The organism is Marinobacter sp. ST-43 (genome assembly GCF_030541085.1).
GTDB classification, from domain to species: Bacteria; Pseudomonadota; Gammaproteobacteria; order Pseudomonadales; family Oleiphilaceae; genus Marinobacter; species Marinobacter nauticus.
The window spans coordinates 459,421-517,091 of record NZ_JASSVO010000001.1 but is presented as its reverse complement, the minus strand read 5'-3'; the positions used below and the strand labels follow the sequence as shown (position 1 = coordinate 517,091).

At 57.7% G+C, this 57,671-nt stretch carries 52 protein-coding genes and 1 other RNA gene (2 of these 53 only partly in view); 10 read left to right on the top strand and 43 right to left on the bottom strand.

What is annotated here, in order from left to right:
- From QPL98_RS02420 to QPL98_RS02375, 10 genes are all read right to left on the bottom strand, one after another.
- Positions 1-5, bottom strand: the start of a protein-coding gene (locus QPL98_RS02420; RefSeq protein ID WP_273030051.1) for an MFS transporter. It extends 1,150 nt beyond the left edge of the window; the window shows 5 of its 1,155 coding nt (coding positions 1-5); its start codon is at positions 3-5; its stop codon lies beyond the left edge, outside the window.
- A gap of 18 nt (positions 6-23) precedes the next feature.
- Positions 24-1,118 (bottom strand): chorismate synthase, encoded by a 1,095-nt coding sequence (aroC, locus tag QPL98_RS02415; RefSeq protein ID WP_303292583.1) that lies wholly within the window; start codon positions 1,116-1,118, stop codon positions 24-26.
- 37 nt (positions 1,119-1,155) lie between these two features.
- Complete coding sequence (gene prmB / locus QPL98_RS02410) at positions 1,156-2,061, bottom strand: 50S ribosomal protein L3 N(5)-glutamine methyltransferase (protein WP_023010098.1); 906 nt, start codon at positions 2,059-2,061, stop codon at positions 1,156-1,158.
- A gap of 75 nt (positions 2,062-2,136) precedes the next feature.
- A complete protein-coding gene (locus QPL98_RS02405) occupies positions 2,137-3,345 on the bottom strand; it encodes a patatin-like phospholipase family protein (protein WP_114434037.1) in 1,209 nt (402 codons plus the stop codon).
- A gap of 4 nt (positions 3,346-3,349) precedes the next feature.
- Positions 3,350-4,258 carry a DUF4892 domain-containing protein gene (locus QPL98_RS02400; protein WP_114434036.1) on the bottom strand — a complete coding sequence of 303 codons (909 nt, stop codon included), beginning with the start codon at positions 4,256-4,258 and terminating at the stop codon, positions 3,350-3,352.
- Positions 4,251-5,171: an alpha/beta fold hydrolase gene (locus QPL98_RS02395; protein WP_114434035.1), complete on the bottom strand. Its 921-nt coding sequence runs from the start codon at positions 5,169-5,171 to the stop codon at positions 4,251-4,253. Before QPL98_RS02395 ends, QPL98_RS02400 begins: the two co-directional genes overlap by 8 nt.
- A 12-nt stretch (positions 5,172-5,183) precedes the next feature.
- Positions 5,184-5,534, bottom strand: a complete 351-nt coding sequence (locus tag QPL98_RS02390; protein ID WP_008171779.1) for a PilZ domain-containing protein — start codon at positions 5,532-5,534, stop codon at positions 5,184-5,186.
- A gap of 65 nt (positions 5,535-5,599) precedes the next feature.
- Complete coding sequence (holB, locus tag QPL98_RS02385) at positions 5,600-6,631, bottom strand: DNA polymerase III subunit delta' (protein WP_303292582.1); 1,032 nt, start codon at positions 6,629-6,631, stop codon at positions 5,600-5,602.
- Complete coding sequence (locus QPL98_RS02380) at positions 6,624-8,714, bottom strand: DUF3488 and DUF4129 domain-containing transglutaminase family protein (protein WP_303292580.1); 2,091 nt, start codon at positions 8,712-8,714, stop codon at positions 6,624-6,626. The genes holB and QPL98_RS02380 overlap by 8 nt, the downstream gene beginning before the upstream one ends.
- Positions 8,711-9,733: a DUF58 domain-containing protein gene (locus QPL98_RS02375; RefSeq protein ID WP_303292578.1), complete on the bottom strand. Its 1,023-nt coding sequence runs from the start codon at positions 9,731-9,733 to the stop codon at positions 8,711-8,713. Before QPL98_RS02375 ends, QPL98_RS02380 begins: the two co-directional genes overlap by 4 nt.
- Before the next feature lie 254 nt (positions 9,734-9,987).
- Here QPL98_RS02375 and QPL98_RS02370 point away from each other — a divergent pair, with 254 nt between their 5' ends.
- Positions 9,988-10,599, top strand: a complete 612-nt coding sequence (locus QPL98_RS02370; protein ID WP_303292577.1) for a hypothetical protein — start codon at positions 9,988-9,990, stop codon at positions 10,597-10,599.
- 147 nt (positions 10,600-10,746) lie between these two features.
- On the opposite strand, the gene QPL98_RS02365 is transcribed toward QPL98_RS02370, so the two are convergent.
- Together QPL98_RS02365 and QPL98_RS02360 are read right to left on the bottom strand one after the other, a co-directional pair.
- Complete coding sequence (locus QPL98_RS02365) at positions 10,747-11,565, bottom strand: DUF6160 family protein (protein ID WP_303292576.1); 819 nt, start codon at positions 11,563-11,565, stop codon at positions 10,747-10,749.
- A 158-nt stretch (positions 11,566-11,723) separates the two neighbouring features.
- Positions 11,724-12,272: a hypothetical protein gene (locus tag QPL98_RS02360; protein ID WP_303292575.1), complete on the bottom strand. Its 549-nt coding sequence runs from the start codon at positions 12,270-12,272 to the stop codon at positions 11,724-11,726.
- A gap of 216 nt (positions 12,273-12,488) precedes the next feature.
- On the opposite strand from QPL98_RS02360, the gene pabB reads away from it, so the two are divergent.
- Positions 12,489-13,838: an aminodeoxychorismate synthase component I gene (pabB, locus tag QPL98_RS02355; RefSeq protein WP_303292573.1), complete on the top strand. Its 1,350-nt coding sequence runs from the start codon at positions 12,489-12,491 to the stop codon at positions 13,836-13,838.
- A gap of 48 nt (positions 13,839-13,886) precedes the next feature.
- Here the strand turns inward: pabB and thrH are convergent, their stop codons facing one another.
- Positions 13,887-14,501, bottom strand: a complete 615-nt coding sequence (gene thrH / locus QPL98_RS02350; RefSeq protein WP_011785066.1) for a bifunctional phosphoserine phosphatase/homoserine phosphotransferase ThrH — start codon at positions 14,499-14,501, stop codon at positions 13,887-13,889.
- Between the two features lie 206 nt (positions 14,502-14,707).
- On the opposite strand from thrH, the gene QPL98_RS02345 reads away from it, so the two are divergent.
- Positions 14,708-15,433: a phosphoadenylyl-sulfate reductase gene (locus tag QPL98_RS02345; protein ID WP_303292570.1), complete on the top strand. Its 726-nt coding sequence runs from the start codon at positions 14,708-14,710 to the stop codon at positions 15,431-15,433.
- A 79-nt stretch (positions 15,434-15,512) separates the two neighbouring features.
- On the opposite strand, the gene cysB is transcribed toward QPL98_RS02345, so the two are convergent.
- A complete protein-coding gene (gene cysB, locus QPL98_RS02340) occupies positions 15,513-16,490 on the bottom strand; it encodes an HTH-type transcriptional regulator CysB (RefSeq protein ID WP_014421354.1) in 978 nt (325 codons plus the stop codon).
- Positions 16,491-16,750: 260 nt separating this feature from the next.
- Here cysB and QPL98_RS02335 point away from each other — a divergent pair, with 260 nt between their 5' ends.
- Entirely contained in the window at positions 16,751-19,501 is a 2,751-nt protein-coding gene (locus tag QPL98_RS02335) for a LuxR C-terminal-related transcriptional regulator (RefSeq protein WP_303292742.1), read from the top strand.
- 250 nt (positions 19,502-19,751) lie between these two features.
- Here the strand turns inward: QPL98_RS02335 and dinG are convergent, their stop codons facing one another.
- Genes dinG through QPL98_RS02310 form a run of 5 tightly spaced genes read right to left on the bottom strand, consistent with a single transcriptional unit; the run spans position 19,752 to position 26,673 of the window.
- On the bottom strand, positions 19,752-21,929 hold the full coding sequence (gene dinG / locus QPL98_RS02330) for an ATP-dependent DNA helicase DinG (RefSeq protein ID WP_199451638.1): 2,178 nt from the start codon (positions 21,927-21,929) through the stop codon (positions 19,752-19,754).
- Positions 21,929-22,681, bottom strand: coding sequence for a general secretion pathway protein GspB (locus tag QPL98_RS02325; RefSeq protein WP_303292568.1), 753 nt, complete (start codon positions 22,679-22,681; stop codon positions 21,929-21,931). The genes dinG and QPL98_RS02325 overlap by 1 nt, the downstream gene beginning before the upstream one ends.
- A gap of 3 nt (positions 22,682-22,684) precedes the next feature.
- The gene (locus tag QPL98_RS02320; protein ID WP_303292567.1) at positions 22,685-24,373 is read right to left on the bottom strand and encodes an ExeA family protein; all 1,689 of its coding nucleotides are present in this window, start codon (positions 24,371-24,373) and stop codon (positions 22,685-22,687) included.
- A gap of 6 nt (positions 24,374-24,379) precedes the next feature.
- Positions 24,380-25,867 (bottom strand): DUF3336 domain-containing protein, encoded by a 1,488-nt coding sequence (locus tag QPL98_RS02315; protein ID WP_303292565.1) that lies wholly within the window; start codon positions 25,865-25,867, stop codon positions 24,380-24,382.
- Between the two features lie 23 nt (positions 25,868-25,890).
- Positions 25,891-26,673, bottom strand: a complete 783-nt coding sequence (locus tag QPL98_RS02310) for a VacJ family lipoprotein (protein WP_303292562.1) — start codon at positions 26,671-26,673, stop codon at positions 25,891-25,893.
- 88 nt (positions 26,674-26,761) lie between these two features.
- Here QPL98_RS02310 and QPL98_RS02305 point away from each other — a divergent pair, with 88 nt between their 5' ends.
- The gene (locus QPL98_RS02305; RefSeq protein WP_303292560.1) at positions 26,762-27,169 is read left to right on the top strand and encodes a thioesterase family protein; all 408 of its coding nucleotides are present in this window, start codon (positions 26,762-26,764) and stop codon (positions 27,167-27,169) included.
- Between the two features lie 6 nt (positions 27,170-27,175).
- Here the strand turns inward: QPL98_RS02305 and QPL98_RS02300 are convergent, their stop codons facing one another.
- From QPL98_RS02300 to QPL98_RS02290, 3 genes are all read right to left on the bottom strand, one after another.
- A complete protein-coding gene (locus QPL98_RS02300) occupies positions 27,176-28,297 on the bottom strand; it encodes a beta-ketoacyl-ACP synthase III (RefSeq protein ID WP_014421346.1) in 1,122 nt (373 codons plus the stop codon).
- Positions 28,298-28,423: 126 nt separating this feature from the next.
- Complete coding sequence (hrpA, locus tag QPL98_RS02295; protein WP_303292557.1) at positions 28,424-32,344, bottom strand: ATP-dependent RNA helicase HrpA; 3,921 nt, start codon at positions 32,342-32,344, stop codon at positions 28,424-28,426.
- Between the two features lie 127 nt (positions 32,345-32,471).
- Positions 32,472-34,148 carry a long-chain fatty acid--CoA ligase gene (locus tag QPL98_RS02290; protein WP_303292555.1) on the bottom strand — a complete coding sequence of 559 codons (1,677 nt, stop codon included), beginning with the start codon at positions 34,146-34,148 and terminating at the stop codon, positions 32,472-32,474.
- 223 nt (positions 34,149-34,371) lie between these two features.
- On the opposite strand from QPL98_RS02290, the gene QPL98_RS02285 reads away from it, so the two are divergent.
- Positions 34,372-34,857: a MaoC/PaaZ C-terminal domain-containing protein gene (locus tag QPL98_RS02285; protein WP_113880150.1), complete on the top strand. Its 486-nt coding sequence runs from the start codon at positions 34,372-34,374 to the stop codon at positions 34,855-34,857.
- A gap of 13 nt (positions 34,858-34,870) precedes the next feature.
- On the opposite strand, the gene QPL98_RS02280 is transcribed toward QPL98_RS02285, so the two are convergent.
- The 21 genes from QPL98_RS02280 to QPL98_RS02180 form a co-directional block, all read right to left on the bottom strand.
- Positions 34,871-35,830, bottom strand: coding sequence for an AgmX/PglI C-terminal domain-containing protein (locus QPL98_RS02280; RefSeq protein ID WP_113880151.1), 960 nt, complete (start codon positions 35,828-35,830; stop codon positions 34,871-34,873).
- Entirely contained in the window at positions 35,823-36,311 is a 489-nt protein-coding gene (locus QPL98_RS02275; RefSeq protein WP_303292554.1) for a biopolymer transporter ExbD, read from the bottom strand. The genes QPL98_RS02280 and QPL98_RS02275 overlap by 8 nt, the downstream gene beginning before the upstream one ends.
- Positions 36,308-36,838 carry a biopolymer transporter ExbD gene (locus QPL98_RS02270; RefSeq protein ID WP_278350656.1) on the bottom strand — a complete coding sequence of 177 codons (531 nt, stop codon included), beginning with the start codon at positions 36,836-36,838 and terminating at the stop codon, positions 36,308-36,310. The genes QPL98_RS02275 and QPL98_RS02270 overlap by 4 nt, the downstream gene beginning before the upstream one ends.
- Before the next feature lie 40 nt (positions 36,839-36,878).
- The gene (locus QPL98_RS02265; protein ID WP_014421339.1) at positions 36,879-37,529 is read right to left on the bottom strand and encodes a MotA/TolQ/ExbB proton channel family protein; all 651 of its coding nucleotides are present in this window, start codon (positions 37,527-37,529) and stop codon (positions 36,879-36,881) included.
- 26 nt (positions 37,530-37,555) lie between these two features.
- Complete coding sequence (locus tag QPL98_RS02260; RefSeq protein WP_235853344.1) at positions 37,556-37,927, bottom strand: hypothetical protein; 372 nt, start codon at positions 37,925-37,927, stop codon at positions 37,556-37,558.
- Positions 37,924-38,412 (bottom strand): tetratricopeptide repeat protein, encoded by a 489-nt coding sequence (locus QPL98_RS02255; protein WP_114434023.1) that lies wholly within the window; start codon positions 38,410-38,412, stop codon positions 37,924-37,926. Before QPL98_RS02255 ends, QPL98_RS02260 begins: the two co-directional genes overlap by 4 nt.
- Positions 38,409-41,228, bottom strand: a complete 2,820-nt coding sequence (gene bamD, locus QPL98_RS02250; protein ID WP_303292549.1) for an outer membrane protein assembly factor BamD — start codon at positions 41,226-41,228, stop codon at positions 38,409-38,411. Before bamD ends, QPL98_RS02255 begins: the two co-directional genes overlap by 4 nt.
- Positions 41,225-42,865 (bottom strand): lipopolysaccharide assembly protein LapB, encoded by a 1,641-nt coding sequence (locus QPL98_RS02245; protein WP_303292548.1) that lies wholly within the window; start codon positions 42,863-42,865, stop codon positions 41,225-41,227. The genes bamD and QPL98_RS02245 overlap by 4 nt, the downstream gene beginning before the upstream one ends.
- A gap of 18 nt (positions 42,866-42,883) precedes the next feature.
- Positions 42,884-43,348 carry an AraC family transcriptional regulator gene (locus tag QPL98_RS02240; protein ID WP_226538101.1) on the bottom strand — a complete coding sequence of 155 codons (465 nt, stop codon included), beginning with the start codon at positions 43,346-43,348 and terminating at the stop codon, positions 42,884-42,886.
- Positions 43,349-43,777: 429 nt separating this feature from the next.
- Positions 43,778-44,956 carry a VWA domain-containing protein gene (locus QPL98_RS02235; RefSeq protein ID WP_199451624.1) on the bottom strand — a complete coding sequence of 393 codons (1,179 nt, stop codon included), beginning with the start codon at positions 44,954-44,956 and terminating at the stop codon, positions 43,778-43,780.
- A 22-nt stretch (positions 44,957-44,978) separates the two neighbouring features.
- Positions 44,979-45,821: a MoxR family ATPase gene (locus QPL98_RS02230; RefSeq protein ID WP_011785090.1), complete on the bottom strand. Its 843-nt coding sequence runs from the start codon at positions 45,819-45,821 to the stop codon at positions 44,979-44,981.
- An 18-nt stretch (positions 45,822-45,839) separates the two neighbouring features.
- On the bottom strand, positions 45,840-47,939 hold the full coding sequence (locus QPL98_RS02225) for a VWA domain-containing protein (protein WP_303292547.1): 2,100 nt from the start codon (positions 47,937-47,939) through the stop codon (positions 45,840-45,842).
- Positions 47,940-48,014: 75 nt separating this feature from the next.
- Entirely contained in the window at positions 48,015-48,359 is a 345-nt protein-coding gene (locus tag QPL98_RS02220; protein ID WP_011785092.1) for a hypothetical protein, read from the bottom strand.
- A complete protein-coding gene (locus tag QPL98_RS02215) occupies positions 48,359-48,805 on the bottom strand; it encodes a YcgN family cysteine cluster protein (protein ID WP_153739944.1) in 447 nt (148 codons plus the stop codon). The genes QPL98_RS02220 and QPL98_RS02215 overlap by 1 nt, the downstream gene beginning before the upstream one ends.
- Complete coding sequence (locus QPL98_RS02210) at positions 48,802-49,095, bottom strand: YcgL domain-containing protein (RefSeq protein WP_303292546.1); 294 nt, start codon at positions 49,093-49,095, stop codon at positions 48,802-48,804. The genes QPL98_RS02215 and QPL98_RS02210 overlap by 4 nt, the downstream gene beginning before the upstream one ends.
- Positions 49,092-50,243 (bottom strand): HRDC domain-containing protein, encoded by a 1,152-nt coding sequence (locus QPL98_RS02205; RefSeq protein ID WP_303292545.1) that lies wholly within the window; start codon positions 50,241-50,243, stop codon positions 49,092-49,094. Before QPL98_RS02205 ends, QPL98_RS02210 begins: the two co-directional genes overlap by 4 nt.
- Positions 50,244-50,260: 17 nt before the next feature.
- Positions 50,261-50,863 (bottom strand): recombination mediator RecR, encoded by a 603-nt coding sequence (gene recR, locus QPL98_RS02200; protein WP_011785096.1) that lies wholly within the window; start codon positions 50,861-50,863, stop codon positions 50,261-50,263.
- Between the two features lie 33 nt (positions 50,864-50,896).
- Complete coding sequence (locus tag QPL98_RS02195) at positions 50,897-51,220, bottom strand: YbaB/EbfC family nucleoid-associated protein (RefSeq protein WP_061331094.1); 324 nt, start codon at positions 51,218-51,220, stop codon at positions 50,897-50,899.
- Between the two features lie 4 nt (positions 51,221-51,224).
- Positions 51,225-53,138: a DNA polymerase III subunit gamma/tau gene (gene dnaX, locus QPL98_RS02190; protein WP_303292544.1), complete on the bottom strand. Its 1,914-nt coding sequence runs from the start codon at positions 53,136-53,138 to the stop codon at positions 51,225-51,227.
- A 124-nt stretch (positions 53,139-53,262) separates the two neighbouring features.
- Positions 53,263-53,359, bottom strand: an RNA gene (gene ffs, locus QPL98_RS02185) — signal recognition particle sRNA small type.
- A 71-nt stretch (positions 53,360-53,430) separates the two neighbouring features.
- Complete coding sequence (locus tag QPL98_RS02180) at positions 53,431-54,111, bottom strand: 2OG-Fe(II) oxygenase (RefSeq protein ID WP_303292741.1); 681 nt, start codon at positions 54,109-54,111, stop codon at positions 53,431-53,433.
- A gap of 190 nt (positions 54,112-54,301) precedes the next feature.
- Here QPL98_RS02180 and QPL98_RS02175 point away from each other — a divergent pair, with 190 nt between their 5' ends.
- The 4 genes from QPL98_RS02175 to prsK all read left to right on the top strand — a co-directional run.
- Complete coding sequence (locus tag QPL98_RS02175; protein WP_303292543.1) at positions 54,302-55,222, top strand: D-hexose-6-phosphate mutarotase; 921 nt, start codon at positions 54,302-54,304, stop codon at positions 55,220-55,222.
- Between the two features lie 30 nt (positions 55,223-55,252).
- Positions 55,253-56,068: a lysophospholipid acyltransferase family protein gene (locus tag QPL98_RS02170; protein WP_022991126.1), complete on the top strand. Its 816-nt coding sequence runs from the start codon at positions 55,253-55,255 to the stop codon at positions 56,066-56,068.
- Entirely contained in the window at positions 56,068-57,015 is a 948-nt protein-coding gene (locus tag QPL98_RS02165; RefSeq protein WP_303292542.1) for an SDR family oxidoreductase, read from the top strand. The genes QPL98_RS02170 and QPL98_RS02165 overlap by 1 nt, the downstream gene beginning before the upstream one ends.
- 124 nt (positions 57,016-57,139) lie before the next feature.
- Positions 57,140-57,671: the start of an XrtA/PEP-CTERM system histidine kinase PrsK gene (prsK, locus tag QPL98_RS02160; protein ID WP_303292541.1), read on the top strand. The gene runs 1,607 nt beyond the window's last position; only the first 532 of its 2,139 coding nucleotides appear in the window; it begins with the start codon at positions 57,140-57,142; the stop codon falls past the right edge of the window.

Below are 57,671 nucleotides of genomic sequence, written 5' to 3'. Positions count from 1 at the left end.
TAGATGGTAGCGCCTCCCCTGAATCAGAGCTGGCCGAGGACCGGCGTGGTGACTTCTACATCGCCGTTCTGACCGCGATGACGCAGGTAATGGTCCATCAGGACGATCGCCATCATGGCCTCGGCGATGGGCGTCGCGCGGATACCTACACAGGGGTCGTGCCGACCAGTGGTGATCACCTCCACCGGGTTGCCGTCTACATCAATACCCTTGCCGGGCAACCGCAAGCTTGATGTTGGCTTAAGGGCGATACTGGCAACAATCGGCTGACCGGAGGAAATGCCGCCCAGTACACCACCGGCATTGTTGGAAAGGAAGCCTTCTGGCGTCATCTCATCCCGGTGTTCTGTTCCTTTCTGCTCGATGCAATCAAAACCGGCACCGATCTCCACACCCTTGACCGCGTTGATGCTCATCAGAGCGTGGGCAAGATCGGCATCCAGACGATCGAAAATGGGCTCGCCGAGGCCTGGAGGAACCCCCTCCGCAACGACGTTGATACGGGCGCCAATGGAATCCCCTTCTTTACGCAGGGCGTCCATGTAGGCTTCCATTTCCGCAACCTTGTCTGCATCCGGACAAAAGAACGGATTCTGGTGAACCTGCTCCCAATCCAGCTTGTCTGTCTTGATTGGCCCTAACTGGGAAAGATAACCCCGCACCCGGATCCCCAGACGGTGCTCAAGAAACTTCCGTGCGACCGCACCGGCAGCAACCCGCATGGCGGTTTCCCGCGCGGATGAGCGGCCACCGCCCCGGTAATCCCGGACACCATACTTGTGGTGGTAAGTGTAGTCAGCGTGGGCCGGACGGAACTGGGCAGCAATCTTGGAATAGTCCTTGGAACGCTGGTCGGTGTTTTCGATAATCAGACCAATCGGTGTGCCGGTGGTTTTGCCCTCAAACACACCAGACAGAATCCGAACCTCGTCCGCCTCACGACGCTGGGTCGTATGCCGGGAAGTACCGGGTTTGCGGCGATCCAGGTCCCGCTGCATATCTTCTTCTGACAGCTCCAGGCCCGGAGGGCAACCGTCGATAATGCAGCCCAGGGCCGCGCCGTGACTCTCACCAAAGGTGGTGACGGTGAACAGCTTTCCGAATGTATTTCCCGACATAATTCAGCACTTTATACAGGTTTTGTAATTTACGATCTTAGCTTTTTCGGGCCTGCCATTCACGCAGATCCCGGGCAGTGACCAGGAATACGCCATTGCCGCCGTTCTCGAATTCCAGCCAGGTTAACGGCAAATCCGGGTAGGCATCATCCATGGCACCCCAGGAGTTGCCAACCTCCACAATCAGGAGTCCGTCGTCGGTGAGGTAATCGGCAGCCTGGGCAACTATGCGGTGGGCAATGTCCAGCCCATCGTCTCCGGCGGCCAGGCCCAGTTCGGGCTCATGGTGATACTCGGCCGGCATGTCTGCAAGGTCTTCCGCATCCACATAAGGCGGATTACTGACGATCACGTCGTAGCGACCTTCAATGTTGTCGAAAACATCCGACTGAATCGCGCGTACGCGCCCCTCCAGCCCATGAAGTTCAATATTGGACTCAGCTACGGCGAGGGCATCCGCCGAAATATCAGACAGATCCACTTCCGCCTCGTCAAAAACCGTCGCCGCGCCAATACCGATACAGCCGCTGCCAGTACACAAATCCAGAATTCGTTGAACCTGCGTCGCGCCTAACCAGGGCTGAAGACCGTTCTCCAGCAGTTCGCCAATCGGCGAACGGGGAACCAGAACGCGCTCATCAACGTTGAACGGCATCCCCATAAACCAGGCTTCGCCAAGCAGGTAAGCAATCGGAATACGCTCGTTGACCCGACGCTCTACGCGCTCGAGAATCAGTTCCCGCTCTGAACGGGTCAGTCGCGCATCCAGAAACAGATTGTTGTTTTCCAGCGGCAGATGCAGGCTGCGCAATACCAGCTGAACGGCCTCATCCCAGACGTTATCAGTGCCATGGCCAAAGTAGATTGGCGAAGCCGCAAAACGGGAAACCGTGAACCGAAGCAGGTCACGGATGGAGTGCAGGTCGTCAACGGGACTGGTCAAAACTTAGCTTCCTGGTCTGGCTAATGGTGCGCGGCATTATACGCGCATTGCGGCGCGGGCTGCAGCTCTTGTGGCTCAGAGAGCCAGCGGGCCGGAGCTGCTGCGGCTTTGTTCAAACCGGTCCAGGGCGGCCAACATCCGCTCCCGGCCCAGTTGTATCAGCTCCGGGGCCTTGTGATAGTCGTAGCTTCTGCAGGCATTCTTGGGAATGTTAACCAACAGATCCGGTGGGTAGCCGGCAATCTTGTACTGCACTAACGCGCTTTGCATGGTCTCGATGGTCAGGTTCATTACATCGAATTTGCCAATGCCCAGCTTGTCCCAGTCGATGGTCTCGTGCTCGTCACGATGCCTGGACCGCCCCGATTCGTCTTCACGCTTTTTCTCGGGTGCTGTTTTCTTTGCCATTTCCCGGCTTATTTTCTGTTCCGGCGACTCGCCCCTTTCCGGTTTTCGGGAACCCAGCGTTTTCAGGGTATCCCAATCAAACCAGCGGGACGCCTTTTCGCGAATGGCATCGACCCATTCCTCCATATCGCTACTGGTTTCTTCCGGAGCAAACGCAGCGTCTGGAATGCGCCTTTGTTGATCATCCTCACCGCTCAGGTTAACGGCCATCACCAGATCTGCATGGGCTGAGATGGTGGGAATAATAGGCAATGGATTGAGCAGTGCGCCATCCACCAGTACCCGGCCGTTGAGCACCAGAGGCGTCACCACGCTGGGTATGGCAATGGAGGCGCGGATAGCCTGGTCCAGCGGGCCTTCCTGAAACCAGATTTCCTTGTGGGCCAGAAGATCTGTTGCTACGGCGGTGTAAGCAATGGGCAGATCCTCAATACGCGTATCGCCCAGAATATCCCGCACCACCGAAAAGACTTTCTCTCCACGAATAGCGCCGACGGAAGTGAAGGTCACATCCAGCAACCGCAAGACATCAAACTGGCCGAGCCCGGTCACCCAGTCCTTGTAGTCTTTCATCTTGCCGGCACCGTACATGCCACCGATCAGGGCGCCCATGGAGCAGCCGGAGATGGCAACAATCTCGTACCCCCGCTCCTGCAGGACTTCAATCGCGCCAATATGGGCGTACCCACGCGCCCCACCGCTCCCAAGGGTCAGCGCAACGGTTTTGCCCTTGCCCGGCAACGGCTCCATGCGTTCGGTGCTGGCCGGCGCTGATGCCGGAGAAATGCCAGAACTGCTCACCACCGACGTGACGCCGTCCTGTGCGGCTGCCGTGCTTCCGGAAGTTTCCTTTTCCGGGCTGTCCTTATCTGCCATTTCCCTACCTCTTGATAACCAGAACCTCAACCCGGTTACCCTGCCGGGCCGGGTCATTCATCTGGACGGCCGGCCCAACCGGAACAATGCGTATCTGACTTCCCGATATCCCCGATTTACCCAGCAGCGCGGCCAGGCTTTCCGCCGCAGCGCGAGAGCGCTCCAAAGCCGCTTCGATCGGCTCGTCCTGCTCGAGATCGGTGAACGAGGCCAGCACCACTTCCGCATCATCGCCAGCCCAGTCATTCAGGGTTCGCCGATCATCCGCTGACCACTCAAAACGAAACGTCACTCCGCCGGACCAGGGGATCACCAAAGGCCCCTGAATCGGGCCAGCTCCAATGGTATACCCGGGAATGGCCGCACCGAAACCAACATTCAGATGCTCAACCCAGACATACTCCCTCAGGTTACCTCTTGTCACAGTGTAGACAAGGGTCAGCCATTGCTGTCCGTCCTCAGCCGTTGTCGCCGCAACCAGGTAATCCTGGGTGGCGTCCCGTCCCAGCAGTCGGGATTGCTGGAAAATCTGGTTGGCCCAGACATTACTGCGGCCACAGGCGATGCCGGCACACTCAAACAGAATCTTTGCGCCACCAGCAGACAATTGCTGGAAGTAATGGGCCCTCGCAGCCTGACGTGTGGCGTCACGAGAGATTTCAAACAGCTGACCCTGACCCTGCACCGGCAAGCGAGCCATGGACTCGGAGCGGATTTCATCACGAATTTCCCGAACCGGACTAAAAAGCACCAGGTGGCCAGCAGACTGTATCTCGACCGTGGATTCAAGCGTTGATTGCGGAAAAGGGGCTGGCGCGTCTTCAGGCCACGCCGCCATTGCAGGAATGGACAAACATAACGACATAAGGCCGGCCAGCGCACCGACCATCGAGGAATTACCACGATCAATCATGTAAGAGAAACCTGTTAATCGCTTCGGCAACGGGAGTCACCTCCCCGTCAAGATGACAATGATGCCCACCGGGCACATCGACTGTTTCAAGGTTGGGGACCAGATCGGCACGACTATCGAGCCCGCCGCGGGAAACCAGCAACCCTTCTTCTGCCCTTACGAATAAAGTGGGTGTCTGGATGGCCGACAAAGACGCCCTCACCTGTTCTTCGGTCATCATCAACGGTGTCGGGTGGCGTAAACGGGCATCCGTGCGCCATATAAACCCGCCAGTTTCCGTGCGCATGTTCCTGGGCACCAGCGTTCTTGCCGCCTCGGGGCTCAGGGGGCTCAGCCCGCCCTCACGGATTCGGGCCGCGCTCTGAATATCCGGATAGACCGCCGGAGCAGCCGAACCAGCCCTGCGTTTCTGTAATGCCCGCCGCAACTGAGGGATCGTCTCACGTGCTGGCCGACTGAGCGCGCCCAAACTGTCAATCATCACCAGTCTGCGCACCCGTTCCGGGAATGCGGCGGCGTAAAGTGCGCAGACAATCCCGCCGAGAGAATGCCCCACAAGATCCAGAGGGTAACGTTCGTTTTCAGGAAAATGCCGTTCCACGAGTTCGGAAAGATCGCCGACGTAGTCCATTAGCCAATAGCTGTAACCCGGCGGCCGGTGGCCCGAGTGTCCGTGCCCTGCCATATCCACCGCATGTACCGTGGTGTTCTCGGCCAACAACGGCGCCAGTCGGGCAAAGGACATGGCGTTGTCGAGCCAGCCGTGCAGAAGGATAGCCGGTGGTCGAGAGCTTTCCTCGCTGGAGTTCGGCCAGGTCAGACCCGAAAGAGTTATGTTATCCAGGGGCCAGTGCATTTCATGGCAACCGGCCTGTGGTTCTGGAACGCTACCGGGTAACGAGGTCTCCGTCATTCGGTAGCGGCCTTACATGGTGTGGGTGGGACGATCGGAACTCAGTGAGCCAGCCAGGTAGGATTCAATCTTGGTGCGGGCAGTTTCGTCATCGCCATTGAACTGGACGCCGATGCCTGCGGCCCGGTTTCCCTGAGCGCCCTTGGGGGTAATCCAGATGACCTTGCCAGCAACTGGAATTTTCTCCGGCTCATCCATCAGGTTAAGCAGCAGAAATACCTCATCGCCCAACTGATATTGCTTCTGAGTAGGAATAAACAGGCCTCCCTGACGGATATAGGGCATGTACGCCGCATAGAGAACCGCCTTGTCCTTGATCGTCAGGGTTAGAATACCGCTGCGTGCTCCGAATCCGGGCCCCATATCAAATACCTTTTACGCAAATTTACTGATATTTCGCAATGATAGCAGTTGAACCTGAACAACGCTCACGTTGTCTGCCGCTTCCGGGGCATCAACTCCCGCCAGGCCAGTAGAAGCTGGGTGGCTTCAAGCTCCGGGCTGGCATTATATACGCCCGCGCTCCGGCTTTCCCGAACCCGGTCCAGCAACTGATGAGCGCGCCACGGCGGGTTGGACCTGGCCAGATAGCCCAACATGTCTGCCGCCTCCGGGTCCTGAACCTCGCCCCCGGCACTGCACCGAGCCAGGTCGGCAGCCCAGCTTTCAAACAACCATAATGTATCGTCCAGCCCCAGCGTTTTGAAGCGGCGGGCGGCATCCCCCACCGTCATCTGGCCTTTCATGAACTGCCGAAATGCTTCAAAAGCTTCATCCCTCTGTGGAAGAAACTCACCGGTGGCATACTCCAGCGCCAGCCTGGGGGCGTTCCCCGCCAGCATCAGGCTTTTGGCCAGGGTTTCCGGCAACGGACGGGCTGATTCCTCTAATTCTCTTACCCGGGCAGCCAGCCATCGCCCGGCATCCTCGGCATCAGGTAACGGTATGGTCAGGGCCTGGCAGCGGGATCGTATGGTGGGAAGTACCGGCCGCCCGGATTCCTGGAGCAGCAACAGGGTCACATCCGGCAAAGGCTCTTCCAGGGTTTTCAGCAATGCGTTGGCGGCGTTGATGTTGAGCTGATCCGCCCGGTCGACTATGGCCACCTTGCGGTGTGCAACCTGTGGCGAGGCCACGGCAAACGTCGAGAGCGCGCGGATCTGATCCACTTTCACCATCCGGGACTTTTCCGGTGAATACACCCGGACATCAGGATGGCTGTTCGCCGCGATCAACTGACACTGACGACACTGACCGCACGCAATCGGTGCTCCGTCGTCGAGGCCGACCTGCTGGTCGCACAACAGCAGCCCAGCGACGGCTTCTGCCCACGCCCTTTTCCCGACGCCCTGCTCACCAACGACCAGCAGCGCGTGAGGCAACCGATCCTGGGCCAGACGTTGCTGCACCGTGCTCCAGGCGCGGCCGAGCCAGGGCATGTCCTTCGCGATATCAGTCATGTCGGAACGTCCGTGAAGCGGGTTCAGGTTTACGACGGAGCTGTCGTTTCATCGTTTTCAATAGCCGGGTAAGCCTGCGCGCTTCGTGCGCGGAAGCTTCCTGTGTTGAGGCCGTATAGTAATGGCTGTTTACCGCCCGGGCAAAGAGACGGACCGAAGATTCAACCTCCGGGCGCGCATTAGCCAGGCGTTCTGCCAGCGTCGCAGGGGTTTCACCGGTACGGACCGGCACGCCAACCTGTTCGCACAGCCGATGCCAGGCCAACACCACCCGACCGAATGCATCCTTGCGGGCGCCGCGGCGAATCGAAAGAGCCGAGACAACACCTGCGATCAGCAGGGTGAAGCCAACCACTCCGGCCGTCAGGTAGCCAAGTTCCTTGAGCCCGAAATTGCCCGGCAACCGGGACATCAGATCCATCTGACTCTGCCCCTGGTAACCTACCACCCATCGCTGCCAGTGATAATTGATGCGATCGAGCTGGAGCGACGCCCATTGCAGGATCGCGACATCACCGTAGCGCTGCGGCGAGGTCAAATCATTTTCCAGGAACGAGCCCTCATCGGCCACCGCATCCCGCAATCCGGATTCAATCCTGCTTGGCGCAATGGCAGCTGTCGGGTCCACCCTCACCCAGCCCTGGCCTTCCAGCCACACCTCCACCCAGGCGTGGGCATCGTACTGACGGACAATGAGGTAATCTCCGCCCGCCCCGGCGTCGCCGCCCTGATAGCCGACCACAATTCGGGCAGGAATCCCGGCGGCCCGGAAGACAAAGGTCGCCGCACCGGCATAGTGAGCACAAAAGCCCCGTTTTTCATCAAACAACAGCGCATCAATACCGTCGTCTGGCATGGTGGGCGGGCGCAACGTATAGAAATAGGCTTGCTCCCGAAAACGCCGGAGCAACGTGTTGACGACTTCCCAATGGGACAGATCTTGAGACAGTTTTCGTGCCAGCTCCCGGGCCCGGGGGTTCCCGGATGGAGGAAGCTGGAGATAGCGCCGAGTTTCTGCCGGGGAAAGGGCTTCAGCCGGCGCTGGCACAGCGGAAACCCGGGCCAGGCGATAACGCACCGGGCTGTCGGCGGGGCGCTGAAAGCGGAACAAATCCTCCGGCGTACTTACCACGTTGCCCGAGACGGCTACCGAGTTCTCCAGAGCAAACGCCCACCGCTGGTCTGTTGGCTCCAGCAGGATATCGTATTCATTACTTCGCAACGGCCCGACACCACCGTCGTTGTCTACCCTGGCTGGCCGTCGGAAACCGTCGGGGTCGCTCTGGCGCCAGGTCTCATCATCCAGATAATCGAGAATCAGACCCCGCCAGTAACGTTCCCGATATGGTGGCGACTCGCCCCCGAAGGTTACCCGGAACGCCCTTTCACTACTCTGGGCCAGATTGGAAATATCGCCTGGTCGCATGGTATCCGAAATCCCGCTGCGGGCCTGGCCGGACACCAACGGAACATTCCAGAGTGGCGCCATACGTGGGAAAAAGACAAACAGCAGGACAACCACTGGCAGGGTTTTCAGTAGCAGCAAACCCAGGCGCTTCCAGCCAGCCCTCAGGCTGCCGGGTAGATCCGGTGCATTGAGAATCTGAAGGCCCACCATCAGGCACCCAATGGCGGCGAACGTCAGCAATGCCCAGGCAATGTCCTGTTTGAACAGGAAGTTCACGGCCGCAAGATAAACCTGAATAAAAAACAGCACATAGAAATCCCTGGCGGACCGGGTTTCGAGCCATTTCAACCCAACGGCCAATACGAAGAACGAGGCGGCGGTATCCACTGTGAAGCGGCCTTGCACGGTGGCCACATAGACGCCAATCAGAACGAGCATGATTCCGGTGCGCAGCAACCGCCCTGGCAGTTTTACCCGGCCCTTTTGCGCCAGCCAACGCCAACCCGCCAGCACGGCACAGGCTGCAATGAGCCACCAGGGCAGCCGGTCCCACTGGGGAACCAGAAGCAGCGCAAAACTGGCAATCAGCCACAACAGTGCGTTACCGGGGATGGCTTCGATCGGTGCCTGTTCTGCCGGTTTTGCGGAGAAAACTCTGGCCATGATCGTGCTCATGCAGATACTCCCGCTTTCCCATTCTCGGCCTGACGGGTACCAAAAGGCTGACCGTCAGGATCCCTCGGCGGTTGCTCGCCCCACACCGCAAGCGCGCGCAGACAACGTTCTCCATGCAGTGAACCACTGTCCGGCTCAATGGTATCGCCGGGCAAACTGAGACCAAACCTTGCGTTTTTCTGAACCCGGTCTGCCACCATCCAGGCCAGATAACTCAGCCGCAACTCGGTATCAACACCCGGAAAGGCATGAAAATCCAGCCAGTGCGGACTGCCCTGCTCACCCTGCCAGTCAGCCACAATCATCTGGCCCGTACGTGCAAAGCGTTTCCACATGACCCGCTGGCTCATATCGCCTTCACGCCAGGGACGAAGATCGGCATTGTCCTGGCCGGACACGGGCGCAGACGAAGCGGCTTCGCTTCCATCGTGAACAGTTCCGGCGGTATCCGGTACGGGTAAGGGCCTGGGAAACGCTACTCCGGAAGACGCCGGACGCAACCAGGACCAGGCCTTTAACAGCCCGAACGGAAAACGGGTTTCGATACGGATCCGGTCCGGGCGAAGATAGCCGCGATAAGCTGACGGCACCGGCAGTACCACATCCCGGGATTCACCGGGGGAAACGTGCACGCCCTCAACCGATGAATCCTCGACCGACAGGACAAGACCGAGGCCGGCATCCTTACCTGCGGTGACTCGCAGTAAAAACGGAACGTCATCGCCCGCCCGGCCCTCACCGGGCCGGACCAGGGCAACGGCAAGACCGGAAAGATTTCTGTGGGTCTGGTGCATGGCCCCCACAAACACGGCGCCGAGAAGAAACGTGAGCAGGTAGATAAGACTGTTCTGATAGTTGATCCCGGTAATCAGCATGATCAACAGCAACAAGCCATACACCACACCAGCCGCCGTAGGCAGAATAAAAATGTTCTTCTGGCTGAGAATCTGGCTGTCGGCTCTTGGAATGCGACGATTGATCCATCGTCGCCAACGGGTGTTTAAAGAGTTTCGCATCATGCTCCTGCGACTGGATTCAGGCCTATAAGTTCACGGAATGTGGCTTCAAGCAACCCGAACATAAAACCATAAAAGTCATGGTTCCTTAAATATTTACCCCTGGGCACCGGATTCTGATCACACACCAGGCACTTTACGGTTGAAAAACTGTCGGACAAACCGAATACTCAAAAGTAATAGTATGAAGCGTATTGACTGAAGCAGTACACTCAGCAGCGCCTCTTTTGAACCGATTCAGCATGAGGCAATCCCAAATGCGTCGCAAACTGCTTGCAGCCGCAATCACGGCCACCACTCTCACACCGGCCTGGGCCGGCGTGCAAACCATGACCTCCGACGAGATGGTAGAAACCTACGTGGAGGATTCCGCCGTTATTGTTGTCCCGCGTCAACAACAGAAGTCCGAGACGGATCGGGAAAAAATCATTCGTGCGCTCACTATTTCGCCAGGTGAGCCCGTTCTGAGCGAAGCGGAAGAGGAAGCGTATCGGGAAGCTCTTCAGCGCTATCTTGATGAGGGCAAGAAAGATGCCCTGTCCGATGCCGAAGAGGAGTTTCTGCGCAGAGCACTGCTGCTCCCGGTCGACGAGCTGGCCAGAGCACAGCCACCGGCGGACTTCACCCCAAGGACACTGCCCATTATCTTTGGTCAGCAACCGGAAATTCCGGATGAGCCCTTCACCCAGACTTTCCTGAACGATCAATTGGGCATTGGCTTCGATGGCCAGAATCTGAATTTCAGTATAGGTAATCCCCCGGGCATCGATCAGATCCAGATCCCCGAAGCGATCAACGAAGGCCCCATTACATTGACTCCCCGTCCGGGCGGAGGGTTTGACCTTTCTATTCAGGTGCCCGACCAATAATTACCCAACCCCTGAAACGAAAAGCGGCGACCAGAACGGTCACCGCTTTTTTTGTGCGCCCGTCAAGGCGCTACGCGCCCGTGCCGGGCGCACAAAAAACGCCCCGCAGTGCGGGGCGCTATCACCACGTTAAGGTGTCAGGTCAACTTATTGGTGACCATAAACCTTCATACTGGTGTTGGTCACAGCCAGGTTGTCTACACGGAAAGAACCGATAGACTCACCGCCGATCTCAACCGCGCCAACACCGATGTCAGCTACGAACTGAGGAATGGTGATTTCCAGAGCGTCGCCACCGGTGGCAGCAGAAGTGCCCTTGCCAACAGTGATCTGCGCCTGAGCGAACATGCTCGCTGCATCAACTGGTCCACCGCTCTCGAAGTAAGTAGCGCCGTAAACGGTGAGGTCACGTACGTTCACACCCAGGAAGTCCACGTCCATATCCATGTCAGTCACGTTGAAACCAACGTTCATGATCAGGTTGTCAGTGGCGGTATCCACACGGATGTTCAACAGGCCGAGGTTACCCTCGATACCGATGTTGCTGGCCAGCAGAGTGGAGTCACCGCTGCCGTCAGTCGCGTTCAGAGAGGCAGAACCAACAGCCATGGCGAAATCGATCGGAGCGCCAGAGATGCTGTGAACGTCGATGAACGCGTCACCGTCGGCTTCTACGTCGATGTCGATAACCAGGTCATCCAGCATGCCGGATACGCCAGTTACCGCGCCGTTGGCATCACGCTCAACGGAGCCGCCACCGATGGAGATGTCGTTAACTGCCAGGTAACCTTCGTCAGTGTAGCGGAACTCACCGATGGAAACTTCGGTTTCCAGCTCGATGGTCACACCGGCCTGACCGGTCACGTTACCCATGGTGGTGTCGTCAAGCGCTTTCAGATCAGCTTGAGCGGCAAAAGGAGCTGCAGCAACGGCCGTTGCCAGTGCGATTTTTTTCAGGCCTTTCATAACGTTCTCCTAATTGGAACAGTTTGTTGTTATTTCCATCTCATGCAGACTGTTTGGTGTACTTTTGTATCTGCACGGCTACAGAGTACTGCAGAGGTAACTGAATGTTCCGTGACCACCTTCACGTAATCGATACTTGGATTGTCGGACACAAACCACTATTCAGCCGGCTCTTCATCGACATTGATGTTGAAGATCTTGTTCTCCATCTCCACAACCACCTGCTCGCCAAAAAACGCTTTACCTTCATCAATGGTGAAAGGCACCAGTTGGGCCAGCGTTGGTCCGAAGATATGCTCCATCTCGACCACCAGTACCCGGTCCGCCTCCGACTCTTTATTGGGATTGGCGGTTGTGTAGAACACTGCCGTCGCGCCGATCTTGCCTTTCTTTACCAGTGCAACGAGCGAACGCCGGAGTACCTCAAGGGCAACATCCGCCGGCATTTCCTCAATCTGCTTGATCCGAATCGTTTTGGTCTTGTCTCCCGTGTCGGTTACCACGGCGAACGGCTTTACCCCACCCGTTACCACGATCCGGTCCTCCAGATCATCGACACCCTTCTGGTACATCCGCTCAAACTGCTCCTGAATCATCTCCTTGATTTCAGCTTCAGACGGCTGCTGGGCATTGGCGTATCCGGGTGCCATCAGCAACGGAACCAGAAACATCAGAAAGGTCATCAAACGGGATTTTAGCTGTGTCATATCTACTCCACTTTCCTCAAAAAGCTCGCGCAACAGGAGCGCGCGGTTTTTACATTGTTTTTATGCTGGGGGTGCCCTGCTATCTCGGTTAGAATAGCCACCGGCTTTTTCTCCCCGTCCGAACAGGACGCTATTTCATTAGATCAGTGCCGCCGCAAACGCTACAACGCTGTTTTTGTGGCCTGCTTATCATTTCAGCAAGATTCCGGAGGACCCTTGGGCCGGGCAACAACGCGGGAACTTACCCGGGCGACCTACCACCAGCTTCTGAAGCATGCCTGCCGGGCGTCCGATTTCGCCTTTCTGGGGAGCACAGGCGATGGCCCCGGCCGCGGCACTCTATGTGGCTTCTCGGCCATGGCCGTGCGCTCTCTGGACCTGCCTGGCGACGGTTCGGTCTCCGTTGATACCGCCAGTCTCGCCCGGGAAATGGAACAGCTTGCCGCGCCTTTCCAGGTCGAACCAGACGCAGCCCCGAGTCATCTCACTGGCGGCTGGATCGGCTATCTGGGGTACGAACTGGGCTACGCCCGCGAACGGCGGCTGGCTCAACTGCACGACGCCTCCACCGTTCCGTTACTGCAAGCCGGCCTCTATCTCTGGACCGCAAGTTTTAACCGAAATAGCGGTCGCTACTGGCTCTGGATTCACCCGGCATGCCCTGCTTCGATTCAGGATCAGATTGAACAATGGCTGTCGGCTCCGGCAAACCGCCAGATGCACTGGCACATGGAAGGCCCGTTTGCGCCGGCGCAAACGCCAGGAGAATTCAAATCGGGTGTCGAAGCCATCAAGCGCTATATAGAAGCAGGCGATTGTTATCAGGCCAACCTGTCCCAGGCATTCTCTGGCAAATTCTGCGGCCATCCATGGCTCGCCTTCGAGAAGCTCACGGAAGCCAACCCGACGCCCTACAGCGCCTTCCTGAGAGCCGGAGACGACTCGATTCTCTCCATATCGCCCGAGCGGTTTCTGAAAATAGATCAGGGTGTAGTCGAGACCAGCCCCATCAAAGGTACACGCCCCCGGGGCTCGTCGCCGGAATCCGATATCAATTTGGCGAATGAACTTCAGGCATCCGAGAAAGACCGTGCCGAGAACCTGATGATTGTGGATCTGTTGCGGAACGATCTCAGCCTCCACGCTGAGGCCGGAAGCGTGCAGGTTGAGCAGCTGTTTGCCCTAGAGTCCTACGCCAACGTCCACCACCTGGTGAGCCATATCAAGGCCAGTTTGAAACCGGGAATCAGCCCGCTTCAGGCGTTGTTTGATGCATTTCCTGGCGGCTCCATCACTGGCGCTCCGAAAATCCGGGCGATGGAAATCATTCGGGAGCTGGAGCCACACTGGCGCGGGCCCTATTGCGGGTCTGTCTTCTATTACGGGCTTGATGGTCGGCTGGACAGCAACATCGCGATACGAACCCTGCTGTGCGAGTCCAACGGTACGATTCGTTGTTGGGGGGGCGGAGGCATTGTGGCGGATTCTGACCCGGAGGCCGAGTATCAGGAGACACTCACCAAGGTCAAACCGCTGATGGATTTTCTGGAAAAGCTGAAGCTCTGATCTGCACCACAACCTCACAGCCGCGGCACAGATCAGCGTTTCGGACGATCAGGCGCTGTGAATCGCGCTCGCCTTCAGGAATTCCTGTTTCAGATCGTCAAAGTTGTGCACCGCCGGAAATTGCGGGAACTCATCGATAACGTTCTGGGGCGCGTGGAACAAAATGCCCGCCTCTGCCTGGCCCAGCATGGTGGTATCGTTGTAAGAGTCGCCAGCGGCAATCACCCGGTAGTTCAACAACTGGAATGCACGCACAGACTGGCGTTTCGGATCCCGCTGACGCAGCAGATAGTTCGTGATCTGGCCGCTCTCCGCTACCTCCAGCTTGTGACACAGCAACGCCGGATAGCCGAGTTTCTTCATCAGCGGCATGGCGAACTCGTAAAAGGTATCGGAGAGAATCACCACCTGGAAGCGCTCACGCAGCCAGTCGAGGAATTCCCGAGCGCCTGGCAGCGGGTCCAGGGTACCGATGACTTCCTGGATCTCCGGCAGGCCATAGCCGTGCTGGTCCAGAATACGCAGGCGCTGCTTCATCAAGACATCGTAGTCAGGAATATCCCGGGTGGTTGCCTTGAGTTCTTCAATGCCGGTTTTTTCTGCAAAGGCGATCCAGATTTCCGGGATGAGTACGCCCTCAAGGTCAAGACATGCGAGTTCCACAACGGTCTCCTGAACGATAAATAAAAAGGCGGGGCAGCTGCGCCCCGGTTGGTGGGCGTATGATATGAAAAAGCGCGGCCAAATGCATCGTGTATCCGGTTTTGCCTCGACCTGAAGGCATAAAGATATAGATCCTCATTCCTTCAGGGTATTAAAGGTTTGCTGCTAAGCTAGCCGCACAAGCTATTGATACAGACTGGATGATTATGACTGACATCGATTCTCTCCGGGCCGAACTGGATGGTCAAAGCCCCAGGGCGATTCTGAAAGCCGCCCTCTCCCACTATGGCAACATTGCCATTTCCTTCAGTGGCGCCGAGGATGTCGTACTGATCGAAATGGCTCACAAACTGACCGACAACCTCCGGGTGTTTACCCTGGATACCGGCCGACTGCACCCGGAAACCTACGAGTTTGTAGACCGGGTGCGCAAACACTACAGCATCGATATTGAAGTTCTGTTCCCGGATGCCAAAGAAGTGCAGGACATGGTCAATCGTAAAGGCCTGTTCAGTTTTTACGAAGATGGCCATTCTGAGTGCTGTGGTATCCGCAAGGTTAACCCGCTGCGCCGGAAGCTGGCCACTCTGGATGCCTGGGTAACAGGACAGCGTCGGGACCAGAGCCCCGGTACCCGGAATGAAGTGCCGGTGGTTCAGTTGGATACCGCCTTCTCAACTGATGCAAAGCCACTGATAAAATTTAACCCGCTGGCAAACTGGAGCTCCAAAGAAGTCTGGGATTACATCCGCATGTCTGAGGCGCCCTATAACCGGCTACACGAGCAGGGCTTTGTCAGTATTGGATGCCAGCCCTGCACCCGCCCAGTGCTCCCTGGCCAGCACGAGCGCGAAGGACGCTGGTGGTGGGAAGAAGCCACCCACAAGGAATGTGGTCTGCATGCCGGCAACCTGATCGGCAAGTCTGGCTGAACTGCCCGAAGCTGTGCCCACAAAAAAGCCCGCGTCGCCTTAACGGCCCGCGGGCTTTTCATTGGCCCAACCTCAGTGCTCAGTAGGTAGGAAGCTCGATATCCTTGAACAGTTCCTGAATCTCGGAACGACTACCCTGGTGGGCCACGGCTTCATCCACCTTCTCCTTGGTGAGATGGGGCGCAAACCGTTCCATGAAGTCGTACATATAGCCCCGCAGGAAGGTGCCTTTGCGGAAACCAATACGGGTGACCGAGGGTCTGAACAGCTTGCTGGCATCCAGCGCCACGAGATCGGTATCCACCTTGGGATCGAACGCCATACTGGCAATAATGCCGACACCCAGCCCCAACCGCACGTAAGTCTTAATGACATCGGCATCAGCTGCAGTGAACACCACTTTCGGGGTCAGTCCCCGTGACTGGAATGCCTCATCCAGCTTGGACCGCCCGGTGAACCCGAATACGTAGGTAACCAGCGAATACTCCGCCAGTTCCTCCAGTGTGAGTTCCTGGCCCTTGGCCAGAGGATGATCCTTGGGAACGATCACGCAGCGATTCCACTTATAGCAGGGCATCATGATCAGGTCGTTGAACAGGTCCATGCCTTCAGTGGCAATGGCAAAATCCACCGCACCGTTGGCGGCCATCTCTGAGATCTGCATCGGCGTGCCCTGATGCATATGCAGGGACACATCCGGGTATTCCTCGATAAAGCCCCGGATCACCGGCGGCAACGCATAACGCGCCTGAGTGTGGGTGGTCGCGATGCTCAGGTCGCCTTTACGCTGGTTACTGAACTCCTGGGCGATTTTCTTGATGCCTTCGACCCGACGCAGGATCTCCCCTGCCTCCCGGATGATGATCTCGCCGCCGGGAGTAATGCGGGTCAGGTGCTTGCCGCTTCGAGCAAACACCTCAAGCCCCAGCTCGTCTTCGAGCAAACGAATCTGTTTGGAGATGCCCGGTTGTGAAGTGAACAGGCTCTGGGCGGTGGCGGACACATTCAGGTCGTGGTGCGCAACTTCCCAGATATAACGCAGCTGTTGTAATTTCATTAATTCTGTCGCTCCCTGGATTTCCGGCCCTGAGTCAGTGCCTCAGGCTCAACTCGAGAACCCTGGTGGATTCATAACCGAATAATACGCATAAAGGATCAATTTTTCATTCTTTTTTGATATACAAGACAATCTGTATTCAGTGTAGACCAAATCTCTGGTTTCGCTGGCCCGACAATACCTTGCGTCAACACAGCCCTTGACTTGTGTGTGACAAAGCACACAATCGCTAATCAAACATGCCCAGATCCCGGGAAGCCATGCTGCTGACAACCAAATTCCTCCGGCCAACACCCGATTCCAGAGCCGTTCAACGTCAACGGCTAGATACCCTGCTGCAACCGGAATCCGGCAAACGACTGAATCTGGTTATTGCTCCGGCGGGTTATGGCAAGACCACACTGGTCAGCCAGTGGTGCGCCGGCAACAGCATGCCCACCGCCTGGCTCTCACTGGACGAGCAGGACGACAAGCCAAGGCAGTTCTGGCAGTACGTGATTGGCGCCTTCGAGCATGCCGGCCTGATCGGACTGGAGGACTGCAAGAAGCTGTTGGCCAGGCAGGACGACGACGAGCTCACACCCGCCATTACCAGCCTTTTGAATGTTCTCGCGGCAGATGGCAATGCCTGGTCGCTGGTGGTGGATGACTACCACGTTATCAGTAACGACACCCTTCATCGCCAACTCGCGTGGTTTCTGGACTATCTGCCACCCGGTATCCTGGTGACCCTGGCGTCACGAACGGAGCCACCTATGCCACTGGCCCGCTGGCGCGTCCGCCGACAGGTTCAGGACATCCACCCAGGCCTGCTGGCGTTTTCCGAAGAGGAATGTCAGGAATTCTTCCGCAGCACCATGGCCATGGAGCTGTCCGAGGACGACATTCGATCGATATGTCGTAAAACCGAAGGCTGGGTCGCCGCCATGCAACTGTCAGCACTGGCCGGCAAGAAGGAAGCCGTCGTGCCCGGCCAGGCCATGGGCTCACCGGATAGCCGACTGATTTCCGATTATGTCCTTACCGAAGTACTTGAGCAGCTTCCCGAAGATCTGACGGACTTCCTGCTGGAAACGGCTTGTTGTCCGCGCTTATGCGCCCCTTTGTGCAATTCCGTCAGGCAACGCCAGGACAGTCAGGAAAAGCTGTCCAGCCTTCTGTCCCAGAATCTCTTTCTGATCCCGCTGGACAACAGCAACGAGTGGTTCCGTTACCACGACCTGTTTCGGGAAGCCCTGTTACAGCGAATCCAGAGTGCCGACCCGTCCCGGGCCTCCGAACTTCAGTCCCGTGCCATTGACTGGCTACTGCGCCATGGCCATGTGCAGGAAGGGATTGCCCAGATAGTCCGGCGCAACGATACCGACCATCTGGCGGCGGTTCTCGCGGAACACGGCAACAATCTGATTCATGGCGGCTATCACCTTCCGGTACTGGAATGGCTGGATGCGATCCCTGCCCACAAGATTCAGGACAGCCCGCAACTGCAGATGCTCAGAATCTGGGGCCTGTTTTTCGCAAACCGGGTTGAAAGCCTGGACCCGCTTCTGCTGGAAGTTGAGGACCTGCTGGACCGCCGTGTTGCCGATTCACACCCGGACGCGGAAGGCGCCCTGGCGTTGCACAGCGAGATTTCGCTGGTGAGATCCTACCTGGCCCGCACCCGCAACGATGAGAAAAACGCCTCGGATCTTACCCGACAGGTACTCAAGGACATTGATCAGATCAGCATTCCCCTGAAGTCCGTCACTTATTACGGGTTGGGCCTGGATTATTTCGGCAAGGGCGAACTCAATGATGCCGAGGAGGCTCTGGAGTCTGCCGTTCATTATGGCCAGGTAGAACGCAAAGCCAGTACGGTTCTGTCATCCGGCGGTCTGCTCGCCTGGATTCAATACCACCGTGGCGATACCGATCTTGCTCTTGAGACGACTGGGCGAGTACGACAATGGGTAGACGAACACTATTCCGACCCCAGCCAGCCGAGATTGATCTCCTGCTGGCAAAACAGTGCATTGACAGAAATCTATCGCGAGCGAAACCAGATCAGCACCGCCGACGGATACCTGGCCCCCCTGCTCGATCATGTACGAAAGGGTACCGAACCGGGCCAGCATGTGGTGATCCAGTACGTACGGGGACACCTCGCCTTTACCCGGGGTGACCTGGAAACGGCGGTTGAGGCACTGGAAGATGCCGTGACAACCGGCCGGCGCCGGAGGGAACACATTGTATTCGAGCCCCCGGCCGCTTCCGCGTTGCTGGCAAGGTGCTACCTGAGTTCCGGCCATGCCGAAAAAGCGCGCGCCTGTTTGCAGCCCACCCTGGATCAACCAGCCACCAACCCGCTAAACCGGGAGCAGAACCAGATTGCCCTGGCCCGGGTACAGAATGCACTGGGCGAATATCAGCAGGCTCAGGACACCCTGTCCGCCCTGATACCAGCCGCAGAACGCAACGCGCACAATCGACACCTGGTAGAGATTTTACTGGTGTACGCCGAGGCGCTGGCCCACGAGGGCCGCAATGACGAGTCCGATGCCATGCTGGAGAAAGCACTGGACCGAGCCGAAAACGCGGGTTTTCTGCGCCTGTTTGCGGAAGAGAGCACTGCACTGCGGGAGATGCTACTGGATTTTCCCAGACTACGAACCCCGGGGCGGTGGAACCGGGAACTGCTCGGGATGCTCAGGGATCTGGCCGCCGGACAGCCTGGCGAGGCGTCTTTTAACAGCTCCCAGGAAGCCTATCACCCCATCGATACTGCCCGCCCGGGGGGCGAGCCTGTAAATGCCCTGACAGAACCGTTGAGCCAGCGTGAGCAGGAAGTGCTGGCTTTGATCCACCAGGGGCTGGCCAATAAAGAAATTGCTGAGCGCATGTCCGTTGCCCCGGCTACCGTGAAAGCGCACATCAGGAACCTGTACGGCAAGCTCGGCGTGAGCCGGCGCACCGAGGCGCTGGCGAAAGCACGGGAGGTGGGGTTGCTGGAGGATGTCGCGAAAATGTGATGAACATCACATTTGACACCAATTAAGCCTGGTCACTACGCCCTTTGGACGATCCGTTTACGCCCCTTTAAGCCCTATCATTTAACCATGGTGAGGTTAACGCCTTACTTCGAAATCTGAAATTCAGGCCTTCAGACTTCTTGTTCCGCGTTGTTTCGACGCCCGGGTTCGTTAAGAACCCCTTCCATGAGAGCCACCCCTTGCGGGCTGGCTCTTTTTTTATGGGTCAATTTACAGGCATGAGAGAAATCTAGTGTTCAATGATGCGGCGAAACGGCGGGAGTGCATCCAATAGCAACTGCCCGTAGCGTCGAGCCACAATCCTGCGGTCCAGAATGGTCACCCGCCCCGTGTCCTGTTCCGTTCGCAGCAGGCGGCCAACGGCCTGCACCAGTTTGACAGAAGCGTCCGGCACCGTGATTTCCATAAAGGGATTGCCTCCACGTTGGGTCACCCACTCGGCCAGACTGGCTTCAATGGGGTCATCCGGTACCGAAAAGGGCAATCGGGTGATCACCACGTGGTGCAGATAGCGCCCCGGCAGGTCAATGCCCTCTGCAAAACTGGCCACACCAAACAGTACACTGGGCTTACCTTCGTCAACCCGGCTGCAATGCAGCCTGAGCACCTCATTCTTGGCCATATCGTCCTGGGTCAGGATCAGTTCCGGGTACTCAGGCGCCAGTGCATCACGAACCTGCTGCATCTGACGGCGCGACGTAAACAGCACCAGTGTCGCCTTTTCTCCGGCCCAGAGCTCCGGTAAACGCTTGACCAGGGCATCGGCGAAACCATCGTCGGTAGGCATCGCGACCATGGCCGGCACTTCCACCGTCGCCATTTCGGCGTACCGGAAAGAACTGGGCACTACCAGATAACGGCTGGCCTCAGGCAATCCGGCTCGTGAACGAAGGCGATCAAAGCGCCCGAGCGCCGTCAGCGTCGCGCTGGTGAGCACCGCTCCGTAAGCCCTCGACCACAATCTCGAATAAAGCAGGTTATCGGCCAGTACCGGCGAGCTGAACAAGGTAATGTCTTCAGCATGGTCCCAGCGCTGGCGCACTGCCCACCTTGCCGCCGGTGGGCCTTTACGGGCAGGAGCTTCGACCACCGGCTCCTCTTCATCACTGACGATGGCGACACCTTCGCTCCAGGCAATCCACAACCGCAGCTGATCTTCCGCCCTGGCATGAAAGGAACCTACTACCGGGTACCAGGAATCTGCTGTGTCCCGGTCCAGCTCCGGATCCTTGCGCTCATCGAATGCGCTCTGGAGTTCATCGACCAATGTTCCGAGGTGCCGACAAAGCCCTGCCGTGGCGATTCGTGTTTCCCCAGCCAGTTCGGCCAGCTTCTCGGGCAAGGCACCATCCGGATACCGCCACTGGGCACTGCGGCGCTCTTCGTTAAATTCCCAGCCGGTATTCTGCTCAACCTCTTCGTACACGCGAGTGAGTGCCAGATCCAGATCCCGACCCGCGGCACTGATCTTTTCAACCGCTTTGGCGGCCTGGGAGCCCGCTGGAAGCCAGGGCTGCATCTTCACCAGCGCCTGGGAAAGCTGTTTCAGCCATTGCCGGGTGGAGTTCAACGGCACCGACGCGGCGAAATGGTTCAGGGCCTTGTCGGGCAGATGATGGGCTTCATCGAAGATGAACAGCGCGTTCTCCGGCTCCGGAAGAATGGCGCCACCGCCCAGGGCCAGATCCGCCAGCACCAGGTCGTGATTGGCCACCACCACATCGGCATCGTCCAGATCCTTGCGGGCATCAAAGAACGCACAACTGTCAAAGTAGGCGCAGTGCCGGTTGGTGCACTGGCGATGATCAGTCGTCACCTGACGCCAGATTTCATCGGGAATCTGTTCCGGCCAGTGATCCCGGTCGCCGTCCCAGTCCCGGGAACCATAACTGGCAAGCATGTTCTCAAAGGTGGCCCGGCTACGGGCTTCGTCGTCTACCGGCTGATCCAACAGGAACAACGGCATGGTATCGCTGTCACCATGGCCCTCATCGTGCAGCCTCGCTTCCAGTCGCGACATACACAGGTAACGACCACGGCCTTTGGCAAGAGTCCAGCTGAAATCCAGCTTGCTGTGTTTACGCAGGTCCGGCAGATCTTTCAGAACAATCTGATCCTGAAGCGCCACCGTGGCGGTGGAAATCACCAGAGTCTTGCCAAGGGCTTTCGCCACCGGAATGGCGGCGATGAGGTAGGCCAGCGTTTTACCTGTACCGGTACCAGCCTCCACCACGCAGGTAGCCGGCGGGGAAGTGCGCTGGCCATCGTTGTCGGTGATCTCCCCCATGTACCGGGCAATCTCCGCAATCATCAAGCGCTGGCCATAACGGGCACGGATATCCTTGCCCGCCAGCACATCCCGATAGGCTTGCTGAATTTGCTGTTTAACGTCCTCTGTCAGCGCCATTATCTCGGGCTCACCCAGTCACGCACAGTACCGACACGGAAAAACTGGCCGTTCTTGCTAAGCACCACACCGTCTTCGGTAATACGTTCCACCAACAGCGGGCCAAAGCCATCCCCCGGTTTCAGGTAATGGCCATTGATCATCACCCGACTGGCGGACGGATCAGATGCAAAAATATGACTGTTAAAGGTCAAATCAGGGACACTCTTCTGAAAAGAAAGGGGCAGTTCCACAAGGTGAGGCACCCTGCCCTGCGGCACCCGTTCCGTCAAGGCCGAATGTGGCACCGGCTCGCTGTCAGACCGACGCGGAACAATCACCACCGGTGCTTCCCAGGGCTGCTGCGTGACGTCGGACTCACCTGCTCTGGCATCATCATCCGCCTCAGCGACCACAACGGTATCTGTTGCCTGAGACAGATCCTGCCCCCCGGATACCCGGACCGGATCGGCTATTTCAGTCTCTGCCACCGGCTCAGGCTGAGGGGCCGGCTCAACAGGTACCGATTCGGACTGCTCTCGGTCTACAGCAGGAGCCTCCTGCACCGTCAGTACCTTTGCGTTTCGCTCCGGCCAGAACAACCAGGCGAGCACGCCCGCGTTCACTAACAAAGCCAGTGCCACCCACACCACGGCCGATACCGGCTTGCGTTTGGGGCGGTAGACCATCTGCACCGGCTGCCCGAGATCCGGCGCTTTGCCCTGTCGGCGCTCCGCTTCGGATTTTCGGAGCGCATCGAGAATATACGACATACGCTACCCGCTCCTGACCATCACCGACGAAACCAGACGAGGAATATTCTCGGCCAGATCGTTGTTCATCTGGATAATGGTCATGGCGCCTGTAATACCATCCACGGTGAGCCCGCGTTTTTCCTGATACCAGCGCACCTGTTCCTTCATATCCATCCGCTTGACCCGGCCGGCTTCCTGTTCGCCGCTGCTCAGGCGCTCTGCCAGCTCCATCATGCGGGCGCCGATCCATAACTGCTGGCCAGATTCATCACCGTAGAAACCATCGCCGGTCATGAATTCGGGAATTCGCCAGAGCACCCGGAAATCACCGTACCAGTAGTCTTCAATCTCCCGGAATGGCACTTGCTGGCTGCCCCGGGGCGTCGCAATCACTGCCAGATCGCCATCCAGTCGTTCCACAACCACCTGGCGAGTGCGGCCGCTTTCATCCCTTAACTGAAGGATGGCCGGCCGATTGATGAACTCCAGGCTTCTGCGACTGCCCTGGCGTTCCAGACAGGCCAGCCCCACCGTTGCGGCGTAATCACAGGCGATCGGGTTGGCCGACAGTTCATAGCTCTTGCCCCACAGAGCAAATAAAGCGGTGAAGGCTTCAGACAACGACTGGGTGTGCTGGTTAAACACAAATCCTGGCGATGTTGGCTCCGGCGCCGCAATTGCTCGCTGGCCGGATTCTGGGGCCATTGGCGGCACCGGCTCTGCCACCCGTTCAATCACGCCTGCAACCGACGGTTCGGCCTTGGGCTCGGCCAGTGCCGGGGCGGATGCCCCGGGAATATCCAGCAGCCACACGGTACTGATAATGGCAATGATAAACGAGGCGACAACCAACCATACATGACTGCCCCGGCTTCCGAGTGTCCGCCCGGACGGAGCCATCGCCAGGCCGCCATTGACCTCTTTTGCCGCTTTGCGAATGTGGGTGACGGAGATCAGATGATCTCCCTCCGCGTAGGCTCCGAGCAGTGCCCGGTCGCTGATCAGGTTGATAAGCCGGGGTACGCCCTGACTTTCGCGATACAACCTGCGGACCGCCCCGGGGGTAAAAATATCACCCCGCATACCGGCAACATTAAGCCGGTACTGCAGATAGGCAGGCAGTTCCTGCCGGTCTATTGCATCCAGGTGGTAGCGTGCCGTCACCCTTTGATTGAGCTGGCGAAGTTCCGGCAAAGCCAGGATGTCCTGCAATTCCGGCTGGCCAAGCAGGACAATCTGCAGCAGTTTCTTTTCCGAGGTTTCCAGGTTGGTCAGCAGGCGCAGCTGTTCGAGCACCTCAGCGGAGAGGTTCTGGGCCTCGTCAATAATCAACACCTTGTGCCGGCCCGCAGCGTGGGCTTTCAACAAATCCTGGTTGATGCTGTCGACCAGGGTCTTGATACTGGCATCAGGTTGGTGCGCTATTTCAAGTTCGTCACAAACGGACGACAGCAGCTCCCTGGCAGACAGGCGCGGATTCAGTACCAGCGCAATATCCACATGTGCCGGCGCATTTTCGATGAAGCAGCGACAAACCGTGGTTTTACCGGTGCCCACCTCGCCGGTGATCACAATGAAACCGCCCTGCCCCTGCACACCGTACATCAGGTGCGCCAGTGCTTCCTTATGGCGATCGCTGAGGTAGAGATATCGGGGGTCGGGAGCGATTGAAAATGGCGGCTCACGGAAGCCGAAGAAATCGTAGTACATGGTTCCTCAGGGCCTGGCCGGGCTGTCACCGCTTACCAGTTTGAGTTCCGCTGCGCGCCGGTTTTGCTGTTTCAGCCGGCGAACGCAACGCTCCAGGGTTTTCGAGATCCGTGCGTGGGAGCGAATCATAGATATTTTCGGCCAGGTCGCCCGCTCTCCTTCCAGAATCATCTCACGCACATACTCAGGGCTCGGGTTGGCAAGCATACGCCGAAAATGTCGCAGCGAATAGTTCGGCGCGATAGTCACATCACCGGAGTAACGCTGAGCCATAATGGTATACATCTGACCGGAAAGCTGCCGCAGAATCTCTGGCCGAACACGTTTTCGAAGGTAATCGAATACGCCTTGCCCGTGGAACTGTACCTCGGATTTCAGCAAGTGGGACGGCAGATTGGTCAGCGACAGTTTTTCATCCTGGCCACGATCAGTCAGAAACGGCACCACGTGAGGGTTGGTCTGGCTGACAATGGTGAAATTTACATCATAAAGGTGCATCAGTCGTTCGATAGGCAGATCGCTCACAACAGAGCCGTCCACAAACTTGAGCCGCGGCATGTAGGGCAGCGAATTACCGTTAAGATCTTTTTTCATCAGCGTTACTGGCGGGAAAATACCCGGTACAGCCGCACTGGCCAGGGCGGCACTCCACACCAACAGGTACGGTGACGTGTAACCGCACAGCAAGCGGGCTTTCTGATGCGCCTGCACCGGAGACACACTGATATTAATACTGCGCCCCGTGCGCTGGTAGGCTTCCTCAAAGGTATAGTCGCCAATATTCTCCCGCAGGCATCGGCGCAATGTGTCCTGGTCCATCAGACCGGTTCCGCGCATGGCGCTTAACAACCCCCGCCATTTCCATGCTTTCAGGTTATGGCTTTCAGGCACCAGCATTTCAGGAATTTCAGCATCGGTATGAACCCCCAGAATGCCGGCGATAATGGCGCCGATGCTGGAGCCGGCAATCACCTGCGGCAAAAGGCCTTTCTCCCAGAGCGCCTTGATAACCCCAAAATGGAACATGCCCAGACTGGCGCCACCACTCAACAGTAAGGTGGGCCGCCCGTAGCTTGTCAGGGTGTCGCGGAAAAACTGCAGTTTGTCATACACCGGGAAGCCAGGAACCGGGTGGTCGCACAGGTAATCCAGCGACTCGCATACCTGGGTGATGTATTCTTCAATCAGGTGCTTGGTACCAACGCGGGAGCGGGTGTACAGCGCCGGATTCCCCATGTTGCCAAGGTCGTGATGCAACCCTTCCCTGAGCGCGCGCTTCAGGCGCTCGAAATCATTCTGTTGGCGATACTGCTTGAGATTGGACAGGCGATCATAGATCAGCTCGTAATGGTAAAGATCGGAGGCAAAATCCTCTTTCCATTCAGCATTGCCCTCAAGAAAATCCAGCTCCAGTGCGGCCGCCTTCCACTGTTCATAATTCGTGGCCTGCGCCAGCATTTGTCGGAAACGGGTTATTCTCGGGTCCTTGATCACCTGTCGCCTCCCGGCTTGTACACTCAGAAATCGTCGAGCATCAGATCGTCATCATCACTCGCGAAAGGATCTTCGGTGATCTTACCATCGTTAATCAGGAATTCACGACGCTGCAGGAAGGCATTGCGCATAAACGTGTACCGATCCCCGGAAATGAAATTCTCCGCCGGGATCAGGTCTGCCCGCTTGTCCACAATCTGGAGCATTCGCAGGTAATACCATTCGGGGTTCTCGACCGAGTCCCACGCCGAAGGCAGCATGAACCCGTCCGCCGCCATACCCATGAAATACCGGGGCGTGGACGGCCCAAGCAACGGCAGCATCAGGTAAGGACCGGAATCCACTCCCCAGGTTGCCAGGGTCTGGCCGAAATCCTCCGGCCGCTCGGGCAGCTCGAAGGCGTTGGCAACATCAAAGAAACCACCAAGGCCGAAAACCGTGTTGTAGGTAAAACGGCCAACCGCCACAACCGCAGACTCACCCTTCAGCTGCAGAAGGCTGTTGGTGAAGTTACGGATTTCGGTCAGGTTATTGAAAAAATTGGTAATCCCCCGGTCCACCAGATCTGGAGTGACAGTGCGATAGCCCTTGGCTACCGGCCGGAGAAACCACCGGTCAATAGCATCATTAAAGGCGAAGACCTTTCGGTTCCAGTTTTCATAGGGATCGCCGGTTTCAACCGGCATAGTCTGTTCACCCGGGGGCTCTTGGAGATTCTGGGCCATGGCCGGATTAAAGACCGCCAGGGCCGGGAAAACTGCGATGACCATCCAGGATGACCAGCGCCGGGACTTACGCTCTTTCATGTCGCTCTCTTGGGTTGTTTAACCTGTTCAGTTTCGTCAACAATACCGGCGCTTTATTATTATTTTTCAACCTTCCGGAGGAAATCCGATGTCAGTACCGGGAAATCCCGTCAGCTCCCTCACCATGGCACTGCGATGGGGTGATATGGATGCATACGGCCACGCCAATAACACAGTTTACTTTCGTTTCTTTGAAGAAGCCCGGATTGTCTGGCTTGCCTCACTGGAACTCGGTGGTGCCGAAGATGCCACCGGGCCGGTCATTATAAAGACCAGCGCCACATTCCTGAAGGAGCTGACTCACCCCGCCACTGTGGTGGTGGAAACTTACGCGGACAAAGCCGGAAATACCAGCCTGGACACTTACCACCTGTTGAAAGACAAGGATACCGGAGATATCTACGCGGAAGGCTATGCGAAAATCGTCTGGACGGACCGGGCGACACGCAAATCCACCCCGCTGCCAGACACCTTGCGGGCGCTGGCAGCGAGATAAACAGGCTCAGCGGTGGCGAACCACGACGCTGCCAATGGAATAGCCGGCGCCGAATGAGCAGATCACGCCCAGATCGCCGGCTTTCAGATCGTCCTTGTATTTGTGGAACGCGATAATGGACCCTGCGGAACTGGTGTTGGCGTATTCGTCCAGAATCACCGGAGCCTCTTCCACACTGGCATCGCGACCCAGAACCTTGCGCGCAATTAACTGGTTCATGTTCAGGTTGGCCTGATGCAGCCACATCCGGGTGAGATTATCCGGGCTGAGGGAAAGGGATGCCAGGTGGCCCTGAATGGTCTCGGCCACCAGGGGCGAAACTTCCTTGAACACCTTCCGCCCTTGCTGGATAAACAGTTTGTCCGCCTTGCCAATGCCGGATTCATCGGCACGATTGAGGAAGCCGAAGTTATTCCGGATGTTATTGGAAAACTTGGTTTTCAGGCGAGTACCCAGAATTTCAAAACCCTGACCGGCTTTAGTGTCTTCCTCACGCTCAACCAGTATCGCCGTGCAGGCATCACCGAAGATAAAGTGGCTGTCCCGATCCCTGAAATTCAAGTGGCCGGAGCAGATTTCCGGGCTGACCACCAGCACCGAACGTGCTGCACCATTTTCGACCGAGTTGACTGCCGCCTGCAGGCCGAAAGTGGCAGAACTGCACGCCACGTTCATATCGTAGGCAAAGCCTTCAATACCCAGGGCTTCCTGCACTTCAATGGCGATGGCCGGATACGGCCTTTGCAGGTTTGAACAGGCAACAATGACGGCATCGACATCGGCCGCCGTTTTACCCGCCTGGGCCAGGGCTTCCTTGCTCGCAGCTACAGCCATATCGCACTGTACCGACGGTTCATCGTTGCTACGCTCCGGAATGTAGGGGGTCATCCGGTGGGGATCAAGAATACCATCCCGATCAATAACATGCCGGCGCTTGATACCGGAGGCTTTTTCGATAAAGGCAGAAGACGAGGGTTGCAGGGCAGCGACCTCACCACGGGCAATTTCGTCGGCATGCTCGTTGTTGAACAGCTCCACGTACTGATTGAACGCTTCAACCAGTTCATCATTCTCGATAATGGCGGGCGGCGTATACAGGCCGGTTCCGCTGATGACGGCTTTAATCACAATAACCCCACGTCACAATTATAAAAACGGTTTCTGACATCACGATGTCAGAAATACTAACACAGTCCGGCAGAATTGCCCGTGGGACTATCGTCCAGTGGCCCTGTTATGGTGCATCCGGCAAGGTTATATGCGGGTCTTTTCCCATTGTTTATCCAGCCGCTTCGCCGAAACCGTCATTACCGTGCCCAGTTGTTGGGCAAAAAACGACACCCGGAACTCCTCCAGCATCCATCGGTAGGTTTCCAGTTCGGGGTCTCGCACGCCCTGCCGCTTCTGCTGCTCCAGTTTGGCGGCATACCGGGCCCATAATGGCTCAATGGTGTGAAGAAATTCCCGCTCACGCCCCATTTCCCGCGCCATTTTTTCCAACCGGATGTCCGCCGCTTCAAAATAGGTTCCGAACCGTTCCAGCCACTGAACCGGGGTATTGACCAGGAAACCCGGATACACCAGATGTTGCAACTGGAACTTGAGGTCGGCCATGCTTGCTGCCAGCGCCAGATTAATCTTGCCCTTGAGCTGTTTCGCGACTTTCTGGTAGCCGTTCATGGCCTGAAACAGGCGCTCATCAGCAGCTTCCAGAGCAGGAATGAAGTCACCCCGGTGGCGGTCGAACAGCTCTGCGAACGCCTGTTCGGTTCTGGGCAGTTGGTCCGCCAGAAAATGCTGCATAACCGTCGACAACACCAGATCATCCAGCAGTCCCTTTGCCTGGCCGATCGGTGCAAACATCAACGCAGACTGTTTGAAGCGGGGCAGCTTTCGCTCAAGATCCGCCAGGGTATTACCGAACCGGTTCACAATCAGCCGCGCAACGCCGCGACGATGGGTATCCTCTGCGGTGAGCTTGTCCAGACAACGCGAAGCCCGCACCTTATTACCCAGATCTTCCAGAGCCGGGTACACCGTGACCTGCATACCGCCTTTTTCCGTTTGAACGTGCTCAGGAAGGGTTCCGAATTGCCAGGCTATGTATTCACCCGCCTGTTTTTGCCCGGGCTCATCTCTCGTCGCCGAGGCCAGCGCTTCTTCGGCCCGGCCCTCCAGTCTGGCCTGAAGTTCATCGGTGTCTCGGCTTTCGGCGATGACCTTGCCTTTGTCGCCGGTCACCCTCAGGTTCATCCTCAGGTGGCGGGGCAGCTCCTCCTCCGGCCAGGCATCCGGATCAATCTGGACCCCGGTCATTCGTCGCAGCTGTTCGCCCAGTTTGATCGCCAGAGGCTCGTTGCCCGGCTGCAGGTTGGCCAGAGCCGCGTCAACAAAGTCCGGTACCGGCACAAAATTCCGGCGCAACGCTTTCGGCAGCCCCTTGACCAGGGCAATGCATTTTTCCCGAAGCAGCCCCGGCACCAGCCACTCCAGACGCCGGGCGGGGATCTGTCGCAAAGCCATCAAGGGCACGTTGAGGGTGACACCGTCGCGCTCACTGGTGGGCTCAAACTCATAACTCAGAGGGTATTTCACCCCCTCCCATTCCAGGTAGTCGGGGTACTGCTGGGCCGAGGTCTCATCCAGAGGCCTTTGCAGAACGTCGGCCTCTGTCAGCTCCAGCTTCTTCAATTCTTCGGCAGATAATCCTTTCCACCAGGATTCAAAATGTCGGCCACTAACGATATCCGATGGCAGTCTCTGGTCGTAGAAAGCCACCAAAACTTCATCATCCACCAGAAGATCCCGCCGCCGGGTCTTCTTCTCCAGATTCTCGACGGTATCCAGCATTTCGCGGTTACGGGCAATAAACGGCGCCCTGGACTGGAAATCCCCCTCAACCAGGGCACGGCGAATAAACAGATTCCGGCACTCGGCGGGGTCAACCTTGGCGTAGGGAATACGGCGCTTGGGGACCACATCCAGGCCATAAAGTGTGACCTTCTCGTACCCCATCACCTGGGCACGCTTCTGCTCCCAGTGGGGCTCAAAATAGTGGTGCTTTACCACGTGGCCTGCCAGCGGCTCCACCCATTCGGGCTGAATGGCCGCCACCATTCGGGCAAACACCTTGCTGGTTTCGACGATCTCGGCCGCCACAATCCACTTGGGTGCCGTTCTGCCGACTTTGGAGCCCGGGAAAATCATCACCTTGCGGTTTCGGGTGGCCAGATACTCCCGCTTTTCCACTTTCACCGCCACCTGGCCAAGCAAGCCGGCCAGAATGGCTTTATGCACTGCGTCGTAGTTGGCCGGCTGGTTATTCACTGTCAGCTTCTGCTCCCGGCAGATCAGGGTGAGCTGGCGGTGAATGTCCCGCCACTCACGCATTCGCATCCAGCTCAGGAAGGTTTTCTGGCACAGTTTCTTGAGCTGGTTCTGGGACAACTCCTGGCGCTGTTCTTCGAACCAGTTCCAGATATTCAGCAGGGTGGCGAAGTCCGATTCCTTGTCGTTGAACGGGGCGTGTGCCTGGTCGGCCGCCTGCTGCTTGTCCTGAGGTCGTTCCCTGGGGTCCTGAACGCTCAGGCCGGCAATCACAATCAACACTTCCGCCAGACTGCCCTGCTCCGCTGATGTCACCAGCATACGGGCCAACCGGGGATCCAGTGGCAAGCGGGCCATGGTGCGCCCAAGCCTGGTAACTCGGCGTTTGTCATCGACGGCGCTAAGCTCTTCCAGCAGCTTGTAACCATCGTTGACCTGACGACGATCCGGCACCTCAAGAAACGGAAAATGCCGGATCTCGCCCAGTCCGGATGTGGCCATTTGCAGGATAACGGAGGCCAGGTTGGTTCTCAGGATTTCAGGATCGGTGTATTCCGGGCGGTTCAAAAAGTCCGTTTCGTCGTACAGACGGAAACAGATCCCCGGCGCCACACGCCCACACCGGCCTGCCCGCTGGTTGGCACTGGCCTGGGAAATCGGTTCAATGGGCAGACGCTGTATTTTCGAGCGCACACTGTACCGGCTGATGCGGGCAACGCCGGTATCAATCACGTAGCGAATACCGGGCACCGTCAGCGAAGTCTCAGCCACGTTGGTGGACAACACAATCCGCCGCCCCTTGTGGCCCTGGAACACCCGGTTCTGTTCCTGGTTACTCAGGCGGGAATACAACGGCAACACTTCGGTATGACGCAGGTCAGCGTGGCGCAGCACCTTGCTCACGGCCCGGATCTCCCGCTCGCCTGGCAGAAAAACCAGTACATCCCCCGGAGGCTGCTTTTCCTGCCGTTCATGCTGTTCAATCTCGTCCAACGCCGAGAGGACACCGTCGGTCCAGCCCTGATCCCTGTCGTCCTCGTCCCCAACCAGGGGGCGATATCGAATATCTACCGGAAAGGTACGACCGCTGACTTCAATCACAGGCGCTTCGTTGAAAAACTCGCTGAAGCGCTCCACCTCGATCGTGGCCGAGGTGATGATGACTTTCAGATCCGGGCGCTTCGGCAACAGTTGCTTGAGATAGCCGAGCAGAAAATCGATATTCAGGCTGCGCTCGTGGGCCTCATCGATAATCAGCGTGTCATAGCGATCCAGAAAACGGTCGTGCTGCACCTCCGCCAGCAGGATGCCGTCGGTCATTACCTTGACCCGGGACGACTCCGAGGTGTTGTCGGTAAACCGCACCTGATACCCGACCTGCTGGCCTACCGTCTCACCCAGTTCTTCGGCAATCCGGCTGGAAACACTGCGCGCGGCAATCCGCCGGGGCTGGGTATGGCCAATCAGGCCGCGGATGCCGCGCCCCAGGTTCAGGCAAATCTTCGGAATCTGTGTGGTTTTACCGGATCCGGTCTCACCAGCAATGATCACCACCTGATGGTTATTGATGGCATCGCTGATGTCCTCGACCCGATCGCTGACCGGCAACCCGGCGGGAAAGGTGGCCGGCTTGTGCAGAGCCTGACGCTTACGTACCTTCTCCAGCCCCTGATCCAGCCATTGCGCCATCTTTTCCAGATCCTTATTGCCGGGGCTACCCTTACAACGGCTTACACGGCGAATGATGCGGGCGGCCTCCTGCTGGTTACAGGCGTCCAGCTGGCTCATCATCGCTTTGACGGCGGCCCGGGGGTCAACAGGAGTATCGGAACGAGTGTTGTCAGTCATTAACAGCTGCAGGCTCATCAATGGATAGGTGGAACGTCAGGGCGAAACAGTCTAACGAAAACCGGAGCCAAGAAACACAAAGACCCCGCCGAAGCAGGGTCTTTGGTTGGCATGAGGGCCTCGCCTGTTACTTGGCGTTGGCCTGGTCCCGCAGCTCACGGCGCAGGATCTTGCCCACGTTGCTCTTTGGCAGTTCATCACGGAACTCAAAGTGCTTGGGTACCTTGTAGGCGGTCAGACGCTCCCGACAGAACTCCTTGAGTTCGTTGGCGGTTACACCTTCTTTGGTGGGCACTACATAAACCTTCACCGCTTCACCGCTCTTGGCATCGGGGATCCCCACGGCGGCACACTCCACCACTTTCGGGTGTGTGGTCACAACATCTTCGATTTCGTTCGGGAACACGTTGAAACCGGACACGATGATCATGTCCTTCTTACGATCCACAATGCGGATGTAACCGTCTTCCTGGATCAGGGCCACATCGCCGGTCTTCAGGAAACCGTCATCGGTGAACGACTTCTGTGTATCATCCGGACGCTGCCAGTAACCGCGCATCACCTGCGGGCCTCTTACACACAGTTCCCCCGGCTCGCCGACCGGTGTTTCATTGCCGTCGTCGTCAATGGTTTTGACCACAGTGGACGGAATCGGCAGACCGATGGTGCCGATCTGGATGGCGCTGCGGGGGTTGAAGGTAACCACCGGCGAGGTCTCGGTCATACCGTAGCCTTCGCTGATTTCGCAACCGGTCACACGCTGCCACATTTTCGCGGTATCACTGGTCAGGGCCATACCACCAGAGGCAGTCAGCTTGAGGCCAGAGAAGTCCAGATCCTGGAAGTCCTCGTTGTTGCACAGGGCCACAAACAAGGTATTCAGGCCAATAAAGGCAGAGAACTTCTGCTTCTGCAGCTCTTTAACAAAGCCGGGGATATCACGCGGGTTCGGAATCAGAACGTTATGGGCACCTGCTTCCAGCATAATGCCGCAGTTCAGGGTGAAGGAGTAGATGTGGTACAGCGGCAGCGGTGCAATCACCACTTCCTTGCCCTCTTCCACCTGATCTTCCAGCATTGGCCGGACTTGTGTCAGGTTGGCCACCAGGTTGGCATGAGTCAGCATGGCACCCTTGGCAACACCAGTGGTGCCGCCGGTGTACTGCAGCACGGCCAGATCATCCAGCTTGATGTCGACCGGGGTAAACTTTTCACGGGCACCGGCGCTGAGTACCGCCGGCAGCTTATGAGCACCCGGAATGTTGAACGCCGGAACCATCTTCTTGAGGTGCTTCACCGCGGCATTCATCAGGGTACGCTTGATGGGGGAGTGCATATCGGCAATCTCGGTCACGATCACGTGCTCGATGCCGGTATGGGGCAAAACCTTCTCCGCGTTGTCGGCCATATTGGCCAGAACAACCAGTGCCTTTGCGCCAGAATCGTTAAACTGGTGCTCCATCTCACGAGTGGTGTACAGGGGGTTGGTGTTCACCACAATCAGACCAGCGCGCATGGCCCCGAACACAACCACCGGATACTGGGTCACGTTCGGCATCTGCACCGCAATGCGGTCGCCCGGTTTCAGGTCGGTTTTGTTCTGCAGCCAGGCCGCGAAGTTACGGCTCTGAGTATCAAGATCCCGATAGGTCAGGGTAACGCCAACTGCTGTAAACGCAGGCTTGTCTGCAAACTTCTGTACCGCCTGCTCAAAAACATCCACCATGTTCTTGTATTTATTGAGATCGATTTCCCGGGGGATGCCAGCTGGGTATTTGTCTTGATAGAACTGCTCAAAATCCATCACCATCTCCTGTCTGATTGGCGCTGTGGGGTATTACCGGATGGGTTCAGAAGCCCCCTGATTGTAATGTTTTGCCAAGACCGATCGCTCGGGAAAATCAACCCGACGAAAGTATCAGCCTCAAAAAAGTGGGGAGAGAATAGCAGTTTTGTTAACGATGAGGTAGTTTTCAGATCAGCAAACGGTACAACCGTACTCGAACACTGAATCACCGGAGCCTGTGATGAGCGACACCCTGGATACGCTGGAAAACATTACCTACGACGAACTGAACGAAGGCGATTCAGCCACCTTCACACGCACCCTCACCGAAGATGAGCTGGTGCTGTTTGCTGCGGTATCCGGGGACGTAAACCCGGTGCACCTGGATTCGGAGTTTGCCGCAGAATCCATGTTCCGGGAGCGCATCGCTCATGGTATGTGGAGTGGCTCACTGATTTCTGCCGCCCTGGCCACGGTCATGCCCGGCCCCGGCACCATCTACCTGGAACAGAGCCTGTCGTTCAAACGACCGGTCAAGCTGGACGACACACTGACCGTCACCTTGTCGGTGCTTCGCAAGGAACCTAAAAACCGTGTCTCTTTTGGCTGCGATGTGCGCAATCAGAACGGTGATCAGGTGGTTACCGGCGAGGCCAAGGTGATTGCCCCCACCGAAAAGATTTCGTTGCAAAAACCCCGCTTGCCGAAAATTACCATCGAAAGCTGAGTTTCGGCCGGCATTACCCCGGAAGGAAATCGATGGGGAATCGAACCTTCCGGGTCTCCACATTGGCGGCACCAAAATTGAACATCTGTACGCGCAGTGCAATGCGCTTTTCCAGCATCGGGTGATCCAGTTCAGAACCCACCACGTCACAGGCTGAGACACTGCCATCCGGCTCAATCACCAGTTCCAGAGTAACCTTACCCTCAAGGGTTGGATCCTGCCTTAACTCCCGCTGGTACAGGGAATAGAGCACGCTCTTCTGGGCATCAAATACCTGCCGGATATTGCTCATGGCACGCTCGCCCACTGACGGCCGGGCGGGTTCCGGCTGGCTTGCCACCTGAGGCGCGGTTTCCCGGGGAGCGGCTACGTCACTGGTTTCATGCTTTGCCAGTTCGACTTCCCGTACCGGTCCTTCACGGGTTTCAACACCGCCGCTGCCTTGCAGTACCGAATCATTCGGCGTTTCCGGTGCCAGGCCATCCGCCTGACTGTTACTGACATTCGCGACACGCTGCACCTCAGGTGCCGGAGTATCCACAGACGTCAGAGCGCTGAGCCGGTCTTTCATAGCAAACAGGCCGGAACGTGAGGCGGTTTCGCGAGCCTGCTCGGTCGTCTGCGGCGCAGGCTCAGGCTTCGATTTCGCTACCGTCGGTTCAGGAGGAATCTGCCGCGGCTCCTCAACCTGCTGCGGTTCCGGCTCTGGCTTGGGCTGCTCAGGCTCTGGCTCCACAACCGGCTCTGGTGGCTCAACCCGCTTCGGTGGCTGTACCAGCTTCGCCAGCCGGGGCGGCAATTGCTCAGCCTGTTCACGCTCAGGTTCCGGTACCTGCAGGCCCGGGATAATGAGAGCCGGAATCAGAAACAGCGCCAGCATCAGCCCCGTTATCAGGCCGAAGCGGCCCGACTCTGCTAAGTCCCTGGACCAGGGCAGCCGGGAAGGTTGCGACAGCTCCCTGTGATCAACCATTACGAACCTCCGACTCCACCGCCAGTCGTACCTGCCGGAACTGCTCATCGACACAGGTCTGCATGATCTTTCTCAGCAACCGGTAATCGGTATCTTTCGCTGCCATAATCGTAACTTCAAGACCGTTTTCCGGTACCTCAGCCCAACGGTTCCTTCGGTACGCCAACTCTTCGGTCAAGCCGGCAATGCGAGTATCCGTGGCTTCGATGCCGTCCAGGCGTGCCACTTCCCGGCCCTGGACCAGAATGGACTGGCCGACCACCTGTACCGTCAGGCTTTCCACAGCTTCCTGTTTGGCGGTCGAACTGGGCAGGGGAACATCCGCAGTGTTCTGCATGACCTTAACATCCGAGGAATTCACCATCAGGAAGAACACCAGGATGGTAAAGATATCCATCAATGACACCAGGTTCAGGCCACCCGCCTTGTGCATCCGGCCATAGTGTCGCTGGCGCAGTCGGGCTCGTCTCGACAACTTCACGCGCCTTCTCCTTTGCCTTCCATCGGTCGCGCGGCCAGATTGCGATCCTCACCAGCATCCATCAAAGACACATCCGGAAAGAGCTCTGCTTCCACAACGCTCGCTGCCACCACCGCCTGGTAAGAGCGCACCGTATCCATAACCGACACCAGAGTCTGGTAGTCAACGTCTGGTCCGACTTCCAGGATCACGTCCGTCTTGTCGGGCATCCGGGATTTAATCCGCTGCAACAGTTCACTCAGTCGTGAATAGGCCTGGCCCTGCCCGGTAACAGGCAACACGTCAATGAGGCCGCGGTCGCTGTCCGCCACCTCAATACCCTCCGGGAGCACCGTCACCACCAGCTGGAACGATTCGGCATCCGGCGCCTGCCCCGCTTCCATGCCCGGAAAGTTAAGCTCGATCATCCGGATCTGGCTGAACACCATGCCCAGAAGCAACACCGGCACCAGCACAATCATCAGATTGAGAAAGGCGGTAATGTCGAGGTCTGCCGAGGCCGTCAGTCTGCGATGTCGACGTCTCATGTTCGGCTACTCCTGATCAGATCCTGGAATGCCGGCACCATCAGGCGGCCGCCGCCGGCCGGTTTGCGGACTCAGACACCATGTTAAGGAGCTTGACCCCCGCCATTTCAAAACTGTCGACAATCTCGTTGGTGCGGGTCTGCAGTACCGCATGGAACAGGAGCAGCGGAATGGCCGACATCAGGCCAAAAGCAGTGGTATTCATGGCCACGGAAATGCTTTCCGATAACAGCGATGCCTTCTGCGCGGGGTCTGCGGCGGCAACCGCGGTGAATGCCGCAATCAAGCCAATGATGGTGCCAAGCAAGCCCAGCAGCGTCGCAATGTTGGCCAGGGTGGCGAGATACTGCGTGCGCTTTTCCAATCGGGGCAGCACTTCCATCAGCCCCTCTTCCATCGCGTATTCGATGTCTTCACGCCGGCAGTTATTGATCAACCGGGCAATGCCAGCGCCAAGCACTGAGGCAATTGCGCTGTCTGAGCTGGACGCCGCCTTCATGGCGCGCTGGTAATCACGTTTTTGCAGGGCGGGCAGAATGCCGCGCTCAAATGCCACCCGGTTTCGACGGCGAACCGCTCCGAGATACAGGAAACGTTCCAGAGTGATCGCCAGCCCGAGTGCAAGCACAATGGCAATCGGGTACATGAAGGGACCACCCTCCTGGAAAAAGCGGATAACGGTATCAAGCATGGTGTAGTTCTCCATATACTGCGACGTTACGGTTGCGACTCGACTGGTGCGGCGCCCTGCCCTGCAGAAAGCGTTAGTGTCAGCACAAGGGGGTTCAGGGTTTCGCGAAACTGGCGATGGTTCTCCAGAACCGGTTGAGGTACCGGATGCAAGAGTTCCGGTGCCTGTTGATTGAGTTCGGTTCTCGGGCGCCGGGGCAGGCTCGGCGTTTGCCAGGGCAATATGTACAGAATTCTCGGATCGTCTTCGCCGGTGCCAGCGGAGAGCCCCCGTACCTGCAGAACGTTCTGTTGGCTCTGCCCCGCCTCACTGTTGCCTTCTGCGGAATAGCCGATGGCCGGCCAAAGCAGCAGAACAGACAGGGGGAAACCGCAGCACGTTAACCTGGACAGCATCATTGCAGCCTCCGTTCAAGATCTGCGATCCAGCCGGCAACCTGCGAGCCTTCCTCCCCCACCAGGGACTGATATTGCTGGTAATGTTCCAGCGCCTTGTCGAGGTCCAGCAGGTAGAGCTCCGATATCACCGCCAGGTTGTAATGCAGTTCCGCCACCTTCGGCGTCACCTTCAACCCCGCTTCCAGCATCTCAGCGGCTTCCTGGAAGCGCTCCTGCTCTTTAAGAAGCAGTGCCAGATTGTTGCGGACCCTCACGTTGGCAGGATCCGCCGCAACCGCCTGGTGCCAGGCCTCCAGCGCCATCTTCCGGTCACCGGCTTCGTAGGCCTGCCGGCCCTGCCGCTCCCACTCTTTTGACTGTTCCGGCTGATACACCTGCGCCAGTTTTTCAGGTGCCGGCGCTTTGGAAGCGCAGCCAGCCAACCCCGCAAGAACCAGAAGAAGTAAAAACCGGAAAACCTGGGGTATCCCTCTCAACCTCATCATGAGCCTCCCTGATTGGTGTCCGTCGTCCAACTCATCCAGCGAAGCTGTCGGTCGTAGCGCCCGGGATGCATGGTGGCCAGGGCCTCCAGGCTGCGCTGAATCCACTCATCGAACCCCTCCGCGGGGATACGTTCGTGGTTGCGGGCGTGCAGCGCCATGGCCTCTTCCTCAAGTGGAAACGCTTCCTCTTCCAGGAGCATCTGATACTGCATGGCTTCCATTTCGTTCAGTTCCGCAGGTACTTCAGAGGACATGAGGTCAGACGCCAGTGTTCGATAGAGTTCAGCACGGCGATATAAAACCTCCGAACGTACTCCAACGCCGGCAAAGGACTCTGCCTCCTGGAGATACTCCTGAGCCTGCTGCATGGCCGCCTGCTTTCGTGCAAGTGACTGCTCCAGCGGGTGAACCAGTGCAATGCCGGCAAAACGCTCTGCCGTCTGGGCACCAAAGAACAGTGCAGCATCGGCAGCCCATTTCAGGGTATCCTCGGAATGCCAATGGCTGGCTCGTTCCCGAGCCAGCAGTTGTTCACGTACGGCAATCACCGAGTCTCCCGATTCGATCAGCCGTTGGCGCATGGTCTGCTGTTGAACATGCTCCTCGGCGGAATCGGGCGTGGGTGCAACCGCCAGCCAGTTTTTGTAAAGCTGGTTTCTGGAAGCGCTGTCACCCTCTGCGTGGAAAATGGCCGCAGCACGCAGCCTGGTGGGCCACGGGTCCGCAAGCGTTTCTGAGCGACTCAGCAGCTCCTCCGCGGCTTTTAATCCCTGGCCAGATTCCTGATAGGCGAGAACCAGCTTCTCACTGGTTTCAGGCGTAAGCTCATGACTCGGATAATCCATCCGGAAGCGTTGGAGTTCATTGATGGCAGCCAGCCAGTCGGATGCCCGAAGCAGAGTATTCGCGGCGTCATAGCGAGCCTTGATCGCAATTTCAGAGCCCGGCATAACGCCCTCAACCCTCTGGAAATGCGCCACGGCCAAAGTTGCGTCGCCGGCACGAGCAGCCTTTTCACCCTGCTGATAGATAGCGGACGCGAGTTGTTCCAGAAGACTGCGCCTTTGGCTTTCTGCATCCGGGCTGGCTTCGTCAGCCAATGGCAAAGCCTGGCGCCACGCACGTTCAGCGAGCCCAAACTCGTTGTTTTTCTGTCGAATACGCGCGGTCACCAACCACGCGGCGTAACGCTCGGTAACCCCCGCCCGCTCCCAGGTCAGTGTAGAACTGGCGTATTGCAGGGCACGCTCGAATTCGCCCAGGTCGTACCAACGGTTGGCAAGGTCGGCACGGAGCCCCGACAGACGTTCATCCGGGCCAAACGCCTCTGCATATTGCTGCTCTTCGTTGCTCAGGACGAGCAGCGTCGCAGTTCTGCTCTCTCCTGATGCCAGCTCAAGATCCTCACGAACAATTCGGATAGCGGCCCAGGCCGAATCCCGGGAATCCCCGTGGCGATGGTCGTAGGCTGCGGCCCGGAAATTCCTGACGGCTTCAGCCCGATCGCCAGCCAGTAACCGGGCATCGCCTGCGAGATGGAGCAGTTCCCCGGCTTGATCCGAGCGAGGTGCAAGCCGCTCGTAATAATGGGCGGCTTTGGCCCAGGCTTCACTGGCGACAGCCGTTTGGTTCCGGCTACTGAGGTCTGTACCGGTGGCGTAGTAGTGATCAGCGAGGAAGCGGGTGTATTGCGCCCAAAGCCCCTTCTGCTCAGGAGTCATCGTCTGGAATCGGGCCTCTGCCCCCAAACGCTGGACGTAATCATCCCGCGCCGCCAGAGCTTTTGAGGTTTTACCGGCCAGTTGCCAGTAGGACACACTCTGGGCCAGGAAATCCGGGCTCGCTGTGTGGCCCGGAAACTCGGACACAAAAGCGTTGTTGACTGACACCGCCCGTTCATAACGACGTTCCACCGCATGCAGATCCGCAAGCCGGTCGTATAACAGATGCTGCCATGCTGATGACTCACGACCATCCAGCCAGCCGGCAAGGGTCCGGGCATCACTCTGGCGGGACGCCATCAAAGCCAGCACCCGGAAGGTGTCCTCCAGCATATCCATGGACTGCGCCGGCGGGTTGGCCAGCGTGGATTGGTCTGGCAATTGCTGATCCAGTACCGCCATGAACGTATCTGCCGCGCGGGTCCAGGCGGGCTCACCCTGTTTAAACTGACTCCAGCCGAGCATGTAGCGGGCTTTGGCGGCGAGCTCCTGATGGCTGTCATGCTCCAGCAACTGCCGGTAACCGGCCTCAGCCTCTGCGTGACGGCCGGCGGAGAAGGCCGCTTCCGCTATGCGAAAACGGGCCTCAGGTACCAGTTCCGAGTTCGGGTAAAGCCCAACAAGCTGTTTCAGTCTTGCGATGGACTGCTCCGGTTGCCCGGTCAGCGCGTGGGCCTTGGCCATCTGGTACAGCAACTCGTCGAGACGCCCGGAAAAGGACCCTTTGGCCAGAATGCTTTCGTAGCTCTCGAGCACTTCCTCATAGATGGCCGCTTCCCGCTCTTCGGAGAACCCGACGTCCTCTCCAGACCTATCACGGATGTTGTTGAGCCGGTTCAGGGCGTCTATCCGCACTTCAGGCTCATCCGAGGACTCAAACAGCTTCTGATAACGGCGAGCCACTTCAAGAGGCGAAATCGCCGGCAGCGGCCGGCTCTCAAATTTCAGAAACACCGGGCGCATATCCCCCAGGGTTTCACCATCCCGCCCCAACTCCACGCGGAACGATTCCTGCGCAGAAACCGGCGCTTGGGCCAACGCCATAATCATGACAAGGGATGCCGCAAAGGACTTGGGAGCAAAAGGCAGATTCACTGTGCACCCTCCCCAAGATTTTCCAGAGCCAGATACTCGTAGAGATGGGCGATTTGCTGCTCGGTTTTGTCCAGCGCGTGAGTCATGTGCTGGGTCTGCTTTTTAACAAACGCCAGTGCCAGTGCATCCAGTTTTCGCGCAGCCTGCTCCCGGAGACTGAGGGCCTTGTAACGTAAATCCTTGGTGGCGTCTCTCATTGCACGAGCTTCGTCCAGAACCTTTTCCAGGCGCTCAGGTCTTTGGAGGATCTGCTCATTCAACGCGCCCATGCGGCGGCCGGCTCCTGCCAGGGACTGTTTTAGCTGACGCAACTCTGTGACCTGGGCAGGCGTTGCCGCCTGCTCCACCAACCCATTCAACCTGGATTCCAGATCACTCTGCTGTTGCTCAAGCCCAGCGGTTTGTGGCGCCACCCCCCCTGAACCGGCCGAGGCCATAAAGACTTCAAGGGCCTGGATGAAAACCTCCAGGTTGTACTTGTTCGCATCCAGTGTTGCGACCATCTCATCAAGGCGCGCTACCCTCCGCACCGCCACCTGGGCCCCGGGTTCTTCCATGAAGCGCAGAAGATACGCCATTCGTGGCTGGGTTAACGTTCGGTTATCGGCCAAAAACCATTGAATGTCGTCACTACGGGCATCCTGAACCAGAGCTTTGTAGGCTCCTTCAGCCGTGATCCTTTCGGACAATTTGCCAAGAGTAACCCGTTCTCCCTCATAGGCCGCGTTGGCTGCCAACCAGGATTCTCCCGCCTGGCCCGGATACCCGGAAAGATCATAACCACGGCCCATACCAATCCACGCATCTGAAACACCCGGAAATGCCAGCGGAAATTTCTTGGCACGGTGCCAGCTCTGCATGGCGGCACGGTGGTTGCCTTTGCTCGACAGGGCAAGGCCATGAAGATAGAGAGCCTGAGGTGTGTGATAGCTTTCCAGAGAGACCTTCTCCAGGAAATCAATCGCTTTGTCGTAATCGTCGCTACCCAGTGCGAGATAGCCGGCCCGGAGATTGAGCTGATCCAGCAGTGCCCGGCTCCGGCTGGTGTCGGTATCCTTGGCAGCCATGGCCATGGCAACCCGGAGCGAAACCAGGGCCCGTGATGAATCGAGATCATCGCGGGCGAAATCCGCCGCCAGGTTCATATAGCCCACAGCCGCCCAGTAGCCATCTTCCATACGCGCAAGGTATTGACCGGCCGCGTCGGTCTTCCCTTGTATTCTGGCCAGCTCCGCCAGACCGAGAAGCGCTTTTTGAACCACTTCGCCATAGCCGGTTCGGCGCGCCTGTTGGTACCAGTTTTCCGCACCGGTGAGATCGCCCTCTTCCTGTGCCATTTCAGCCAGAGCCAATGCCGCTTCGCCCCGGTAAGACGCACCGTTAAATACACCCTCAAACCCAGCCCTGGCCTTGTCGTGCTGCCCCGACGCCAGCATAAGCCGGGCCTGGAGGTAATCGGCCGATTCGCCTTCAAGCTTCATGGCCAATCCGACAACCGACGAAGCCTCACCGGTATCCAGCGCAAAGCGAACCACGCCGGTTGCCAACGAGTTATCCATGGCAGTTGCTACCGGCGCGGCAACACCTGCCAGCATCGCTGCCATGACACCAATACTGGTTCGGAGGAACAGAGACATGCGCCCATTCATGGCCGGTTATTTCCACTCAACAAATGAGACTTCCGGTTCATAGTCCGGTGCCTTGGCGTTCAGCGTCATCTGCAGGCGCAAAGTGCCGGGCTGTTTCCGGAAATCGTGGACGATCTCCCGGCGCACGAAACGATTGTTGGCCGCCCGGGCGTTGATCACTGCCTTGAGAGTGTGTCTTCCGTCCACGAGGTTGCCGATAAACAGTTGATGTACGCCGCCCTGGCCCAGTGAGCTCCGTTCGTTTTCTGTGTAAAGATGAGCGGTAACCGGCTGCTCATTGACGAACAGTTCTACCGAATCCAGCTCAAGAGCTTGCCTGTTCGCCAAAGACAGAAAGACCGCCACCCGGGTATTCACCGGGTGCAGCAGTTTCTGCTCGAGGGCATGCACACTTGCGGTATGCCGGGTAATGTCAGCGTTCAGACGCTCGATCTGCTCATCGAGCGACGATGCGTGGGAGGTTGCCGCCATCGCAGCAATGATCATTCCGGATATACAAAGCCCCCTGATCCCTGGGGCAATCCGGCACTTTTGTGGTTTTTGTCTGCCGAACATCACTTTCCTGCCTTGCCGGGCCGCGCTGGTGCGCGGCTCAGGTAACATTTCGAAATAAAGAGTAACACCCGCTAACAACCAAGAACGGTATCCATTTCACCAAATGAGCATTTGGCCGGGTATCGGCAACGAAAAGCGTCGACTAATTTGACAGAAACAAAGAAAAGGTCGGGGGATCACAAAGGACTGAATGGCCCCATGACGAGGCAACTTACTGATATTAAAAGTAGATACAGGGGCATGGCCCCGGAATTGCTCTACCAGAGATGGCGGGAGCGCCTTTCGGGCAACCCCCGCTTGAATATGCCGAGCTTTGCCGATGCCCTCAACCGCATCGGCTTTTTTTTATTTACTCAACTGCCTCATGGCCGATTCGAGCCCCTCAATGGTCAAAGGGTACATATGATTATTGACCAATTGCTGGGTAATGCCCAGTGAACCACCCGATCCCCAGTAGCTTTCCGGTAACGGGTTGAGCCACACCACCTTCCGGAAATGCTCGGTCACCCGCTGGAACCAGGTGGCGCCTGCTTCCTCATTCCAGTGCTCGATAGAGCCACCGGGATGCGTGATCTCATAAGGCGCCATGGTGGCATCCCCGACAAAGATCACCTTATAGTCCGGCGTATATTTATGCAGGATGTCCCAGGTGCTGAGCGTCTCGTTCATGCGCCGGATGTTATTCTTCCACACGCTTTCATAAATGAAATTATGGAAGTAGAAATACTCCATGTGCTTGAACTCAAGACGTGCCGCGGAGAACAGCTCTTCGCACACCCGAACGTGAGGATCCATTGAACCACCCACATCAAAGAAGATCAGAACCTTCACGGCATTGTGCCGCTCCGGAACCATTTTCAGGTCCAGATATCCGGCATTGCGGGCCGTTGAGCGTATGGTGTCATCCATGTCGAGCTGGTCTGCCGCGCCCTGTCGGGCAAATTTACGCAGCCGGCGCAAGGCGACCTTGATGTTGCGGATGCCGAGGGTGATGCTGTCGTCCAGATCACGGAACTCACGCTTTTCCCAGACTTTAACCGCCCGGCCGTGGCGCCCCTTGTTCTGGCCGATACGGAAACCTTCCGGGTTGTAACCGTTGGCACCAAACGGTGAGGTTCCGCCGGTACCAATCCATTTGTTACCACCGGCGTGACGCTCCTTCTGCTCTTCCATGCGCTTCTTGAAGGTTTCGATCAACTCTTCCAGCCCGCCGAGAGACTCGATCTTGGCTTTCTCTTCATCGGTCAGGTGTTTCTCGAATTCGGCGCGCAGCCAATCGTCCGGTATCAGCGCCTCGAGCAGATCATCGAGATTCTCGATGCCTTCAAAATAAGCCTGGAAGGCGCGATCAAACTTGTCAAAGTGCCGCTCATCCTTAACCAGACACACCCTGGCCAGGTAGTAGAACTCCTCCATGTCTGCGAATGCCAGGCGCTGCTGAATGGCCTCCAGCAGGTCCAGGAATTCCCGCAGACTGGCTGGCACCCTGGCCCGCCGTACTTCGAGGAAAAAATCAATCAACATAAAGCAAGGCTCTTGTCGGTGATCAGTTTCGGCGACGCGCCATGAAAGCCAGCTTCTGCAGCAAATGAACGTCCTGCTCATTCTTCACCAGGGCACCATAGAGCGGTGGCAGAGCCGAGCTGGAGTCTTTCTCCTGCAGGGCTTTGGCAGAGAGCTCATCCGCCATCAGCAACTTGAGCCAGTCGATCAGCTCGGATGTCGACGGCTTCTTCTTGAGCCCCGGCACCTTGCGAACATCAAAAAACACTTCCAGCGCATCCCGCACCACCTGCTGCTGAATTCCCGGGAAGTGAACATCCACGATGTTCTTCATGGTGTCGTGATCCGGGAAGCTGATGTAGTGGAAGAAGCAGCGGCGCAGGAAGGCATCTGGCAGCTCTTTCTCGTTGTTACTGGTGATGACCACAATCGGGCGTTTCTTCGCTTTCACAAACTCCTGGGTTTCGTAAACGAAAAACTCCATTCGATCCAGTTCCAGCAACAGGTCGTTCGGGAACTCGATATCCGCCTTGTCAATTTCGTCGATCAGCAGCACCACCTGCTCGTCCGCCTCAAAGGCTTCCCAGAGCTTGCCCTTCACAATGTAGTTGCGAATGTCTTTGACCTTCTCGTCCCCGAGTTGGGAATCCCGAAGGCGGGACACCGCATCATACTCGTACAGGCCCTGTTGGGCCTTGGTGGTCGACTTGATGTGCCAGGGAATCAGAGTCATTCCCAGCGCCGCGGCCATTTCCTCCGCCAGCAGGGTTTTACCGGTGCCGGGTTCACCCTTGATCAACAACGGACGCTGCAGCGCGATCGCTGCATTGACTGCCATTTGCAGGTCATCGGTGGCTACGTATTTATCGGTGCCGGTAAACTTCATGTGTCTGATTCCTGTTGGTTACTTTTTCGGATTCTCTTTCTTGTCCGCCGGTTTGGATTTTTCTTCCTCCGGAGACTCTTCATCATAATCGGGCAAATCGTCGAATTCGGAGAGGTCGAAGTCTTCCAGACCAAACTCGTCCTCATCAATGTCGAACTCCGACTCGCTGATCTCATCAGCTTCAGAAGGATCTGGCTCCGCCTCGGCGCCAACCGTATCGTCTGCCAAGGGGATGTCATCCTCTTCCGGCTCCAGTTCAGCCGATGGCAGCTCTTCCGTTACTTCGGGTACGGCCTCATCCGGAATCTCGTCCGGTTCGCTGTCAGCTTGCGAGAGTTCCGGAATGTCTTCCGGTTCCGGCTCTTCGGCAGACACCTGCTCGGGAGATGTTTCCAGGTCTGCTTCAGGTTCAGCCTCCGCTTCCACCGACTCTGACGCTACCGGAGGCTCCGGCTCCACCACCGGTGGTTCATCCGACTCTTCAGCCAGGTCTTCCAGGGTTTCACGCTCAGCCGCTGCCGCCTGCTCCTGTTCTGCCCTCGCTTTTTTCTGGCGCCATGCAAACAAACCAAGGCCCACGATAGCAACCAGCAAGGCTGCGCCAGCACCCCAGGCCCAAACCGGGATACCCAGAAGGGTACCCTTCTCCGGCTCCGTTTCAGCAATCGGCTGTTCGACCGGCGCTTCGGGCTCCGGCTCAACGACCGGTGCAGGCTCTGGCACTGGTTCCGGCTCGGATTCCTGAACCGGAACTTCGACCGGAGGCTCAGCTTCCGCTGGCGGCTCCGGTTCTGAAGAGTTGGCTCCGCCATCAAAATCCGGCAGCGGCTCCGCCTGTTCAGACAGGTCTGGCACCATGGGTTCGGTCACCACCTCCAGAGGTGGCTCTTCCCCTGGCACGGTAAACGTCGTCATGGCGCTGAATTTGCGGGAGAAAGTTCCGCCATCCGCCACCACATCAACCTGATAGCGGCCAGGTGCAGGCAATCTGGGTACGGTGTCCCGATATACGCCGTCTTCCGGCGGGGTGTCGGGAGACAAAACCTTGGTACCTTGCCGACCATCACTCGCGGTTATCGACAGGCTAACGTCCATGACCGAGAGAAAGTCTGACCCGGTAATCTTTTCGGCTTCCTCAAAAAAAGCCACTTCAATGGCCAGAGGCTGCTCTTCGGTAAACTCAGCGGGAATCGGATTCACGGCCATGCGCAGATCACTGACCACCGTCACGCGGCTCCCCTGGCCAAGATCGCCAATGATACGCCAGCGGCCCGAGACCGGTTCAGTAACGGTGATCAGATCATAGCCCGGCTCAGATGCCCAACGGACATTCTCCGGAGCGCTCTCCCGGGTGAACGGCTCACCACCAGGCTGTGCAAGTGCCAACGACTCTTCGCCAGAAGCATCCTGTCCTGAGAAGATCAGTGCCGTAAACTCGCTGATGCCATCATCAACGGCAAAGCCATCGCCCTCAATGGGAACCTGTTCCTGCGGCACTGCGGTATTCAGCGCATTGGCAAACGCCAGATTCAACGCCTCGGCAGATTGCGCCAGCTGGAAGCTGCCACCGGTTTCCCGGGCCAGGTTACGAAGAAACCGGATGTCCGCTTTCTCAGACAGACCAACCGTATGAATTGTGGCGCCCTTGTCTTTCAGCGCTGGCAACAAGGAATCGACTATGCGTTTTTCCTCAGCCTGACTTGCGTCGTCACCACCTGGCACGTCGACCTTGCCATCGCTGAGGACAATAAGATGGGTGTTCTCGAGGGTACCTCCAGACAACCAGTCGTTGGCGGCTTTCTCCATCGCCAAACCGAGGTTCGTATGCAGCGCTACCGAATTGATCTGCTCGGAACGCTCAATAGCAGCGTCGCGCCAGGACTGATCAACCACACCGTAGGGCACCAGCATGTTGACGTACTGCCCGAAAGTCCAGAGACCGGCACTGGCCCCTTCCGGCAGGGTCCGGGCCAGCAGACGAACCGCTGGGCGGCGGAGATTCTGTGGATCGGTTTCCTTCATGGAGCCGGAGATATCCACCACAATGCGCACATCCGCGTTGCCGGGCAGAGACAGTGCCGGGTCCTGCGCACCTGCTTGCCAAGAAATCAGCAGCAAAGCTGCAGCCACCCAAATGCGTTTGAACCCCTTCATTGAACTGCGCCCTTATCTTTTGTAGTTCTCAGAAAACGTCTACTTGCGAACCAGCCGGTACCGAACCAGGTCAAGTATCCATACCAGTAGCATAACAATCGCGGCGATGCTGAAATTGAACAGTGCGCGACCGGCGGCATCGGTGTCGCCAAGAATCAGCTCATAGCCCGCAAACAGCCACGCCGGTATCCACCAGCCGGCCACGTCTGGCGATTCCACGGGGGTCAGCACCAGCACCACAAGCGCAGACAAAAGCAACGTCCGCAGACCATAAAAGGGCAATACCCGGAACAGTGATTTCATCATGTAGAAAAACACAACGAAAGCGACGGCATAGGCCGCCCAGAAAACCCCATAAGCGAGTGAAGCGTCTGTATCCATCATTACAGAATCCAGTGAATAATGTGTTCTTCCCAATCCTCTTCCGGCACAGAATCTTCCGACACCACGCTTCCCCGCACCGAAACACGGGCTTGATGAACGGTATCAGGATCTCCGCTGCGAAGCGGGTGCCAGTCCGGCAGAGGCCTTCCCTCGGCGAGGGTCCGGTACGCACAGGTGTATGGTAACCAGTGGTAGCTGAGAACTGTATCGGCGGTCAGTACCGTACACCCCGGTACCTTTTTCAATCGTTGCTCATAGACCGTACAGCCACAGGTATCCAGGTCCATGTAACGGCATACAAGATCGGTGTGATACACCTCCCCCGTATCCTCATCCTCCAGCTTTTGTAAACAGCACTTACCGCAGCCATCACACAGGGACTCCCATTCCGGCTGCGTCATATCCGCCAGTCGTTTACGCTGCCAGAAGGGAATCTGCGCAATCATTTCCGGTGCTGCTCAATCTTGCGCTTGAAGTCGACGATGTAGGTGTCCTGCTCTTCCGGCATCTGCAGGAAAAAGTCCTTTTCCTCAATTGCCACCAACACTTCCTTTCCGGTTGTGCGCGCGAGCTTCTTGTCTGGCGTCAACAGCAGATCCATCGAGTGGATGGGCGAGCCAAAGATACCTCTCAGCGCCTCCGGTAAATCGTCCCACTTTTGCCCTCGGCGGACAAAGAGATAGGTGTCGCCTTTCTTGCTGCTGCGAAACACCGATACAAATTCGCGTTCAGTCATTGGTTGAGCAGTTCCTCAATATCTTGCTTTACCGGCGCGATAATTTCCTCGCGCCATCCCTCAAAAAACGTCTGGCCCGCCAGGGTGCCATCCTGGATCAGTTTCTCAATACGTTTACGTGGCGCCAATATTTCCATTGGAATATCAAAGCGTTCAGCTGCATTGCTAAAGTAACGCTTAACCTTCTTGTAAAGCGCTTGCTGATCCCGGCTCAGCGGTCTGGGGATGAGCTCAAGCCCGGAATTATCGGTAGCACGGGCGGCCTGCACAAGCTCAACCAACTGCTCGCCATAACGTTTAACGAACCCCCCGGGTACGCCCTGAACATCCCTGATCACCGCAGCAGATGACGGCAAACGCTCAGCAATGGCAATCAGCAAGCCATCGTTCAGGACCCTGTTGCGTGGCCGGTCCTGGCGTCGACACTCCTGCTCGCGCCAGGCGACCAGTGCCCGGAGAACCGCTTGCTGTTCCCGGTTCAGGGTCCAGCCGCCCCGGAGTTTCAGATAATGCTGCTCCGGGTCTTCCTGGGTAGCGGCCTCGTTGGCAAATCGCCGGGACTCATCCGCCAGGGCATGTTCCAGGTTACGCTGCCTGAGGTTAGCCAACACCCATCCGTAAAGTGGCTCCAGAAAACGGATATCGTCCAGGGCGTAGCGCTCCTGGGCCGGCGTCAGTGGCCGTGACACCCAGTCCGAGCGGGTGGCGGACTTATCGAGTGCTTCACCGAACAGCGTCTCAACCAGGCGGGCGTAACCTACAGAGAATCCGGCACCGGCCAGCGCGGCACCGATCTGCAAATCCAGCACACCGGCTGGTTCCACATTCAGCCAATGGCGGAATAACTCCAGATCCTCACTCATGGCATACAGCAGTTTTGGACGGTTTTCATCGGCCAGCATCGCCCGGAACGATTCCGAGGCCTCAGCCACCTCCGGATCCACCAGCCAGAACTGTCCGCCAGCGCCCAACTGCACCAGGCCAGGAATCGGGTAGAAGGTGGACACCCGCTCGAACTCCGTGTCGAGTGCGACCGGCATGCCGGGTTCAAGGCTGTCGAGCCACTGATCCAGCTGCTCGGGTGTCTCCAGCCAGCGAACGGTATCCGGGGCCGGTGGAATGGTTACGGCCGGGTCGGTTTGGGTCATAAACAGAACCTGGGAACTTATTCAGACAGGGGTTTGCGACCCCGGAATGCATGGGTGAGTGTAAAGCCGTCAACATAGCCCAGCTCACCGCCAACCGGAATGCCATGGGCCAGGCGTGTAATCAGGATATTCTGGCCATCAAGGCGGTCAGCAATGTAATGGGCGGTGGCTTCGCCTTCCACCGTGGGGTTAGTGGCCAGGATCAATTCCGTTACGCCTTCACGGCGCACCCGATCCAGCAGGCGTTCAATCCCGATCTCCTCCGGGCCCACGCCATCGATGGGCGACAGATGCCCCATCAACACGAAGTAACTGCCTTTGTAATCGCCGGCCTGCTCAATGGCGAGCAGGTCTGAAGGGCTTTCAACCACACACAGGGTGCCATTGCGGCGCTCGGGTTTCTCGCAAATCTGGCAGATTTCGGTATCCGAAAAATTCTGGCAGCTGTCGCAACGGCGCACGCCGTCCATCGCATGATTCAGCGCCGCTGCCAGCCGGGTTCCGCCAGAGCGCCCCCGCTCCAGCAGATGAAAGGCCATGCGCTGGGCCGTTTTCTGGCCAACACCGGGCAGGCATCGCAGGGACTCCACCAATTCATCAACCAGGGGGCTGAATGCCATGACTACTCCTTAAAAAATCGATGGCAGGCCGGCTCAGAACGGCATCTTGAAACCGGGCGGCATCCCCATGCCAGACATCATGCCCGACATTTTTTCTTTCTGGTTGGCCTCTACCCGGCGAACCGCATCGTTCACGGCGGCAGCCAGCAGGTCTTCCAGGATTTCCTTGTCTTCAGACAACAGGGACGGATCGATATCCACTTTGCGGACATCGTGCCGGCCGTTCATGGTGACTTTTACCAACCCGGCGCCGGATTCACCGGTCACTTCGGCTTTGGCGATCTCTTCCTGGGCCTTCTGCATCTGCTCCTGCATCTGCTGGGCCTTTTTCATCAGGTCGCCCATATTGTTCATCATCTACTTATCTCCTGGCTGTTTCTGCGGGGCGGATACTTTCTTCGACGACCCGCCCTTCAAATCGTTCCACAATACTCTTGACCAGAGGATCCTGCCGGATGGACTCTTCCGCGGCTTTCTGGCGCGCCGCCCGCTGGCGCTCCTCGAAGGCGGCGGGCGTATGCAACCCCGGCACACCCTGCTCTATCTTCAACTGTGTGGCGTCGCCGAAGCGTGATCTCAAGGCCGCCAGTATTTTTTCTTCGTGGCGAGCGTTGAGCAGCCGCGCATGCCCCTCATCCAGAGTCAGTACAACCGCCTGCCCTTCCATTCTCATGGACGAATAGCTGGCCAGGTTACCGGGCATGCCGGTAATACCCAGCGAACGGAAATCGCGTTCCCAGACAAACCCGTCGGAGGTAACCGGTTGCTCGGGCTCGGCAGGGGCTGGCTCAGGCTCGTTCACCAGGGCCTGGTCAGCATTTTGCTCTGACTGCACCGTATCAGGGGCCAAAACTGGTTCCGGCGCTGACTCTGGCTCGGATATCGCGTTTGCGTCCGGCTCAATACTGGAATCCGATTGCGGCACCGGCTCTTGCCATTCCGGTGATTCGGCCTGAACGCCGTAGTCTGCTGGCTCCCAGGGTGGCGGGTCATCCACCATGGGTGGCTGTGGTTCAAGTTCAGCTACCGGCTCCGGACTGGGAACCGGCTGAGGCGCGGGCTCGGGTGGCGGTGCCGCGGCGACAGCCTGGGTGGGCGCGGTTTGCGAAACCGGGCCAGGCTCAGGTTCTGACTCCGCCGTGCCATTGTTGCTGTTGCCGGAAACCAGCGCCGGCGGTTCCCGGCGATCGGTACCCGGTCGAAACGCCAGCATGCGCAGCAAGGTCATTTCAAAGCCCATACGGGCATCCGGCGTCACCGACAGATCTTTCCGGCCAATCAAGGCGGTCTGGTAGAACAACTGGGCATCTTCGGCACTGAGCCGACGGGCCAGTTCCTGCACCTGGGCAGCGTCGCCCATGGCGTTGTCGGCACTGCCCGGCACCACCTGCTCCATGGTGACGCGATGAAACAGGGACAGCATATCGGACAGGATGACGCCGTAATCCGGCGCAAAATCCGAGATCCGGTTAATTTCAGACAGCAGGCCGGGGCCATCACGCTCAACCAATGCGTTAACAATGCGCTGGATATCGCGCTGATCGATGGTGCCCAGCATATTGCTGACATCACTGGCAGCCAGGTTCTCGTTGCCGAATGCAATCGCCTGGTCGGTCAGGCTGAGGGCATCCCTCATACTGCCATCGGCCGCCCTCGCCAACAGCCACAGGGCCGGGTCTTCAAACGGGATCTGTTCTTCGGTCAGAACGTGCTTCAGGTGGCCAACAATGTGCTCCGGCGTCATCCGCTTGAGATTGAACTGCAGACACCGGGAAAGCACCGTCACCGGCAGCTTCTGGGGATCAGTGGTGGCCAACAGGAACTTGACGTGTTCAGGAGGCTCTTCCAGGGTTTTCAGAAAGGCGTTGAAGGACTGGTTGGTGAGCATGTGCACCTCATCGATGAGGTACACCTTGTAGCGGCCGCGCGTGGGAGCGTACTGCACGTTGTCGGTCAGTTCCCGCATGTCATCTACACCGGTGCGGGAGGCAGCATCGATTTCGATCAGATCAACAAAACGGTTCTCCAGGATCTCCTTGCAGCTGTCGCATTCACCGCAGGGATTCGGCGTTATGCCGGTCTCACAGTTCAGACAGCGGGCCAGCAGGCGGCCAATGGTGGTTTTGCCCACGCCCCGGGTGCCGGTAAACAGGTAGGCATGGTGCAGGCGCTGGTGTTCCAGGGCGTGAATAAGCGCCTGTAACACATGTTCCTGCCCCACCATGTCTTCAAAGGTACGGGGGCGCCATTTCCGGGCTAAAACCTGATAGCTCATGATCCATCAACTGCTCTGAAAAATGGGAACAACTCTAGCATGGACAGGCAATGAGAAGAAGCATGCGCTTGCGCAACAAACGGGAGAGGAAACAGGCAAAACAAGAGGCAGGATATGGGGGTGACCCCACCAGCGATCCCCCGGCACACACATCCACCGCTTCGGCTGCTCCCTTCCGGGCCTGACCGGGTTCACGGTTTCATGTTGCGGAGGCACCAATGGGGCCACCATAACGGCGTTTCGGGGCATTTCCCTCGAAAGCGGCGCGCATATTAACAGAAGGGTATAAGGACTACAACGGCAAAGGGACTTCGTCCTGCCGGAACCAACAGGCAATGCTGTACCGGGTGCGATTGGCGGGTAATACCTCGTGGGGCACATCCTCACTCAGAAACAGTGCCGCACGCCCTGCTTCCGGCCGCACCAGACCAACCATCTGATCTTCGTTGTCGGAGCTGAACACCCGCAACTCTCCCCCGTCTTGCAGCTGCCAACCCTCATTCAGATACAGCACCAGACTGACCACGCGTGAGGCCCTGCCCCGGAAGCTGTCCAGGTGGCGCTTGTAGAAATCGCCAGGCTGATAGGTGGCATAGTGCGCCTCATAACGCTTCAGCCCAAGAAACAAGCGCTGATTCAGACCAAGCCGCAGGGCATCAAAGAACCGGAACAGCTCCGACTGAGCGGCGGTATAACCATCCAGCCAGGCGATTTTATCCCGGCGGACGCTGCGATCACGGGTCAGATCGGCACCGCGCCCAATCCCTGCTCGCCCCATGGCTTCGGTGCGGTCCAGTATCTCCACCTCGTTACGAAGCGCCGCGATCAAGCCGGCGGGCAAATGCCCTAGCAGATCCAGCTCAATCCAGGCTTTCTCGCTCAGGTTATCAGCCAGCTCATCCAGCCAGGCATCAGGCACCGACACAGAATCACAGCGGCCAGCATCGCCAATCTTGGCGCTGTCACCAGCCACTTTGTCCAGCTGCCCGGTCGACTGCTCAAGCAGCGGCTCCGGCATCGGCAAGACCACCGCCACAGGATTTTCGGATTCCATGTTCAGACCCTCACAATTTTGGCGTATTGTATTCGGAAACTCGCCGCACACACGGTTTTAATTTACTCTGAAGCTACGGAGTTTTACCTAAAGGACGCAGTTTTTGAATATGTCGGACAGCAGTAGCAAGCCGCCAGCAACCGGAGGCCCCGGCAACTGGTCATTCACCCGCTGGAGTACCATCGGGCAACTGGAGGCACTTGAGGTTCATCACCCATTGTTCCAGGCCACGTTGTTTCTACAGGGGGCACACCTCACTCATTTCGCGCCAAAAGACGAACGCAACTGGCTCTGGCTCAGTGAACTCGCCCGCTTTCAACCCGGCCGAGCGATTCGTGGCGGTATTCCCGTGTGCTGGCCCTGGTTTGGAGACCCACTCCGGAACCCGCCGGAAATCCGCAAGCGCATAGCGTCATCCTCAGCCCACGGCTTTGCCCGCACCGCTTTATGGCGCCTGGAAGATGTTCAGGAAAGCGCCCATGAGGTAGAAATCAGCCTGTCCCTCAGCGCCAACGACGATTTCCGGGAACACTGGGACGGCCACGCCCTGGCCCTGATCACCTTCAGTTTTTCCGTTCGCGGTTGCCAGATTGCCCTGACAACCACCAATCTCTCAAAAGCGCCGCTGGCGTTCAGCCAGGCGCTGCACACCTACCTGCCCACAGACGATAGCCAGCGAACCCGCGTGCTGGGCCTGGGAAACAGCCAGTACATCGACACGCTGAAAGACTGGGAATACGCCTCACAGGAAGGGCCTGTCTACTTCGAGGGTGAAGTGGACCGGATATACGAAACCGGCGAAGCACTGACCGTGGTAACGCCTGCGGGCAAACGAAAGCTTACGTCTGTAGGTAGTGACTCAACCGTGGTCTGGAACCCAGGCCCCGGAAAAGCGCAACGCCTGTCAGATTTCCCGGATTCTGCCTGGCAGAAAATGCTCTGCGTCGAAACAGCCAATGCAGCCTCGGATTATCGGGTATTAAATGAAGGCCAGAGCCACACACTGGGTGTATTCATCGGCCGCGCCTGAGCGGCGACTTCTTTGACACAGGGAGCGGGCATGGGCCTGGCATCGTATCTGAGATCGAAACTGATACCGGCGGAACTGGACGAGCAGGTAAACCGCATTCGCAAACCCATCGGCACACTGGGCTACGATCCCTGGGGTTATAACAACGAAGCGGTGAAGTACGGTTTCTCGGTTGCCCGGCAAATCTACGAGAAATACTTTCGGGTCAGTGCCTCCGGCGTAGATAACGTGCCCGCAGAAGGCCCGGTCCTGATTATCGCCAACCACTCCGGCCAGTTACCCATCGACGGCCTGCTCATTGGTTACGCCCTCGCCTCACGGGAAAAAAATCCTCGAATTCCCCGCGCCATGATCGAGCGCTTCTTTCCGACGGTGCCGTGGCTTGGCAATCTCCTGAACGAAATCGGCGCCGTGCTCGGAGACCCGGTCAACTGCGCGAAGATGCTCGCCAACAATGAAGCAGTGATTGTGTTTCCGGAGGGCGTAAGAGGCTCCGGCAAGCTCTACCGGGACAGGTATCAACTGAAGCGTTTCGGCAACGGTTTTATGCATCTGGCCATGAAGTACAAGGCGCCCATTGTGCCTGTGGGCGTAGTGGGCTGCGAAGAGACCATCCCGGCCATTGCCAACATCAAGCCACTGGCCAATGCCCTGGGCGTACCCTACGTTCCTGTCGCCCTGCCCGTGGTGCTCCCCGCCAAGGTACACCTGAATTTCGGGGAACCCATGTATTTTGATGATACCGAAATCCCTGAAGAGCAGGTCACCGAACGGGTAGAGGCTGTGAAAGCCGAGATCAGCCGACTGATTGACAAGGGACTGAGCGAAAGGAAAAGGCTGTTCTGATGAGCAAGCACCAAAGACCCCGCATTCTGATCACCGGTGCTGCCGGTGCGCTGGCCCAGCAAGTGATCCGCCGCCTGCGAGAAAGCTGCGACCTGGTGGCCGTCGATTTCCGGGAACAGGTTTACCTGGGCGACGACATCCCCAGCTACTGCATTGACTTCAACAAGCGGGTCTTCGAAGACCTGTTCCGACGCTATGAGTTTGATGGCGTGATACATCTCGGCCGCATCCTCTCCAGCCAACTGACCCGCATGCGCCGCTATAACGCCAATGTACTGGGCACCCAGAAGCTACTGGACCTATCCCACAAATACGGCATACGCCGGGTGATTGCGCTATCCACCTACCACGTCTATGGTGCCGTGGCCTATAACCCGGCGCTGATTGACGAGTCCGCCCCCCTCAAAAGCGCAGGCCTGAGTGCCGACCTGGTGGATTCAGTGGAGCTTGAGAACCTCGCCAACATCTATCTTTGGCGCTACCCGGAACTCAACATAACTATTCTTCGGCCCTGCAACATCGTGGGCCCCGGTGTTCGCAATACCATGAGCACCCTGCTCAGCAGTGAGCGGGCACCCGTATTGGCTGGCTTTTCGCCGATGATGCAGTTCATCCATATCGACGATATGGCAGACGCCATTGTCGCCGCCTGGGCAAAGCCCGTAAAAGGCGTGTTCAATGTCGCGCCGCAAGACTGGGTCGCCTACCAGCACGCCCTGAAGCTCTGCGGTTGCAAAACCATACCCATTCCCTCCATTCCACCGAGCGTGCCGAAGGCCATTGCCCGGGTTCTGAACCTGCGCAGCTTCCCTCCGTACCTGATGGCATTCTTCAAATATCCGGTGGTGATTGACGGTCGCGCCTTCGCCCGGGAATTCGGTTTTGAGCCCAAACGGCCATTGAAAGAGATTTTCCGATATTATCGCGATAACAAAAAACCGGTGTGAAACTCATCGGTAATTTGAGTATTCAAATAGACGAACGGCCCTTTTCGGCGCTACCCTGTACATATTAAATACAGTACCCGGGCACCGGCAGGCCCGGGATTCCCGGTGTTCAAGGAAAGAGCTAATGTTCAGGGATATCAGCGTGATCAGTCACGGTGCGGCAGCCGCTGTCTTTGCGGTTCTGGCCGTTCTTGTGGCAACCCGTTATCTTCGCCGCGACATTGATCGTGCTCTGTTCCTTGCCGCCATTGTTACCGCCCTGTGGGCCTCCGTCCTGGTTACCCAAAGCCTCTGGGGATCGCCCGGGTTCTTCACCCGCTACCTCCTGGAACTGCTCAGAGACACAGCCTGGTTGCTCCTGCTGTTCGCCATGCTTCGCGACGGCTTTCGCCAAGGCCGGTTCACCAGTCAAATAAAGAAGGTATTGGGTGCCGCGACGGCGATACTGATCATCACCTTGCTGGCCCTTGGTACACTTGAGTTCGCCCTCCACATCGATCTTGTCAGCGGTAAAACCAAGGTGATCGGCCAGATCGCCCTGTCACTCCTGGGCCTGTCGCTGGTCGAGCAAATCTGGCGAAACTCTACTGTCTTCGGCCGCTCCAGCATGAAATACCTGTGCATTGGCGTTGCCACCATCTTCGCCTTTGATTTCT

Bases quoted from the DNA above. Each gene is read 5' to 3' on its own strand.
- aroC (WP_303292583.1), bottom strand. From the start codon at position 1,118: ATGTCGGGAAATACATTCGGAAAGCTGTTCACCGTCACCACCTTTGGT.
- QPL98_RS02405 (WP_114434037.1), bottom strand. From the start codon at position 3,345: ATGGCAGATAAGGACAGCCCGGAAAAGGAAACTTCCGGAAGCACGGCA.
- QPL98_RS02400 (WP_114434036.1), bottom strand. From the start codon at position 4,258: ATGATTGATCGTGGTAATTCCTCGATGGTCGGTGCGCTGGCCGGCCTT.
- QPL98_RS02395 (WP_114434035.1), bottom strand. From the start codon at position 5,171: ATGACGGAGACCTCGTTACCCGGTAGCGTTCCAGAACCACAGGCCGGT.
- QPL98_RS02390 (WP_008171779.1), bottom strand. From the start codon at position 5,534: ATGGGGCCCGGATTCGGAGCACGCAGCGGTATTCTAACCCTGACGATC.
- holB (WP_303292582.1), bottom strand. From the start codon at position 6,631: ATGACTGATATCGCGAAGGACATGCCCTGGCTCGGCCGCGCCTGGAGC.
- QPL98_RS02380 (WP_303292580.1), bottom strand. From the start codon at position 8,714: ATGAGCACGATCATGGCCAGAGTTTTCTCCGCAAAACCGGCAGAACAG.
- QPL98_RS02375 (WP_303292578.1), bottom strand. From the start codon at position 9,733: ATGATGCGAAACTCTTTAAACACCCGTTGGCGACGATGGATCAATCGT.
- QPL98_RS02370 (WP_303292577.1), top strand. From the start codon at position 9,988: ATGCGTCGCAAACTGCTTGCAGCCGCAATCACGGCCACCACTCTCACA.
- QPL98_RS02365 (WP_303292576.1), bottom strand. From the start codon at position 11,565: ATGAAAGGCCTGAAAAAAATCGCACTGGCAACGGCCGTTGCTGCAGCT.
- QPL98_RS02360 (WP_303292575.1), bottom strand. From the start codon at position 12,272: ATGACACAGCTAAAATCCCGTTTGATGACCTTTCTGATGTTTCTGGTT.
- QPL98_RS02345 (WP_303292570.1), top strand. From the start codon at position 14,708: ATGACTGACATCGATTCTCTCCGGGCCGAACTGGATGGTCAAAGCCCC.
- cysB (WP_014421354.1), bottom strand. From the start codon at position 16,490: ATGAAATTACAACAGCTGCGTTATATCTGGGAAGTTGCGCACCACGAC.
- QPL98_RS02335 (WP_303292742.1), top strand. From the start codon at position 16,751: ATGCTGCTGACAACCAAATTCCTCCGGCCAACACCCGATTCCAGAGCC.
- dinG (WP_199451638.1), bottom strand. From the start codon at position 21,929: ATGGCGCTGACAGAGGACGTTAAACAGCAAATTCAGCAAGCCTATCGG.
- QPL98_RS02325 (WP_303292568.1), bottom strand. From the start codon at position 22,681: ATGTCGTATATTCTCGATGCGCTCCGAAAATCCGAAGCGGAGCGCCGA.
- QPL98_RS02320 (WP_303292567.1), bottom strand. From the start codon at position 24,373: ATGTACTACGATTTCTTCGGCTTCCGTGAGCCGCCATTTTCAATCGCT.
- QPL98_RS02310 (WP_303292562.1), bottom strand. From the start codon at position 26,673: ATGAAAGAGCGTAAGTCCCGGCGCTGGTCATCCTGGATGGTCATCGCA.
- QPL98_RS02305 (WP_303292560.1), top strand. From the start codon at position 26,762: ATGTCAGTACCGGGAAATCCCGTCAGCTCCCTCACCATGGCACTGCGA.
- hrpA (WP_303292557.1), bottom strand. From the start codon at position 32,344: ATGACTGACAACACTCGTTCCGATACTCCTGTTGACCCCCGGGCCGCC.
- QPL98_RS02290 (WP_303292555.1), bottom strand. From the start codon at position 34,148: ATGGATTTTGAGCAGTTCTATCAAGACAAATACCCAGCTGGCATCCCC.
- QPL98_RS02285 (WP_113880150.1), top strand. From the start codon at position 34,372: ATGAGCGACACCCTGGATACGCTGGAAAACATTACCTACGACGAACTG.
- QPL98_RS02280 (WP_113880151.1), bottom strand. From the start codon at position 35,830: ATGGTTGATCACAGGGAGCTGTCGCAACCTTCCCGGCTGCCCTGGTCC.
- QPL98_RS02270 (WP_278350656.1), bottom strand. From the start codon at position 36,838: ATGAGACGTCGACATCGCAGACTGACGGCCTCGGCAGACCTCGACATT.
- QPL98_RS02265 (WP_014421339.1), bottom strand. From the start codon at position 37,529: ATGCTTGATACCGTTATCCGCTTTTTCCAGGAGGGTGGTCCCTTCATG.
- QPL98_RS02260 (WP_235853344.1), bottom strand. From the start codon at position 37,927: ATGATGCTGTCCAGGTTAACGTGCTGCGGTTTCCCCCTGTCTGTTCTG.
- QPL98_RS02255 (WP_114434023.1), bottom strand. From the start codon at position 38,412: ATGATGAGGTTGAGAGGGATACCCCAGGTTTTCCGGTTTTTACTTCTT.
- QPL98_RS02245 (WP_303292548.1), bottom strand. From the start codon at position 42,865: ATGTCTCTGTTCCTCCGAACCAGTATTGGTGTCATGGCAGCGATGCTG.
- QPL98_RS02240 (WP_226538101.1), bottom strand. From the start codon at position 43,348: ATGGCGGCAACCTCCCACGCATCGTCGCTCGATGAGCAGATCGAGCGT.
- QPL98_RS02235 (WP_199451624.1), bottom strand. From the start codon at position 44,956: ATGTTGATTGATTTTTTCCTCGAAGTACGGCGGGCCAGGGTGCCAGCC.
- QPL98_RS02230 (WP_011785090.1), bottom strand. From the start codon at position 45,821: ATGAAGTTTACCGGCACCGATAAATACGTAGCCACCGATGACCTGCAA.
- QPL98_RS02220 (WP_011785092.1), bottom strand. From the start codon at position 48,359: ATGATGGATACAGACGCTTCACTCGCTTATGGGGTTTTCTGGGCGGCC.
- QPL98_RS02215 (WP_153739944.1), bottom strand. From the start codon at position 48,805: ATGATTGCGCAGATTCCCTTCTGGCAGCGTAAACGACTGGCGGATATG.
- QPL98_RS02210 (WP_303292546.1), bottom strand. From the start codon at position 49,095: ATGACTGAACGCGAATTTGTATCGGTGTTTCGCAGCAGCAAGAAAGGC.
- QPL98_RS02205 (WP_303292545.1), bottom strand. From the start codon at position 50,243: ATGACCCAAACCGACCCGGCCGTAACCATTCCACCGGCCCCGGATACC.
- recR (WP_011785096.1), bottom strand. From the start codon at position 50,863: ATGGCATTCAGCCCCCTGGTTGATGAATTGGTGGAGTCCCTGCGATGC.
- QPL98_RS02195 (WP_061331094.1), bottom strand. From the start codon at position 51,220: ATGATGAACAATATGGGCGACCTGATGAAAAAGGCCCAGCAGATGCAG.
- dnaX (WP_303292544.1), bottom strand. From the start codon at position 53,138: ATGAGCTATCAGGTTTTAGCCCGGAAATGGCGCCCCCGTACCTTTGAA.
- QPL98_RS02175 (WP_303292543.1), top strand. From the start codon at position 54,302: ATGTCGGACAGCAGTAGCAAGCCGCCAGCAACCGGAGGCCCCGGCAAC.
- QPL98_RS02170 (WP_022991126.1), top strand. From the start codon at position 55,253: ATGGGCCTGGCATCGTATCTGAGATCGAAACTGATACCGGCGGAACTG.
- QPL98_RS02165 (WP_303292542.1), top strand. From the start codon at position 56,068: ATGAGCAAGCACCAAAGACCCCGCATTCTGATCACCGGTGCTGCCGGT.